This is a genomic window from Streptomyces sp. NPDC102437 (assembly GCF_044765565.1).
Classification (GTDB): domain Bacteria; phylum Actinomycetota; class Actinomycetes; order Streptomycetales; family Streptomycetaceae; genus Streptomyces.
Window position 1 is genome coordinate 1 of the sequence record NZ_JBIWKI010000013.1, and the last position, 57,671, is coordinate 57,671.

46 protein-coding genes, 2 tRNA genes and 1 pseudogene (1 of these 49 running past the window's edge) are annotated in these 57,671 nt (G+C 70.4%); 39 read left to right on the top strand and 10 right to left on the bottom strand.

The features are described 5' to 3' along the window. Window positions 1–353: 353 nt before the first annotated feature. From ACIRJP_RS18110 to ACIRJP_RS18140, 7 genes are all read left to right on the top strand, one after another. Window positions 354–1,853 carry a D-ribitol-5-phosphate cytidylyltransferase gene (locus ACIRJP_RS18110; protein WP_404174644.1) on the top strand — a complete coding sequence of 500 codons (1,500 nt, stop codon included), beginning with the start codon at window positions 354–356 and terminating at the stop codon, window positions 1,851–1,853. 133 nt (window positions 1,854–1,986) lie between these two features. After that, on the top strand, window positions 1,987–4,032 hold the full coding sequence (locus tag ACIRJP_RS18115; protein WP_404174647.1) for a hypothetical protein: 2,046 nt from the start codon (window positions 1,987–1,989) through the stop codon (window positions 4,030–4,032). A 157-nt stretch (window positions 4,033–4,189) separates the two neighbouring features. Further along, window positions 4,190–5,401, top strand: coding sequence for a glycosyltransferase family 2 protein (locus tag ACIRJP_RS18120; protein ID WP_404175266.1), 1,212 nt, complete (start codon window positions 4,190–4,192; stop codon window positions 5,399–5,401). Between the two features lie 139 nt (window positions 5,402–5,540). Next, window positions 5,541–6,611, top strand: a complete 1,071-nt coding sequence (locus ACIRJP_RS18125; RefSeq protein WP_404174650.1) for a glucose-1-phosphate thymidylyltransferase — start codon at window positions 5,541–5,543, stop codon at window positions 6,609–6,611. Beyond that, window positions 6,608–7,594 carry a dTDP-glucose 4,6-dehydratase gene (rfbB, locus tag ACIRJP_RS18130; RefSeq protein WP_266915881.1) on the top strand — a complete coding sequence of 329 codons (987 nt, stop codon included), beginning with the start codon at window positions 6,608–6,610 and terminating at the stop codon, window positions 7,592–7,594. The genes ACIRJP_RS18125 and rfbB overlap by 4 nt, the downstream gene beginning before the upstream one ends. Next, window positions 7,591–8,475, top strand: a complete 885-nt coding sequence (gene rfbD, locus ACIRJP_RS18135) for a dTDP-4-dehydrorhamnose reductase (RefSeq protein ID WP_404174653.1) — start codon at window positions 7,591–7,593, stop codon at window positions 8,473–8,475. Before rfbB ends, rfbD begins: the two co-directional genes overlap by 4 nt. 186 nt (window positions 8,476–8,661) lie before the next feature. Beyond that, window positions 8,662–9,456 (top strand): class I SAM-dependent methyltransferase, encoded by a 795-nt coding sequence (locus ACIRJP_RS18140; protein ID WP_404174656.1) that lies wholly within the window; start codon window positions 8,662–8,664, stop codon window positions 9,454–9,456. Window positions 9,457–9,529: 73 nt separating this feature from the next. Here the strand turns inward: ACIRJP_RS18140 and rfbC are convergent, their stop codons facing one another. After that, on the bottom strand, window positions 9,530–10,129 hold the full coding sequence (gene rfbC, locus ACIRJP_RS18145; protein ID WP_404174659.1) for a dTDP-4-dehydrorhamnose 3,5-epimerase: 600 nt from the start codon (window positions 10,127–10,129) through the stop codon (window positions 9,530–9,532). Window positions 10,130–10,217: 88 nt separating this feature from the next. After that, entirely contained in the window at window positions 10,218–12,257 is a 2,040-nt protein-coding gene (locus ACIRJP_RS18150) for a glycosyltransferase family 2 protein (protein WP_404174662.1), read from the bottom strand. Window positions 12,258–12,698: 441 nt separating this feature from the next. Between ACIRJP_RS18150 and proB the strand changes: the two genes are divergently transcribed. The 5 genes from proB to ACIRJP_RS18175 all read left to right on the top strand — a co-directional run bounded on the left by proB (window position 12,699) and on the right by ACIRJP_RS18175 (window position 17,946). Continuing rightward, the gene (gene proB, locus ACIRJP_RS18155) at window positions 12,699–13,784 is read left to right on the top strand and encodes a glutamate 5-kinase (RefSeq protein WP_404175269.1); all 1,086 of its coding nucleotides are present in this window, start codon (window positions 12,699–12,701) and stop codon (window positions 13,782–13,784) included. A 143-nt stretch (window positions 13,785–13,927) separates the two neighbouring features. Next, entirely contained in the window at window positions 13,928–14,428 is a 501-nt protein-coding gene (locus ACIRJP_RS18160; RefSeq protein ID WP_404174665.1) for a hypothetical protein, read from the top strand. A 100-nt stretch (window positions 14,429–14,528) separates the two neighbouring features. Next, window positions 14,529–15,812 (top strand): glutamate-5-semialdehyde dehydrogenase, encoded by a 1,284-nt coding sequence (locus ACIRJP_RS18165; RefSeq protein ID WP_404174668.1) that lies wholly within the window; start codon window positions 14,529–14,531, stop codon window positions 15,810–15,812. Between the two features lie 109 nt (window positions 15,813–15,921). After that, on the top strand, window positions 15,922–16,521 hold the full coding sequence (locus ACIRJP_RS18170; protein ID WP_404174671.1) for a hypothetical protein: 600 nt from the start codon (window positions 15,922–15,924) through the stop codon (window positions 16,519–16,521). A gap of 303 nt (window positions 16,522–16,824) precedes the next feature. Further along, complete coding sequence (locus ACIRJP_RS18175) at window positions 16,825–17,946, top strand: hypothetical protein (protein ID WP_404174674.1); 1,122 nt, start codon at window positions 16,825–16,827, stop codon at window positions 17,944–17,946. Here the strand turns inward: ACIRJP_RS18175 and ACIRJP_RS18180 are convergent. After that, on the bottom strand, window positions 17,879–19,024 hold the full coding sequence (locus tag ACIRJP_RS18180) for a M48 family metallopeptidase (RefSeq protein WP_404174677.1): 1,146 nt from the start codon (window positions 19,022–19,024) through the stop codon (window positions 17,879–17,881). The two genes, ACIRJP_RS18175 and ACIRJP_RS18180, sit on opposite strands and share 68 nt — an antisense overlap. 111 nt (window positions 19,025–19,135) lie before the next feature. Between ACIRJP_RS18180 and ACIRJP_RS18185 the strand changes: the two genes are divergently transcribed. The 7 genes from ACIRJP_RS18185 (at window position 19,136) to ACIRJP_RS18215 (ending at window position 23,343) form a co-directional block, all read left to right on the top strand. Continuing rightward, window positions 19,136–19,288, top strand: coding sequence for a hypothetical protein (locus tag ACIRJP_RS18185; RefSeq protein WP_404174680.1), 153 nt, complete (start codon window positions 19,136–19,138; stop codon window positions 19,286–19,288). A gap of 84 nt (window positions 19,289–19,372) precedes the next feature. Further along, window positions 19,373–19,537: a hypothetical protein gene (locus tag ACIRJP_RS18190; RefSeq protein ID WP_404174683.1), complete on the top strand. Its 165-nt coding sequence runs from the start codon at window positions 19,373–19,375 to the stop codon at window positions 19,535–19,537. Between the two features lie 38 nt (window positions 19,538–19,575). Next, on the top strand, window positions 19,576–20,193 hold the full coding sequence (nadD, locus tag ACIRJP_RS18195) for a nicotinate-nucleotide adenylyltransferase (protein WP_124717753.1): 618 nt from the start codon (window positions 19,576–19,578) through the stop codon (window positions 20,191–20,193). Between the two features lie 19 nt (window positions 20,194–20,212). Further along, complete coding sequence (locus tag ACIRJP_RS18200; protein WP_404174685.1) at window positions 20,213–21,970, top strand: LCP family protein; 1,758 nt, start codon at window positions 20,213–20,215, stop codon at window positions 21,968–21,970. A 113-nt stretch (window positions 21,971–22,083) separates the two neighbouring features. After that, window positions 22,084–22,515 (top strand): ribosome silencing factor, encoded by a 432-nt coding sequence (gene rsfS, locus ACIRJP_RS18205; protein ID WP_124717755.1) that lies wholly within the window; start codon window positions 22,084–22,086, stop codon window positions 22,513–22,515. Continuing rightward, a complete protein-coding gene (locus ACIRJP_RS18210) occupies window positions 22,512–23,165 on the top strand; it encodes a histidine phosphatase family protein (RefSeq protein ID WP_266733827.1) in 654 nt (217 codons plus the stop codon). Before rsfS ends, ACIRJP_RS18210 begins: the two co-directional genes overlap by 4 nt. Window positions 23,166–23,270: 105 nt before the next feature. After that, window positions 23,271–23,343, top strand: a tRNA-Ala gene (locus ACIRJP_RS18215). A gap of 67 nt (window positions 23,344–23,410) precedes the next feature. On the opposite strand, the gene ACIRJP_RS18220 is transcribed toward ACIRJP_RS18215, so the two are convergent. Further along, window positions 23,411–24,334, bottom strand: a complete 924-nt coding sequence (locus ACIRJP_RS18220) for a helix-turn-helix transcriptional regulator (protein WP_404174689.1) — start codon at window positions 24,332–24,334, stop codon at window positions 23,411–23,413. 103 nt (window positions 24,335–24,437) lie between these two features. Here ACIRJP_RS18220 and ACIRJP_RS18225 point away from each other — a divergent pair, with 103 nt between their 5' ends. The 9 genes from ACIRJP_RS18225 (at window position 24,438) to ACIRJP_RS18265 (ending at window position 36,657) form a co-directional block, all read left to right on the top strand. Then, window positions 24,438–25,889 carry an MFS transporter gene (locus ACIRJP_RS18225; RefSeq protein WP_404174692.1) on the top strand — a complete coding sequence of 484 codons (1,452 nt, stop codon included), beginning with the start codon at window positions 24,438–24,440 and terminating at the stop codon, window positions 25,887–25,889. 248 nt (window positions 25,890–26,137) lie between these two features. Further along, a complete protein-coding gene (locus tag ACIRJP_RS18230) occupies window positions 26,138–26,371 on the top strand; it encodes a hypothetical protein (protein WP_015608461.1) in 234 nt (77 codons plus the stop codon). Window positions 26,372–26,511: 140 nt separating this feature from the next. Beyond that, window positions 26,512–26,584, top strand: a tRNA-Ala gene (locus tag ACIRJP_RS18235). A 336-nt stretch (window positions 26,585–26,920) separates the two neighbouring features. Further along, window positions 26,921–29,794, top strand: coding sequence for a leucine--tRNA ligase (gene leuS, locus ACIRJP_RS18240; protein ID WP_404174696.1), 2,874 nt, complete (start codon window positions 26,921–26,923; stop codon window positions 29,792–29,794). Window positions 29,795–29,957: 163 nt separating this feature from the next. Continuing rightward, entirely contained in the window at window positions 29,958–30,740 is a 783-nt protein-coding gene (locus ACIRJP_RS18245; RefSeq protein ID WP_404174699.1) for a hypothetical protein, read from the top strand. Window positions 30,741–30,848: 108 nt separating this feature from the next. Beyond that, window positions 30,849–31,694 (top strand): DegV family protein, encoded by an 846-nt coding sequence (locus ACIRJP_RS18250; protein ID WP_404174702.1) that lies wholly within the window; start codon window positions 30,849–30,851, stop codon window positions 31,692–31,694. A 134-nt stretch (window positions 31,695–31,828) separates the two neighbouring features. Continuing rightward, on the top strand, window positions 31,829–32,938 hold the full coding sequence (locus tag ACIRJP_RS18255) for a helix-hairpin-helix domain-containing protein (protein ID WP_404174705.1): 1,110 nt from the start codon (window positions 31,829–31,831) through the stop codon (window positions 32,936–32,938). After that, entirely contained in the window at window positions 32,935–35,562 is a 2,628-nt protein-coding gene (locus ACIRJP_RS18260; RefSeq protein WP_404174708.1) for a ComEC/Rec2 family competence protein, read from the top strand. Before ACIRJP_RS18255 ends, ACIRJP_RS18260 begins: the two co-directional genes overlap by 4 nt. 210 nt (window positions 35,563–35,772) lie before the next feature. Next, entirely contained in the window at window positions 35,773–36,657 is an 885-nt protein-coding gene (locus tag ACIRJP_RS18265; protein WP_404174711.1) for a YceI family protein, read from the top strand. 109 nt (window positions 36,658–36,766) lie between these two features. Here the strand turns inward: ACIRJP_RS18265 and ACIRJP_RS18270 are convergent. From ACIRJP_RS18270 to ACIRJP_RS18280, 3 genes and pseudogenes are all read right to left on the bottom strand, one after another. Further along, a pseudogene (locus ACIRJP_RS18270) lies at window positions 36,767–37,228 on the bottom strand (DUF5959 family protein). A gap of 80 nt (window positions 37,229–37,308) precedes the next feature. Further along, window positions 37,309–37,563: a hypothetical protein gene (locus tag ACIRJP_RS18275; protein WP_404174713.1), complete on the bottom strand. Its 255-nt coding sequence runs from the start codon at window positions 37,561–37,563 to the stop codon at window positions 37,309–37,311. 63 nt (window positions 37,564–37,626) lie between these two features. Then, on the bottom strand, window positions 37,627–38,613 hold the full coding sequence (locus ACIRJP_RS18280) for an aldo/keto reductase (protein ID WP_404174716.1): 987 nt from the start codon (window positions 38,611–38,613) through the stop codon (window positions 37,627–37,629). 179 nt (window positions 38,614–38,792) lie between these two features. On the opposite strand from ACIRJP_RS18280, the gene holA reads away from it, so the two are divergent. Then, window positions 38,793–39,779, top strand: coding sequence for a DNA polymerase III subunit delta (holA, locus tag ACIRJP_RS18285; RefSeq protein ID WP_404174719.1), 987 nt, complete (start codon window positions 38,793–38,795; stop codon window positions 39,777–39,779). Between the two features lie 297 nt (window positions 39,780–40,076). Here holA and rpsT read toward each other — a convergent pair whose 3' ends face one another. Beyond that, entirely contained in the window at window positions 40,077–40,343 is a 267-nt protein-coding gene (gene rpsT, locus ACIRJP_RS18290; protein WP_072483588.1) for a 30S ribosomal protein S20, read from the bottom strand. A gap of 215 nt (window positions 40,344–40,558) precedes the next feature. Here rpsT and lepA point away from each other — a divergent pair, with 215 nt between their 5' ends. From lepA to hemW, 4 genes are all read left to right on the top strand, one after another. Beyond that, a complete protein-coding gene (gene lepA, locus ACIRJP_RS18295) occupies window positions 40,559–42,433 on the top strand; it encodes a translation elongation factor 4 (protein ID WP_404174722.1) in 1,875 nt (624 codons plus the stop codon). A gap of 276 nt (window positions 42,434–42,709) precedes the next feature. Further along, complete coding sequence (locus ACIRJP_RS18300) at window positions 42,710–44,599, top strand: AMP-dependent synthetase/ligase (protein WP_404174725.1); 1,890 nt, start codon at window positions 42,710–42,712, stop codon at window positions 44,597–44,599. 186 nt (window positions 44,600–44,785) lie between these two features. After that, window positions 44,786–46,708, top strand: coding sequence for a SpoIIE family protein phosphatase (locus ACIRJP_RS18305; protein WP_404175272.1), 1,923 nt, complete (start codon window positions 44,786–44,788; stop codon window positions 46,706–46,708). 72 nt (window positions 46,709–46,780) lie between these two features. After that, on the top strand, window positions 46,781–48,022 hold the full coding sequence (gene hemW, locus ACIRJP_RS18310; RefSeq protein ID WP_404174728.1) for a radical SAM family heme chaperone HemW: 1,242 nt from the start codon (window positions 46,781–46,783) through the stop codon (window positions 48,020–48,022). Between the two features lie 112 nt (window positions 48,023–48,134). Here the strand turns inward: hemW and ACIRJP_RS18315 are convergent, their stop codons facing one another. Both ACIRJP_RS18315 and ACIRJP_RS18320 read right to left on the bottom strand, forming a co-directional pair. Continuing rightward, window positions 48,135–48,971, bottom strand: a complete 837-nt coding sequence (locus tag ACIRJP_RS18315) for a DUF3097 domain-containing protein (RefSeq protein ID WP_404174731.1) — start codon at window positions 48,969–48,971, stop codon at window positions 48,135–48,137. A gap of 32 nt (window positions 48,972–49,003) precedes the next feature. Beyond that, window positions 49,004–49,726, bottom strand: a complete 723-nt coding sequence (locus tag ACIRJP_RS18320; protein WP_404174733.1) for an MBL fold metallo-hydrolase — start codon at window positions 49,724–49,726, stop codon at window positions 49,004–49,006. A 199-nt stretch (window positions 49,727–49,925) separates the two neighbouring features. Here ACIRJP_RS18320 and hrcA point away from each other — a divergent pair, with 199 nt between their 5' ends. The 6 genes from hrcA to ACIRJP_RS18350 form a co-directional block, all read left to right on the top strand. Then, entirely contained in the window at window positions 49,926–50,942 is a 1,017-nt protein-coding gene (gene hrcA / locus ACIRJP_RS18325; protein ID WP_404174736.1) for a heat-inducible transcriptional repressor HrcA, read from the top strand. Continuing rightward, entirely contained in the window at window positions 50,943–52,079 is a 1,137-nt protein-coding gene (dnaJ, locus tag ACIRJP_RS18330) for a molecular chaperone DnaJ (protein ID WP_404174739.1), read from the top strand. Window positions 52,080–52,292: 213 nt separating this feature from the next. Then, a complete protein-coding gene (locus ACIRJP_RS18335; RefSeq protein WP_404174742.1) occupies window positions 52,293–53,366 on the top strand; it encodes a nitronate monooxygenase in 1,074 nt (357 codons plus the stop codon). Beyond that, window positions 53,363–54,109: a 16S rRNA (uracil(1498)-N(3))-methyltransferase gene (locus ACIRJP_RS18340; protein WP_404174745.1), complete on the top strand. Its 747-nt coding sequence runs from the start codon at window positions 53,363–53,365 to the stop codon at window positions 54,107–54,109. Before ACIRJP_RS18335 ends, ACIRJP_RS18340 begins: the two co-directional genes overlap by 4 nt. A gap of 142 nt (window positions 54,110–54,251) precedes the next feature. Beyond that, window positions 54,252–54,785, top strand: coding sequence for a hypothetical protein (locus ACIRJP_RS18345; RefSeq protein WP_404174748.1), 534 nt, complete (start codon window positions 54,252–54,254; stop codon window positions 54,783–54,785). A gap of 80 nt (window positions 54,786–54,865) precedes the next feature. Continuing rightward, window positions 54,866–57,671: the 5' portion of a PDZ domain-containing protein gene (locus ACIRJP_RS18350; protein WP_404174753.1), read on the top strand. The gene runs 431 nt beyond the window's last position; 2,806 of the gene's 3,237 nt are visible here — the first part of the coding sequence; the start codon lies at window positions 54,866–54,868; the stop codon falls past the right edge of the window.

Genomic DNA, 57,671 nt, shown 5'->3' on the forward strand with positions numbered 1-57,671 from the left:
GCGGCGCGGCCGCCCGCCCCCCCCCCCCCCCGCGGGGGGGGCGGCGGGGGGCGGGGGGGGGGGGGCGCCGCCGCGCCGCGCCCCCCCCCCCCCCCCCCCCCCCCCCCCACGGCCGGGGTACGTTCTCCTTGTCACACGACCGAGGGAATCGATCCCGCGCAAGAGTGATTCATGCCACGCGCCCCTGTGGCATCGGTCACCCGGCCAGGAAGCGCCAGTTCCGGTATTCGCCCTGATCGCAAGGCAACAAAAGGTTTCGGTACGGCATGCGGTGGCCGACGTCCACCTTGCGAGACGGTAACGGAGAGTGCAACCATCGCGGTATCTCCCAGCCCTCGCAAGGTAGGTCGTCTGTGTCTGCTCAGCACATAGCCAAAGCCCGAACCACAGCAGTCGTGCTCGCCGGCGGTACCGGTCAGCGCGTGGGTCTGTCCATTCCCAAGCAGCTGCTGAAGATCGCAGGCAAGGCTGTCATCGAGCACACACTGTCGATCTTCCAGCAGGCCGACTCCATCGACGACGTCATCGTGCTGATGGCTCCGGGCTACGTGCCCGACGTGGAGAAGATCGTGGCCAAGGCGGGGCTCACCAAGGTCACCAGGGTGATCGAGGGCGGCTCCACGCGCAACGAGACCACCGAGCGTGCCATCGCGGCGCTCGGCGAGGGCCTGGCCGAGGGCGAGGACCGCAACGTCCTCTTCCACGACGCCGTGCGCCCGCTGCTCTCGCAGCGTGTCATCAAGGACTGCGTCGACGCACTGGACCGCTACCAGGCGGTCGACGTCGCCATCCCGTCCGCGGACACGATCATCGTGACCCGCACCCACGGCGGCGACGGCGAGTTCATCACCGATGTGCCCGACCGCTCCCGGCTGCGCCGTGGCCAGACGCCGCAGGCCTTCAAGCTCTCCACGATCCGCCGGGCCTACGAGGTCGCAGCCGGCGACCCGAACTTCCAGGCCACCGACGACTGCTCGGTCGTGCTCAAGTACCTTCCCGACGTACCGATCTACGTCGTGGCCGGCGACGAGTACAACATGAAGGTCACGCAGCCGGTCGACGTCTTCATCGCCGACAAGCTCTTCCAGCTGGCCTCCACGGCCGCTCCGCAGCCGGCCGACGACGCCGCCTACCGCGAGCTGCTCACCGGCAAGACCCTCGTCGTCTTCGGCGGCTCGTACGGCATCGGCGCGGACATCGCGACGCTCGCCGAGTCCTACGGTGCCACCGTCTACGCCCTGGGCCGCTCCACCACCGGTACGCACGTGGAGAACCCCGAGCACATCGACGAGGCGCTCTCCAAGGCGTACGCCGACACCGGCCGCGTCGACTACGTGATCAACACCGCGGGCGTGCTCCGCATCGGCAAGCTCGCCGAGACGGACAGCGCGGTCATCCAGGAAGCGCTGAACGTCAACTACCTGGCACCCGTGCAGATCGCCCGCGCCTCGTACAAGTACCTCGCCGAGACCAAGGGCCAGCTGCTGCTCTACACCTCCAGCAGCTACACCCGGGGCCGCGCGGAGTACAGCCTCTACTCGTCGACCAAGGCCGCCATGGTCAACCTCACCCAGGCGCTCTCGGACGAGTGGGCGGCCGACGGCGTGCGGGTGAACTGCGTGAACCCCGAGCGCACCGCCACCCCGATGCGCACCAAGGCGTTCGGCGACGAGCCCGCGGGCACGCTGCTCTCCTCGGAGGCGGTAGCCCGGACCTCGCTCGACGTGCTGCTCTCGGAGATGACCGGCCACGTCATCGACGTACGCCAGCAGGACCCGACCCGGGGTGCCTCCGAGGCGTCCGGTTTCGAGCAGGCGCTTGCCGCTGTGCTGGACCGACAGGCCGATGTGTAATACTGCTTGACAATCGACTATTCGGACCCCTGCCGTCGCCGAGCGCGAACTGCAGGGGTCCGAATTCGTGAAGCTCTGTCTTCACATTCCCCTCGTAAGGTAAACAAGTCGGCACCCTCGGGAGCGGTACTTCGTGATTTCGAAAGCCATGCGTTTGGCTCGGGTGGGCAGCGGTTCGGAGCTGGCCGCCGCGCTCCTGATGGCTGTGGGGTTCCCGTGCATAATGCTCGCGGCAATAATCCCCAATCTCTGGTTCTTCGCGGCGGCCACAGTGGTCACCTATCTCGCGGACCGGTATCTGCACCATTGCGGCAGCTACCTGATCAACCGGCTCGCCGCGGTCCGGGCAGGGCTTTCGATCCGCTTCCTGGTCCGGCAGCTGCTGCTCGTCCTGCTGCTCTCCCGCATGGGATACGGCGAGGAGACGCTCTTCTACGTGACGGTCGCCTGCCTCCTGGCGTTCTACGGACTCCAGGCACCGCAGAGCGCGATCGTCACGCTGATCCGGCTGCGCCGCAAGCTGCCGGTGGTCACCCGCAACATCGATCTGGAGCGGGTGCGGATTCCCGACGCTCCGTCGCTGCTGCTGACGAACCGTCCCGCGGAGAAGATGCTCCACCTGGACGTCTTCGCGGTCGCGGGCGTGCTGATCGCGGCCGAGACCCGTGTGTACGGCATCGCCTACGCGGGTCTCGCCCTGACGCTCGTACTGGCACTCGGCTACCTGCTCCTCCTCCTTCCGTACATCCGGCCGAAGCGGCTCGTGGCGTCGGGGGACAAGGTGCTGGAGGCGGTGGACACCTGGCTGCGCGAGTACAAGCCGACCGTGGTCCTCTACTTCTCGGGGTCCAAGGAGTCGGCCTACCAGGCCAACATGTGGCTGGAGACGATGGCGCAGCTCGGCGGCCGGCCGATGATCCTGCTCCGTGAGCGCAACATCCTGCCGCAGCTCGCCACGACCTCGGTGCCGGTGCTCTGCGTGCCCGGTGGCGTGCACCTGATGAACCTGAACCTCTCGTCGGTGCGGGTCGCGCTCTACGCGGCCAACGTCGGCAAGAACATCCACCTGCTCCGGGTGCCGACGATGAAGCACGTCTTCATCGGCCACGGCGACAGCGACAAGATCGCCAGCGTCAACCCGTACAGCAAGGTGTACGACGAGGTGTGGACCGCGGGCCGGGCCGGCCGTGACCGTTACGCGCTGGCCGACGTCGGAGTGCGCGACGAGGACATCGTGGAGGTGGGCCGCCCGCAGCTGGCCACCATCGAGTCCTGGTCCGGTACGCAGAAGAACCCGATCCCCACCGTGCTGTACGCCCCCACGTGGGAGGGCTGGGACGACAACCCGGGCAACACCTCCCTGCTGCTGGCCGGCGAGAACATCGTCAGGCGGCTGCTGGAGGCCGAGCAGCCGGTCCGGCTGCTGTACAAGCCGCACCCCTTCACCGGCACCCGCAGCGCCAAGGCCAAGGCCGTGCACCTGCGCATCACCGCGATGATCGAGCAGGCCGCCGCCGAACGTGCCGGCGACCCCCGCTGGGCGGAGCAGTCGGCCGCGCTCCAGGGCGAGCAGGCCGCGGCGCGGGCGGAGCTGGTCCGTATCGAGGCGCGGCTGGCCGAGCTGGCCGGCGGTGGCCGCATCGCCCGGGACGAGGCCGAGCTGTCCCGGGACTCGCTGGCCGACCCGGCGCGCGAGGCCGAGACGGCGAAGCTCAAGGACGAGTGGAACGCCGCGTCCTGGCGTGCGCAGGGCTGGTGGGAGCACCGGGTCATCACCGGCGCCCAGATGCGGCTGTACGACTGCTTCAACGAGTCGGACGCCATGGTCTCTGACATCTCCAGCGTGGTGTCCGACTTCATCGCGAGCGGCAAGCCGTACGCGGTCACGGACTCGGCCGAACTGGGCGAGGAAGAGTTCCGCCGGCAGAACACCGCGGTGCGTGCCGCGGTGATCCTGTCCAACTCGGCGGCCGAGCTGGACCAGCTGCTCACCGCGGTGACGTCTCCGGCCGAGGACGCGCGGGCGGACGCCAGGCGGGAGTTGAAGCAGTACCTCCTCGGGCCGGACGAGCCCACCTCGATCGTGCAGTTCGACACGGCCGTGAAGGAGCTCGCGGCCAAGTCCGACGCGCGGAACACCGGAGTGGCGAAGAGCCTTAGTGAACCGGTGAGCGGCTGAGAAGCCGACCATTCGCCTTACATGATCGAGCAAGGCCCGGCATACCCCCCAAAGGGTTGTGCCGGGCCTTTGTGATTAGTGTCACCTTTTGGTGGCGTGGTGCAAGACAACCAACTGGCCGGACCGACTGTCTTCTGTTTGTGTGAACGAGACGCAAATTCCTGACGTGACCGTGGTTGTCGGTGCATATGAGGCGATGCCCTACCTCATCCGTTGTCTCGAATCGGTGGAGGCGCAGACCATCGGCGCCGACCGCATCGAAATCGTCGCGGTCGACGATGGTTCCACCGATGGCACGGGTGAGTACCTGGAGGAATTCGCCGCGAGGTCGCAGGTCCCGACCAGAGTGGTGAGACAGAAGAACTCCGGCGGTCCCAGCGGCCCGCGCAATGTGGGCATCGGCCTGGCCCGCGGCCGCTACGTGTTCTTCCTGGACGCCGACGACTACTTCGGTGACGAGGCCCTGGAGCGGATGGTGGCCATGGCCGACCGGGCGGGCACCGACGTGGTGCTCGGCAAGGTGGTCGGCGTGAACCGGGGGGCACCGCAGTCGATGTGGCGGGCCACCAAGGAGCGGGTCAACGTCTACAACTCCAAGGTCATTTACACCCTGAGCGCCCAGAAGCTCTTCCGGCGTGAACTCCTGGAACGGCTCTCCCTGAGATTCGACGAGAATCTCAAAACCGGTGAGGATGCCCTCTTCACGATGGAGGCATATCTCCGCGGTGCCGGGGTCTCGGTGATCTCCAATTACGTCTGCTATTACCTGGTGGGCCGTGACGACGGGAAGCACGTCACGAAGAGCGGCACCTATGAATGGCGATTCGACTCGATGCGCGCCATGATGGCACTCATTCACCGGATCGAGCCTGCGGGTCCGAAAAGGGATTTCCTCATGGTCCGGCCCTTCACGGTGGGGATGCTCCAGCAGTTCGGCCCGATCGTGTTGAAGGATTCGGAGGAAGTCCGTCGGCACAAGATGGAACTCGCGGCTCCGCTCATGGACGCGTACTGGGACGACGGCGTGGCCCGGCTGATCAAGGTGCCCGAGCGGCTTCGTCTCGCCTGTGTGGCACGGGGCAGGATGGATCTGCTCATCGAGATGGTGCGGTACATCCGGGCGAAGACGGTCCCGGACGTGGTCAGTTCGCGCGACGGCCGGAAGCTCTACCTCGCGTACCCGCACTTCCGCGACCGCAGGGCCGGTCTGGCCGAGTCCAACTACGAGGTCACCGTGCCGGACTGGCACGACGGCAAGCGCATAGACCGGCCGAAGGTCGCCGCCCGGCGGGCTTCGCTGTCCCGGCGGGTGGTCCGCAGGATGCGCCGCGACGTGCGTCGGTGGAAGCAGCGGCTGAACGCGGCGTGACGTCAGCTCGTCAGCCGGTCGTACCGCGAATGAGCCAGGCGGACGGATTCACCCGAAATCGCATCGAGAAGCTCAGTAAGGTCGTTGGGACATCGTGCTCGCGACAGGACCGACAGAACACCATATGGGGACTGGTCACGTGAAGGCTCTCGTACTATCCGGAGGGGCCGGCACCCGCCTGCGTCCCATCACACACACTTCGGCCAAGCAGCTGGTGCCGGTGGCGAACAAGCCCGTGCTGTTCTACGGGCTGGAAGCCATCGCGGAAGCCGGAATCACCGAGGTCGGCATCATCGTGGGTGACACCGCCCCCGAGATCCGTGAGGCGGTCGGTGACGGTTCCGCGCTCGGCATCGAGGTCACCTACATCCCGCAGGACGAGCCGCTCGGCCTCGCCCACGCGGTGCTGATCGCCCGCGACTTCCTGGGCGACGACGACTTCGTCATGTATCTCGGCGACAACTTCATCGTCGGCGGGATCACCGGTCTGGTGGACGGATTCCGCGCGGACAGGCCCGACGCGCAGATCCTGCTGACGCAGGTTCCCAACCCCACCTCCTTCGGTGTCGCGGAGCTCGACGCCGACGGCCGGGTGGCGGCGCTGGAGGAGAAGCCGAAGGAGCCCAAGAGCGATCTGGCGCTCGTCGGCGTCTACCTCTTCACCCCCGCCATCCATGAGGCGGTCCGCTCGATCGAGCCGTCCTGGCGCGGCGAGCTGGAGATCACGCACGCCATCCAGTGGCTGATCGACCAGAAGCGCGACGTGCGCTCCACCACGATCCGCGGCTACTGGAAGGACACCGGCAACGTCACCGACATGCTGGAGGTCAACAGGACCGTCCTGGAGGCCGTCGAGCCGTTCCAGGAGGGCGCCGACGTCGACGAGGACAGCGAGATCATCGGCCGGGTCCGGATCGAGCCGGGCGCCAAGGTCAGCGGCAGCCGCATCGTCGGGCCCGCGATCATCGGCGCCCGTTCGGTGATCAGCGGGGCGTACGTGGGCCCGTTCACCTCGGTCTCGGAGGACGTCCGCATCGAGGACAGCGAGATCGAGTACTCCATCGTTCTGCGGGGCGCCTCCATCGCGGGTGTCCGCCGCGTCGAGGCGTCGCTCATCGGCCGTGACGTCGAAGTGACCCCCGCCCCCCGTTCCCCGTCCGCCCACCGACTCGTGCTCGGCGACCACAGCAAGGTGCAGATCTCTTCATGACCACCAACATCCTGGTGACCGGCGGCGCCGGCTTCATCGGTTCGCACTACGTCCGTACGGTGCTCGGCCCCGAGGGCCCCGGCGACATCGCCGTCACCGTGCTCGACAAGCTCACCTACGCGGGCAACCCGGCCAACCTCGACGAGGTGCGTGACCACCCCGGTTTCCGGTTCGTGCAGGGTGACATCTGCGACCCGGAGCTGGTCGCCAAGCTGATGGCCGAGCACGACCAGGTGGTGCACTTCGCCGCCGAGTCCCACGTGGACCGTTCCATCGACGGCGGCGCCGAGTTCGTCCGTACCAACGTGGTGGGCACCCACACCCTGATCCACGCCGCGCACCTGGCGGGCATCAAGACCTTCGTGCACATCTCCACCGACGAGGTCTACGGCTCGATCGACGAGGGCTCCTGGCCCGAGACCCACCCGCTCGCGCCCAACTCGCCGTACTCCGCGGCCAAGGCGTCCAGCGACCTGATCGCGCTCTCGTACCACCGCACCCACGGCCTCGACGTGCGGGTGACCCGCTGCTCCAACAACTACGGGCACCACCACTTCCCCGAGAAGGTCATCCCGCTCTTCGTCACCAACCTGCTGGACGGCAAGACGGTCCCGCTCTACGGCGACGGCGCCAACGTCCGGGACTGGCTGCACATCGACGACCACGTCCAGGGCATCGAACTGGTCCGCACCAGGGGCCGGGCCGGCGAGGTCTACAACATCGGCGGCGGCACCGAGCTCTCCAACAAGGAGCTCACCGGCCTGCTGCTGGACGCCTGCGGCGCCGACTGGGACACCAGCGTCACCTACGTAGAGGACCGCAAGGGCCACGACCGCCGCTACTCGGTCGACTGCACCAAGATCCGCGAGGAACTCGGCTACGAGCCCCGCAAGGACTTCCGCACCGGCCTCGCCGAGACCGTGCAGTGGTACCGCGACAACCGCGCCTGGTGGGAGCCGCTGAAGGACCGGGCCGCCCTGTGAGCGCCGTCTGGCTGGTCACCGGAGCCGCCGGGATGCTGGGCCAGGACGTCCTGGCCAGGCTGGCCGGTGAGGACGTCACCGCCGTCGCCGCGGACCGGGCGGCACTGGACATCGCCGACCCGGATTCGGTACGGGCGGCCTTCGGGAAGCACCGCCCCGCCGTCGTGGTGAACTGCGCCGCCTGGACCGCGGTCGACGACGCGGAGTCCCAGGAGGACGCCGCGCTGCGGGTCAACGGCACGGGCCCCGGTGTCCTCGCCGAGGCCTGCCGCGAGCACGGCGCCGTTCTCCTCCAGGTCTCCACGGACTACGTCTTCGCCGGTGACGGCGAGAAGCCGTACGCCGAGGACGACCCGACCGGACCGCGCAGCGCCTACGGCCGTACCAAGCTGGCCGGCGAACAGGCCGTGCTGAGCACCCTGCCGGAGACCGGTTACGTGGTCCGCACCGCCTGGCTGTACGGCGCGGGCGGCGGCAACTTCGTCCGTACGATGATCAAGCTGGAGGGCGTCAAGGACACCCTCGACGTGGTGGACGACCAGCGCGGTCAGCCCACCTGGACCGTCGATCTGGCCGACCGGCTGGTCCGGCTGGGGCAGGCCGCCCTCGCGGGCACCGCTCCGGCAGGCGTCTACCACGGCACCAGCGGCGGCGAGACGACCTGGTTCGGCTTCACCCGGGAGATCTTCCGGCTGCTCGGCACCGACCCGGAGCGGGTCCGCCCCACGACCAGCGAGGCCTTCGTGCGGCCGGCCCCCCGGCCGGCGTTCAGCGTGCTGGGCCACGACCGCTGGGCCGCGGCCGGGATCGAACCGGTCCGCGACTGGCGGGCGGCACTCGCGGAAGCATTTCCGGCACTTGTCGCGGCGGAGCGGCCGTGATCACAAAGACCCTGATCACAAAGGCCGTGATCATCAGTTGATCGTATGGCTGGTTGAATCTCGTCGAATTTCAAAGAAATCCATAACCAAGGTTTACATCGGGGAGAACGCTTACATCGCAGTGCGGTCATGAGGTAACTTCGCCGGGAACCGGACCAGTTGGTTTCCTCCGAAGGGCAGCTCCACGTGAACCGCCACGACTTCCTGCGCCATCTGCACCGCATCTACCGGCCTCGGAACTATCTGGAGATCGGGGTCAACGACGGCAGAAGCCTGGCCCTCTCGCGGGTCCCTTCCGTCGCCGTCGACCCCGCCTTCCGGGTCGTGACGGACATCAGCTGTGACGTCCACCTGGTCAGAGCCACGAGCGACGACTTCTTCGCCCGCAAGGACCCGCTGCTGCACCTGCGCAACGGCCGGAACCCGTTCCGCGCCCTCGCCCGCCGCGACGCGCTCAACGTCCTCGGGGGAGACCCGAAGCTGGAGCTCTCCTTCATCGACGGGATGCACCTCTTCGAGTACGCCCTGCGCGACTTCATGAACGTGGAGAAGCACTCCCGCTGGTCGAGCGTGATCGTGCTCGACGACATGCTGCCGCGCGACGTCGACGAGGCGGCCCGCGACCGGCACACCAAGTACTGGACCGGCGATGTGTACAAGGTGGTGCAGGTGCTGCGCCGCTATCGCCCCGATCTGCTGGTCGTCGAGGTGGACACCGAACCGACCGGCGTGGTCGCCGTGTTCGGTGCCGACCCGGAGAACAACGTCCTGAAGAACGAGTACGACAAGATCATCGAGGAGTTCGTCGTACCCGACCCGCAGGACGTGCCCGAAGAGGTGCTCGTCCGCAAGAACGCGGTCCGTCCCGAGGCGCTGCTCCGTGCCGACTTCTGGCCGGCCCTGGCCCGCGCCCGCAACCTGCGCCGCCCCCGCTCGGCGTTCGCGCCGCTGCGCTCGCGCATCGAGTCGGTGACGGGCTGACCGCACCCGGACGACGCGAAGCCCCCGTGATCCGTACGGACCACGGGGGCTTCGGCGTACCGGCCCGGACGGCTCAGCCGCGGGCCCGCATCTGCGCGTAGTACTCCTGGCACGCCTCGTACGAGGGCAGCAGGCCCTGCTCCGCGGCCTCGGCCAGCGAGGGCGCCGCGGCGTCCTTGTCGGAGAGCAGCGGGGTGATCCCCTGCGGCCACTCGATGCCCAGCTCGGGGTCGAGCGGGTTGATGCCGTGTTCGCGGCCGGGCGCGTAGCCCTCGGAGCACAGATAGGCGACCGAGGCGTCGTCCGTCAGCGCCATGAAGGCGTGGCCGAGGCCCTCGGCGAGGTACACGGAGTGGTGGTCCACGTCGTCGAGCCGGACGGCCTCCCACTGCTGGTACGTGGGGGAGCCGACCCGGATGTCCACGATGACGTCGAGCACCGCGCCGCGCACGCACTTGACGTACTTCGCCTGGCTCGGCGGTACGTCGGCGAAGTGCACCCCGCGCAGCGTCCCCCGGCTGGAGACGGAGAAGTTGGCCTGCGCCAGCCGCAGCGTATGGCCGACGGCCTCGCTGAGCTCCGACGCCTTGAACCACTCGTGGAAGCTGCCGCGGCTGTCCGGGAAGACCTTGGGCTCATGCACCCAGGCCCCTGCGATGGAGAGCTGCCGCATGCGATCACGTCCTTGTTCCGATGTGTCTGGTTCGGGTTCCCGGGGGGGCCGTTTCCTGGCGGAAGACGGCCGATTCGTGCGGCGAGGGTCAGCCGGTGATCCGGGCGGCGAGGCGGCGCGCACGCTTCCGGCCCTTTGCCGGGAGCCTGCGCACGACCGGACCGCCGACGGCACGCAGCGCGCGGCGCAGGGTCGCCTTCCGGCGCTTCTTGGCCACGTCGGCCATGAGCTCCGCCGGGATCCGCGGCAGATCCGGGTCCACCTCGATCCGGCCGCCGGCGCCGATGGTGACGTCGCAGAGGCCGAGCGCGGGGCCCTTCTTGCCGTCCAGCCGGACGGCGAGCTTCCAGGCACCTGGTGCCACACCGGGGGCGCGACCGGGGACGGTGATGTGGGCCCGGCCGCCCGTCGGGTGGAGCGAGGTGTTCAGCGCGTGCCCGGACGAGGCGGTTCCGTCGGCCGGGCTCAGGACCAGCTGGACGTCGGAGGAGCCGGTCGCGGCGGTGGTGAAGAGTTCCAGCCGGAGTTCGGTCCGGCGGCCCGGGGTCCGCAGAACGGGCCGGTCGGCCAGGTAGTCGGCGAGCTTCTTGCTCCGTCGGGCGACATCGAGCGTGAGATTGCCGAACGGGTCGGTGAAGTACGGGATGACGGCGCGGGCGGGCGAGCCGAGCGAGGCAGGCAGGCAGGCGGTGTCCACGCCGGGGGCCCGGTCGGCGCCGAGCCGTGCCTTGCGGACCACGCCCAGGCCGCGCAGCGGGACCCAGACGTCCCAGAAACCGCGGGAGACCCGGCCGCGTCCCTGGACCGCCTCCGAGGAGACATGGCCGCTGCCGTGCAGGACCACCTCGCAGGCTCCGTCGCCGAGTTCCTCGATCCGCCTGTCGAACTTCGCCGGGCAGGGCCACTCGACGGCCGTCTCGCGGTTGCGCAGGGAAAGTTCGGCGGAGAAGCCGTCGAGGTCGTCGGTGACGTCGAGGAGTTCGTCCTCGGCCAGCAGCCCGTCCCCGTTGTCCGGGTGCAGGAAGTAACGGCCGTCCCGGCGCAGCAGTTTCACCGGGGATTCTTCGTCGCCCTGGACCAGCCGGGCGGTGACGGTGACGGCGACCCGGCCGTCCGGCTGCCAGGCGAACTCCTCCAGGCGGGCCGCCGCCTTGACGGATCCGGCGAACCGGGCGATCCGCAGCAGCCCCTCCCGGTCGTCCCTGCGCAGGAGGGTGGAGCGGATCCGCAGCAGCGGGCCGAGACCGTCGTGCACCCCGTCGCCCATGAAGTCGACGGCAAGCGGCCTGATCGCGTCGCACATCTGGTCGTAGAAGTCGGGCTGGTACTTCACTACCGCGGGTTCGCTGAGTCGGCTGAGCATCTCGACGCGGTAGAACCGGCGCAGCAGCAGGTCCCGGAACTCGCCCGGCTCGGTGTTGGCCACCACGACGTCGAGGACTTCGCGCAGATTTCCGTAGTAGTCGGCCGGGACGATCTTGGTGGATCCCGCGTTCTTGCCGTCGTCGCGGCGGGAGTAGAAGTAGCAGGTGTAGTCGCCGAGGATGGAGACGACTTCCGCCGGGAAGTAGGCCTCCATCATGTAGAGCTGGTCCTCCAGGCGGCGCTTGCCCTCGGGGTAGGCGATGCCGTTCTTGCGGAGGAACTCCGTACGGAACATCTTGTGCGGCGTGAGGCTGTCGTACAGCGGGGCGTCATGCAGTGTGCACTTCTCGCGGTTCTTCTTGAACACGCCGTGCGGGACACCGCGGAAGTTGCTGGCCACCTTGCCGATGACGATGTCGGAGCCGTTGCGCCGCCCCATCTCGTACAGCCGTCGCAGGGCGTCGGAGGCGAGGTGGTCGTCCTGGTCGACGAACTGGACGTACTCGCCCTTCGCCTCTTCCACACCGATGTTGCGGGGTTTTCCCGGCCAGCCGGAGTTCGGGATGGTGATCACACGGAAATGCGGGTGCTCCCCGGCCAGCTTCTCAAGTCGCTCACGAGTGTCGTCCGTCGAGCCGTCGTTGACGAAGAGAACTTCGAATTCCCCTGCGGGGAGGGTCTGTCGCAGCAGCGAGTCGATGCAGGGGTCGATGTACTTGCCCGGGTTGTATACAGGAATGACGACACTTACTTTGACTGGCATTGCTGCTGTCCCATGTCTGTTGGAAGTCCCTCTGGCCGGCGGCGGATCGGGGCGCCTGCGCTGCTGAATATGGGCATAGGAAGCCACCCGCCGTGCACCCTATCGGCTGTTAGATGGTCGAGATGCCTCGATGGTTGCGCAAAGCGCCTCGGCGTGATCCTGCCGACAGTGCGTGATACCGCCTGAAGATCCGAACGGAATTCGGTATGGACAAGCGGGCGCCCTGCGGGGGAGCGGTATGAGGGGATGTGGAGCAGCACTGTTCCGGGGTGCCACGGCTCGCCCGGACCTCTGGCGCGGATCCGCGCCAGAGGTCCAGAGGGCGGAACGCGCGGGCGCCGGATCCGCCGCTCGCGTAGATTGCGGGGGCTGGGCGAGGCCGAATCATTGGGGATGGAAGTGTCAGGGGCAAGGCAGGGCGTCACAGAGGCCCGCAGGATCGTGGTCAAGGTCGGTTCCTCATCCCTCACCACCGCGGCCGGCGGCCTCGACGCGGACCGTGTCGACGCGCTCGTCGACGTGCTGGCGAAGGTGCGCAGCGGCGGGGAGCGCGAGATCGTGCTCGTCTCCAGCGGCGCCATCGCGGCCGGGCTCGCCCCGCTCGGACTGGTGCGCCGCCCCAAGGATCTGGCCCGGCAGCAGGCCGCCGCCAGCGTCGGCCAGGGACTGCTCGTCGCCCGCTACACCGCCTCCTTCGCACGGTACGGCGTACGCGTCGGCCAGGTGCTGCTCACCAGCAACGACACCAGCCGCCGCGCCCACTACCGCAACGCCTACCGCACCCTGGACCAGCTCCTGGACATGGGCGCGCTCCCGGTCGTCAACGAGAACGACACCGTCGCCACCGACGAGATCCGGTTCGGCGACAACGACCGGCTGGCCGCGCTCGTCGCCCATCTCGTCCGCGCGGATCTGCTGGTCCTGCTCTCGGACGTGGACGGCCTGTACGACGGCGACCCCAGCACCCCGGGTACCTCACGCGTCGCCGAGGTGACCGGTCCCGAGGACCTGGCGGGCGTCACCATCGGCAGCGCCGGGAAGGCGGGCGTCGGCACCGGCGGCATGGTCACCAAGGTCGAGGCCGCCCGGATCGCCACGGCCGCCGGCGTCCCCGTCGTCCTCACCTCGGCCAGCCGGGCCGCCGACGCCCTGGCCGGCCGCGACACCGGCACGTACTTCCACCGCACCGGTCGCCGCTCCGCGGACCGGCTGCTCTGGCTCGCCCATGCCTCCACCCCGCAGGGCTCACTGACCCTCGACGACGGGGCCGTGCAGGCGGTCGTCGAACGCCACAGCTCGCTGCTGCCCGCCGGAATCGCCTCGGTCGAGGGCGAGTTCACCGCCGGTGACCCGGTGGAGCTGCGCGATCTCGCAGGCCGGCCGGTGGCCCGCGGACTCGTCAATTTCGACGCCAGGGAGATCCCGCAGCTGCTCGGCCGCTCCACCCGCGAACTGGCACGGGAGCTCGGTCCGGCCTACGAGCGCGAGGTCGTACACAGGGACGATCTGGTCGTACTGCACTCCTGACACAGTCCTGAAACGACTGAAAGTCCAGCCTCGGGGCAGGGACCTTCACGAAAACCGCCCCATCCCCGGCCGCGGGCTGGTCAACTCTGTAACGGGGAAACAGCGGGGTACAGCACAGCAAACGCATTCACAGGAGGCCGCCGGTGAGACGAGCGCGCCCGGGGGCGCCGCCCCGAGGAACGGGTGGCCGGGCCCTGACCAGCGTCGGAGCAGGTGCCGGCTTCGACGCGAGCCGGACCAAGGAGCGAGGGGACGACCGGACCACCGGGTCCGAGCAGACGGTGGTGAAGGAGGAACGCACCCCGTCGAAGCTGTGGCACATCACGCTCAGCGTCTCGGGAGCGGCCACTTCGCTGTCGGAGATCAGACGTGGGCTCGAACAGCTCGCGCACGACCACCCCTTCCTGCTGACCAGCCGGTATGCCGCCGACCACGCGGAGATCCGCTACTGGGAAGAGGCCCGCGATCTGCACGACGCGGCGGCCGTCGCGCTGCGGCTGTGGGGCGAACACCGCTCCACGGCCAGACTCCCTCCCTGGGAGATCGTCGGCCTGGAGGTCATCGACCGCGAGACGTACCACCAGCGCGTCGCGGAGGGGTACGGGCCGCCCCCGGCCGCCCCGGTCGGAGTGCACCCGTACTGACCACCCCGCGCCCGCTGCCAAAACGGTTGTCCCGGCCGTGGCTGTCTCGCATCACGGGATAAGTGACGGATGCCCGCAGTGTGCGCACTACCCTGCGGGCATGACCACGCTCTCGCCGTACGACAACATGTCCCCGGTCGCTCAGACCGCCTACCGGGCACGCTCCGCCGCAGCGGACATCGCGCCGCTGCCGCGCGCGGCCAAGGACGCCGCACTCCTGGCGATCGCGGACGCGCTGGAGGTGCGGACGGGTGAGATCGTCACGGCCAACGCCGAGGACGTCGCCCGCGCCCGGGAGGCCGGGACCAGCGAGTCGATCATCGACCGGCTCACCCTCACCCCGGAGCGGATCCGAGCCATCGCCGCCGATGTGCGGGACGTGGCGGCACTGCCCGACCCGGTGGGCGAGGTCGTCCGCGGCTCGACCCTGCCCAACGGCATCGACCTGCGACAGGTCCGGGTGCCGCTCGGCGTGGTCGGGATCATCTACGAGGCCCGGCCCAACGTGACGGTCGACGCCGCGGCCCTCTGCCTGAAGTCCGGCAACGCCGTCCTGCTGCGCGGCTCGTCCTCCGCGTACTCCTCCAACGTCGCGCTGGTACGGGTGCTGCGCGACGCGGTCGGCGGCTCCGGCCTCCCGGCCGACGCGGTGCAGCTGGTCCCGGGCGAGAGCCGTGACGCGGTACGGGAGCTGATGCGGGCCCGCGGCCTGGTCGACGTACTCATCCCGCGCGGCGGCGCCTCGCTGATCCGCACGGTGGTCGAGGAATCCACCGTGCCGGTCATCGAGACCGGCACCGGCAACTGCCATGTCTACGTGGACGCGCAGACCGATCTCGACATGGCCGTGGACATCCTGATCAACTCCAAGGCGCAGCGCCCGAGCGTCTGCAACGCCGCCGAGACGCTGCTGGTCCACAAGGACGTCGCCGCGCAGTTCCTGCCGCGCGCACTGGACGCACTGGCCGAAGCGGGCGTGACCGTCCACGGCGACGAGCGGGTGCTCGAACACGCCGAGGGATCCAAGGCCACCGTGGTCGAGGCGACGCCGGAGGACTGGGAGACCGAGTACCTCTCCTACGACATCGCCGCGGCCGTCGTGGACTCGCTGGACGCGGCCGTCGCGCACATCCGGCTCTGGTCCTCCGGCCACACCGAGGCGATCGTGACCACCTCGCAGGCCGCGGCCCGCCGCTTCACCCAGCTGGTGGACTCCACGACGGTGGCCGTGAACGCGTCCACCCGCTTCACCGACGGCGGTCAGTTCGGCTTCGGCGCGGAGATCGGCATCTCCACGCAGAAGCTGCACGCCAGGGGTCCGATGGGTCTGCCGGAGCTCACCTCCACGAAGTACATCGTCACGGGCGACGGCCACGTGCGGTGACCCTGTGGTGGCATTCATCGGCCTTCGGCGACCTTCAGTGGCCGTCACGGGGCCGGTGAATGTTGCGGGCTCCCTGCCCAGAACGTCCCGGCGGGGCTAATCTGGAGCCGTGCCGGACGACGTGGGGGGCAGGCCGTTCCCGGACGGCTGGGAGCCCGACGACGACCGCGGGGGCGCGGACGAGGACTCCGCCTCCGTGGTGTTCGACGAGGACTTCGTACGGGCCGCCGCGATCCATGAGCCGACCGCCGTGGAGCGGCTGCTGGCGGCCGCCCAGGCGCGCGCCGAGGCCGAGGCATCCCGGGCGCGGGCGGGCGGAGGCCCCCTGGACGACGAGCTCTACGACGAGGAGTACGGCCCCGGCGCGTACAGCCGCGAGGGCGCCTACGACGACCCGCTGGACCCCGATGACGCCTCCGGCAGCGGCGGGCCCTACGGGCGCCACGGCGGCGCTCTGCGGCCCTACCGGGGTGCGGCGCGCTGGCACCGGCCGGTGGCCTGGCTGCTCGCCGTGCTGATGGGCATCGGAATGGTGGCGCTGGCCTTCAGCGCCGTCTACCGGAACAACTCGGGCAGCCGTCAGGACCCCGCCCCGCCGCCCGCCACGACCGGCGTGGACAGCACGCCGGGCTCCGTCCCGGACGCCACCCCATCGGCCCCCACGGGCTTTCTGCGCCCCACGGTGTCCGCGATCCCGCGCACGGACTGAGGCACGCGCCGACCGGGGCGCGGGCCGGCGACGGGCAGGCACCGCGTCGGCGGTGGTCGGCAAGCGCGTCGGCGTTTCTCCGTTTCTCCCGTGGTTGGCTCGCGGCTCGGCGTTTATCGCGGTCGTAATCGACCTACCCTGAAGGTGTGACCCCTCTCTTTGAGGGGGCTCCTCACTCGTCCGTACATGCGCAGTCGTGCGACGTCATACGAACTCATGACGGGCAGGCCCTGTCGAAGCCGTTCGGCCGAGGCGGAGCGAAGCGTTTCGGCCCCGGTCGATGACGTGGAGTCGGGAGAAGTCATGGCAGGTCGCGGAGAACCTCCGGAAGGGCCGCCCGAGAGTCCGACGGGCGGCGGTGAGGACGAGTACCGGTCACTCGTCTTCGACGAGTCGTTCGTGCGCGCTGCCCGGCTGCGGGAATTCTCCGCCCAGGAGCGCATGGAGGACCACGCCCCCGCCGTACGCAGTCTGCCGGCCAGGCGCCTGCGCAACGGGCCCCGAGCCGCCATCGCCCTGGTCCTCCTGATCGCCCTGGCCTTTGGAATGGCCGTGTACATGGGCCTCCGCAACCCCTACGAGGCGCCCGTCGGCAGACGGGCCGAGCCGCTGAGGTCGACCGTCGTGCCCCTGGCGCCGCAGGGCCTCGTACCGGGCGGAACCGCTGCCGCCCTCCTGGCCCGGAGCCCCGCCGCCCACTTCGGAAAAGGTGCCGACGGCATCAATCTGCCGGCGATCAGGCGGACCGACAATTTCACTGACAGCCAGGTGGCGACGGCCCTGACCACGGTCAAGGACTACCTGGTGGCCTCCTCGCTCGATCCCGACGTGCTCGCCGGCGCCTCTGCGCGCCCGGTGGAAATGCTGCTCGACCCGGATCAGACGGCCCAGTTCGAGCGCAGCATGAACCACCCGCGGGACGACGGTCAGCATGCCGCGACCGGCTGGCTGGTGCGGTTCGACCCGGCGAAGGTGGCCCTGGCCGGTCCGGACATCCGGGTCCGGGGCACTCTGAGCTACGCCGAGGAGGGGTCCGACACCCTGGAGGTGGTGTCGGACCACACCTTCACCTACACGCTCCGTCCGGCCGTCGCGGGGCCCCAACCGGCGGGCGGTGCCTCGCTCTTCACCGTACGTCGCGAGCTGCACTTCCGCTTCGACCGGGAGGACCTGCGGCTGCACCGGCTGGAGCTGCGCACCAGCTACGTACAGGCCGGACCGCAGTCGTGCCCGGCGGACACCACCGGTGCGCTGCGCCCCCTGCTCGCCGGGCAGCGCGCCGTCCTCCGCGGCCCCGCGAGCACCGACCCGTACGCGACGGGCCGGCCCACGGCGGCGCTCTGCGGGACCCTGGCGGTCAGCTCCCCGCAGACCCCGGCTCACTCCCCGGCTCATCAGGGTTCTGGGGCTCGTCCCGCCTCGTAGAGTCCGCGGAGCCGTCCTTGGCGCCGCCCTTGCCCGCTGAGCTGCCGCCCTGGCCGGTGAATTTGTCGCGGAGCTTGCCGCCCAGGTCCCCGGCGCCGCCCGCTATGTCGCCGACCAGCTTCATCAGCGGATCCTTGCTGGTGCGCACCGTGTCCGCGTAGTGGGCCGCGGACTCCCGGAAGGAGTCGGTCACCGAGGTGTCCTTGTCCTCGTCGCGCCGCGGGTAGTGACCGTCCATGATTCGCTGGTAGTCGCGGGTCTCGGACCACTTCTTCAGCTCGGCGGCGCGCACCGTGGTGAACGGGTGCGAGCGGGGGAGCAGGTTGAGGATCTTGAGCACGGAGTCCCGCAGATCGCCGCCCTTCTCGTACTCGTCGGCCTGGGCGAGGAAGGCGTCCACGTTCATCTCGTGCAGGTGGTTGCCGCCCGCGATCTTCATCAGGCCGCGCATCGACGCCTGCAGATCCTGGCCGACGAGCAGCCCGGCCCGGTCGGCCGAGAGCTCGGACTTGCGGAACCACTCGCGCAGCGCCGTCACGATCGCCATGATCGCGACGTTGCCGAGCGGGATCCAGGCGACCTTCAGCGCGATATTGGTGAGGAACAGAAGGATCGTGCGGTAGACCGCGTGGCCCGAGAGGGCGTGTCCCACCTCGTGGCCGATGACGGCCCGCATCTCCTCCTCGTCGAGCAGCTCCACCAGCCCCGTCGTCACCACGATGATCGGCTCGTCGAGACCGATGCACATGGCATTGGGCTGCGGGTCCTGATTGACGTACATCGGCGGGACCTTCTCCAGGTCCAGGATGTAACAGGCATCGCGAAGCATGTCGTTGAGGTGGGCGAACTGCGCGTCGCTCACCCGGACGGAGTCGGAGAGGAAGAGCAGTCGCAGACTGCGCTCGGGCAGCAGCCCGCTCAGTGTCTTGAACACGGTGTCGAAACCGCTCAGCTTGCGCAGGGCCACCAGGGCCGAGCGGTCCGCCGGATGTTCGTAGGCCCGGGACGAGATCCCTGCGAAACGCCTGCGCTGCCTGCTCGGCACGTTCTCGTGGCTCTCGCTGCTGTGTTCGGTCATGAATAGGCCCCCTGTTCGTACGAGATGTCGCTCGCCCCCCTGGCAAATCCCAGCGTAGGTGCTGGGGCTACGGTGTGCGGGGGGCTGTGGACAACTGAGGAGACGCCCGACATGCCGCACACCGTTGCTCTGCTCGCCGCCGCATCCGGAGACCAGGGGCCCGGCAGCACCCTTCGTATCGTGCTGCTCGTCTCACTCGTCGGAGCCGGGCTGCTCGGCTGGTTCCTGCTCCGCGGATACCGCAACGACGACAACAACGACTGAGTCGGCGTGAGCGTGCCCGGGGCGCCCGCATACGATGTGCGCGACGTCTTCCTTCCGACTCCCGATCGATAGGTCCTGCCGAAGATGAGCCTCACGAGCACCGCACACCAGCTGGTCACTCTCGCGTCCGAGGGCGGCGAGCACGGTGGCAACCACGAAAGCCTCAGCCCGCTTCTCACCGGGGGCGGTGCGTTCGTCGCGCTGCTGCTCCTGCTGTGGATCACCACTCGCTTCAACCGCGACCGCTGAGGCGGAGGCGTACAGCTGTGCCAGTAGGCTCTGCACGCATGGGAGAGCAGGAAGTGCCTACCGGCCGCGGAAAGCGCCGACTCGGCGTAATGGGCGGGACGTTTGACCCGATCCATCACGGACACCTGGTGGCGGCCAGCGAAGTGGCCGCCCAGTTCCACCTCGACGAGGTGATCTTCGTTCCGACGGGGCAGCCGTGGCAGAAGAGCCACAAGCATGTCTCCCCGGCCGAGGACCGTTATCTGATGACGGTCATCGCGACAGCGTCCAACCCGCAGTTCTCGGTCAGCCGCAGCGACATCGACCGCAGCGGGCCCACGTACACCATCGATACCCTGCGGGACCTGCGCGCGATCCACGGCGACGCGGACCTCTTCTTCATCACCGGTGCCGACGCGCTCTCCCAGATCCTCACCTGGCGGGACGCGGACGAACTGTTCTCGCTCTCCCACTTCATCGGCGTGACGCGGCCGGGGCATGTGCTCACGGACGCCGGACTGCCGGAGGGCGGGGTCTCCCTCGTGGAGGTTCCCGCGCTCGCTATCTCGTCCACGGACTGCCGTGAGAGGGTCGCGCAGGGGGATCCGGTCTGGTACTTGGTGCCGGACGGCGTGGTCCGCTACATCGACAAGCGCCAGCTGTACCGCGGCGAATGAGCGACGCAGAGGGGCACCGGTGAACGACCGACAGAACGCTTACGACCCGTACTACCAGCAGCCGCAGATCATCGGCTACGACGAGTACGGGCAGCCGGTGTACCAGCAGCCGCAGCACGTCCAGCAGCAGCCGTACGACCCGTATGCGTCCCAGCCGCAGCAGAACCAGCAGCCGCAGCAGCCTCAGCAGGGCGGCCAGGGGTACGGGTACGACCCGTACGCCCAGCCGCAGCAGCATGTGCAGCCGCAGGGGTACGACCCGTATGCGTCCCAGCCGCAGCAGCAGCCCCAACAGCCCCACGAGCCTCAGCAGCAGGCGTACGGCGGCTATGACGGCTACGGCTACGACACGGGCCGGCAGCCCGCCGCGGTCGACACGACCCAGCAGTGGAACATCCCGCAGCAGCCAGTCCCACCCTCACCTGCCGCACCTGCCGCTCCAGTCCCGCCGGAACCCGGCCCCGAGCCCGGCGCGGAGCCGGACGCGGCCGTCCCCGGGCAGCGCCATGGCGACCGCGACTACCGCACCGAGCAGTTCTCCTTCATCGAGGAGCCCGACGAGGACTCCGAAGACGTCATCGACTGGCTGAAGTTCACCGAGAGCCGCAGCGAGCGGCGCAAGGAGGCACGGCGTCGCGGCCGCAACCGCATGGTCGCGCTCATAGTCGTGGTGGCCCTGGTCGTGGTCGGCGGTGTCGGCTACCTCTGGTCCGCCGGAATGATCCCGGGCGTGTCCGGTTCGGACAAGGACAGCACGGCATCGACGGGCCCGCAGAAGCGGGACGTCATCGTGGTCCATCTGCACAACACCAAGAAGGGCGGCACCTCCACGGCGCTGCTCGTCGACAATGTGACGACCAAACACGGCACCACGGTCCTGCTCCCCAACTCGCTCGCGGTCGCTGACGAGGACGGCGTGGCGACCACCCTCGGCAAGTCCGTCAAGGACGACGGCACCACCGGCACCCGCGAATCCATCGGCAACCTGCTCGGCACCGACATCAGCGGCACCTGGCGGCTCGACACTCCGTACCTGGAGACCCTTGTCGACCTGGTCGGCAACATCGAGGTCGACACCGACATCGATGTGCCGGACGAGAAGAAGGGTGCCTCCCCCCTGGTGAAGAAGGGCGAGGCACAGACCCTGAGCGGCCGGATGGCCGTCGCGTACGCCACCTACCGCGGGCCGGGCGAGGCCGAGACGAAGCAGCTCACGCGGTTCGGGGAAGTCATGCGCGGCGTGCTGCGGAAGGTGTCGGACGACCCGAAGGCCGCCACGGTCACCGTGCAGACGCTGGCGCAGATCCTCGACCCCTCGCTTCCCGAGAAGGACCTGGGTGCCTCGCTGGCGAAGCTCGCCCAGCATGCCAAGGTCGGCGACTACAAGACGGCCGTGCTGCCGGTGCAGGCCGACGGATCACTGACCGACGCGGCCACCGAGAGCGTCGTCAAGGACATCCTGGGCGGTTCGGTCAAGGCGCCGGGCGCCGGCGCGGAAGCACCGGTGCGGGTCGGCCTCAAGAACGCCACCGGGAACGAGGACGGCACGGGAGCCGCGCAGGTCAAGCTGGTCAATGGCGGCTACACCTTCGTCGGCGGCGGAACGGCCGAGACCGTGGCACTGTCCGAGGTCGTCTACAGGACCGCGGCGGACAAGGAGAAGGCGACGCAGGTCGCCAAGACCCTGGGCCTGCCGACGGGCGCGGTGAAGCAGGGCAAGCCCGCCGCGAACGCGGACGTGTCCGTCCTGCTCGGCCAGGACTACAAGATCAAATGACCGCGTCCGGCCGCCCGGATGATGTCGATTCGATCTTCGGACAATCGCTGCGTGGGCTGTCGGCGGTCCGTGAGACCCTAGAGGTCTCTCTGACCGCCGACGAAAGCCTGCTTGTGACCGCCACGGACCGCTCCATCGAGCTCATCAACGCCGCCGCTCAGGCGGCCGCCGACCGGCTCGCGCACGACATCATCGCGTACGACGTCAGCGACGTGCTGTCGATCACGGACGCCTTCCTCCTGGCCTCGGCCCCCAACGACCGCCAGGTCAAGTCGATCGTCGACGAGATCGAGGAGCGGCTCCAGAAGGAGCTCGGCGCCAAGCCGGTGCGCCGCGAGGGCGACCGCGACGCGCGCTGGATCCTCCTCGACTACGTCGACATCGTCATCCACGTCCAGCACAGCGAGGAGCGGGTCTTCTACGCGCTGGAGCGCCTCTGGAAGGACTGCCCCGAGATCGCGCTTCCCGAGGACGCCGTCAAGACCCGCGGGAAGGCCGAGGAGCACGCCCGGCTCACCGGCAGCACGGAAGGTGAGCAGAGCTGAAAAGCGGCGGAAGCGGCAGGGGCCGCAGGATCGTCCTCTGGCGTCACGGCCAGACGGCCTGGAACCTGGAGCGCAGGTTCCAGGGTTCCACGGACATCGCACTCACCGACGCCGGAGTCGGGCAGGCCCAGCGGGCCGCCCGGCTGCTGGCCTCGCTGAAGCCGGATGCGATCGTCGCCTCCGATCTCCAGCGGGCGGCGGCCACCGCCGCCGAGCTCGCCGCGATCACCGGCCTCGAAGTCGCACACGACGCGGGACTGCGCGAGACCTACGCGGGTGCCTGGCAGGGCCTCACCCACGAGGAGATCGTCGGGCAGTACGGCGAGCAGTACGCCGCCTGGAAGCGGGGCGAGCCCGTGCGTCGCGGCGGCGGCGAACTGGAGACCGAGGTCGCCGACCGGGCCGCCCCGGTGGTGCTCGGACACGCCGACAAGCTGCCCGAGAACGGGACGCTCGTCGTGGTCAGCCACGGCGGCACCATCCGCACCACCATCGGCCGGCTGCTGGGCCTGGAGGCGCACCACTGGGAAGGGCTCGGCGGGCTCTCCAACTGCTGCTGGTCGGTGCTGGGCGAGGGTGCGCGAGGCTGGCGCCTGCTGGAGCACAACGCCGGCACGCTGCCCGAGCCGGTGCTCGGCGACGACACCTGAGGCCGTCCCGACCCCGGCACCGGCCGGATTTCACTTTCCGGCAGGTCGCAGGCTAAAGTTCTTCTTGTTCGCAGCGCGGAAACGCAGAGAAACACAGCGAACAGCGGGGCTATAGCTCAGTTGGTAGAGCGCCTGCATGGCATGCAGGAGGTCAGGAGTTCAATTCTCCTTAGCTCCACAATCAGGATCCCGTCCCCAACAGGGGGCGGGATCTTTGCATGCCACCCTGCAGGACCTGCTGCCCTTCAGCTCTCCCGGCGCCGCCGCAACGCGGCGACCCGCTCCCTGCTCTCCTCGTCCGCCGGTGTGTACGCCACGATCCGGCACTCCGGCAGGCCATTGATGGACAGCGACACCGAGGTCATCCTTATGTCCCCGGCCACCGACCAGTGCCGGAAGCTCTTCACCCGCGGCCCTGGCGGGGCGACGTCCCCGCTGCGCCACAACTCGGCGAAGTACGGACTGGCGGCCGAGAGCCGTTCGACGAACGACTCCCAGGCGGGCTCGCCCGTATGGCGCCCGTACGCGCCCCGCAGCGTGGCCACCATGATCGGTAGCTCCTGCGTCCGGTGGACGACGGGACAGGCATCCTCGGACACCGTGAACAACGTCCACAGCACGTTGCGCATCCCCGTTCCCGTGATCGCGGGGACGGCGAACAGGTCGCGATAGGCGGGGTTGGTGGCCAGGATGTCGTATCTCGCGTTGTAGACCACGGCGGGATGTGGATCGAGCGCGTCGATGATTCCCTGGACCTCCGGCCCCACCTCGATGGCGTCGGACTGCCTGCCGGGCGCGTAGGCCACTTCCGCCAGGTGGTACAGGTGTTCGCGCTCCGATGCGTCCAGCCGGAGCGTGCGCGCCACGGCGTCCAGCACCTGCGGTGACGCGTTGATGGGACGGCCCTGCTCCAGCCAGGTGTACCAGGTGACGCCGACGCCGGAGAGCTGCGCGACCTCCTCGCGGCGCAGGCCCGGGGTGCGGCGGCGCAGCCCGGGTGCCATGCCCACATCGGCGGGTGTCACCCGCGCCCGGCGATTGCGCAGAAACGCCGCGAGCTCCGGACGCCGCCGGTGCCGGCCTGCCGGAGGCGTCGTCCGAGGCGTCGTTCGAGACGTTGTCCGATCTCCCGACCGGTCCGCCGCCTGATGTGTCGTCACCGCTGCCACACCCCCCATGTTCGGTGACCCGCAGGGGAGTTGCCAGGTGCTGTCGGTACCAGCATCAGCGGGCTCTCGTTACCCGTATTCGGCCGGGGCCAGGCTCGATGTCATGACGACGGCATCCGAGGCAACTCCACATTCCGTGACCAGTAAAGACCCCGGCACTGACAACCGCTCCGGGCGAGTGCTCGCTCTGGTGCTCGCGGCCCAGTTCATGGCACTGCTCGACATCTTCATCGTCAACGTCGCCGCCCCGACGATCCGCAGCGAACTCGCCGCCTCGGGGGCCGGGTTGCAGCTCGTCGTGGCCGGCTACACCATCACGTACGCGGTGCTGCTCATCACCGGCGCCAGGCTCGGCGACCTGATCGGGCACGGCCGGGCCCATCTGGCCGGGCTCGGCGTCTTCACCGCGGCCTCGCTCGCCTGCGGACTCGCCGCGGGAACCGGGCAGCTGATCGCCTTCCGGCTGGTGCAGGGCGCGGCCGCCGCGGTGATGATTCCGCAGGTGCTCAGCCTCATCCAGCGCCACTTCACCGGCGAGGCCCGGATCCGGGCACTCGGCGCCTACAGCGCGGTGCTCGCCACCGGGGCTGCCGCCGGGCAGGTGGTCGGCGGGGTGCTGGTCAGCGCCGATCTGTTCGGCGCGGGTTGGCGGCCGGTTTTCCTGGTCAACGTGCCGATCGGGCTCGTGCTGCTGGTGCTCGGCATCCGTGTGCTGCCGCGCGAACCGCGCACCGCGCCCGGCAGGGTCCAGGCACGGGCCCGCGGCCTCGATCTGCCGGGGCTGGTACTGCTCGCCGCCGCCGTCACGCTGCTCACCGTCCCCCTGGTGCTCGGGCAGGAGCTGGACTGGCCGGCCTGGTCCCAGGTCTGCCTGACTGCCTCCGTGGGGCTCTTCACCGGATTCGTCGGGTACGAGTCACGGCTGGCCGCGCGCGGTGGTGCGCCCCTGATCGCGCCCAGGGTGCTGCGTGTTCCCGGTATCGCCCGAGCGGCGCTGCGCATTCTCCTGGTGATGGCGATCAACGCGGGCTTCCTTTTCGCCATGACGCTGCACGTCCAGGGGGGTCTGGGCTACTCGCCGCTGCGTGCCGGGCTGATGTTCGCGCCGACCGCGCTGGTGTTCGGTGTGACCGGACTGACCTGGCGGCGCTGGCCCGCCGGTCTCCAAGGGGCCCTGGTGCCCGCCGGGTTCGTGCTCGTGGCCGCCGCCTCCGTGGCCGTCGGGCTGCTGATGCGTGGTGGCGGCGACGGCGGGCCCACGCTGTACGCGGCCTTCGCGGCGATGGGCACCGGCCTGGCACTGGGCTTCAGCCCCACCCTCACGAGGGCGCTGGCGGACATACGTCCCAAGGACGCGGCCGATGTGAGCGGCGTACTGGTGACGGTCACTCAGTTGGGGCAGCTGACCGGGGTCGCCGCATTCGGCACGCTCTATCTCAACCGCCTTGATACGCAAGGGGCGCAGGGGTCGGGGCATGCGTTGTGGGTATGCGCCCTCGCGCTCTCGACGGCCGCTGCGGCAGGTGCGGCGACGGGTCTCGTACGGCGTCGGTGAGCGGCCGGAACTCCGGTGGGCTGCCCCTCTTGCGGGGTCATGGCAGAATCGGAGCGCCGGAGGGGGCGACGGACCGATCGGGAGGGAGCGCGATGCCTGCGAGCCGTCACGAGGTCCCGGACCTGCTCCTTGTTCCCCGTCTTCCCGCAGGCCCCGGCTTCCCCGCAGTTCCCGGCCTCTCCGCAGCCCCGGAGAACGGCGGGACCTTCTCCGTATGCACCGCCCGCGGCCAAAGCCGGAGCTGACCCATGGGTGCACACAGGCGGAAATGCGACTGGTGCGGCAGCGGTACGCCCATCGTCAGGGACATGGACCCGATCAATCCGGAGTACCAGTACTGGTGCGAGGAGTGCGCTCGGGCGCTGATCATAAAGGGCGACCCGATCGAGACCTATCGGGAGCTTGAGGGGGAGCCGATCTACGGTCGGCTGCTGGAGGAGCACTGCACGCTCAAGCGCTTCTACTCCTTCGCCACGGCCTGACCCCCTTCGGCGCCGCCGCCGGCCCGGCCCAGGTGGCGCAGAACCGGCAAATCGGAGCGGTCGGGAATCGATTTGGTGGACTGGCGGGGTCACCGGTAATGTTCTCGATGTCGCCAGGGAAACCGGGCGGAAAACAGCACGGGGCTATAGCTCAGTTGGTAGAGCGCCTGCATGGCATGCAGGAGGTCAGGAGTTCAATTCTCCTTAGCTCCACAGGAAAGTACGAGAAGCGGGTCACCCACACAGGGGGCCCGCTTCTCGCATGTGCACCGATGCCGGAACCCGGAGTTCCGTTGCGCGTACTCTCCCGCCGCCCTGTCCGCGGTTCGGTCGCGCCAGGCCCCGCTCCGGGCCCGTGCGGTACCCTGACGCCATGCGTGCCGTACGCCTTCTGCTTAGCGAGCCGCGCTGATCAGTCCCGACCGGTGAGAATGCCTGGTCGGAATCGGCGCGGCGTCCCCTCCTGTGCGAGGGGATTTTTCGTTTCCGTAGACGCGTGTCCGTAGACATGGGCGCCGGCAGATGACGATCGATGGAGCTTTGAGGATCATGAGCGAGACGACTTCCGCAGCCGAGACGGCTGCGCCGCACCGCTACACGGCGGCGATGGCCGCCGACATCGAGGCACGCTGGCAGGACTTCTGGGACGCCGAGGGCACGTACGAGGCACCGAACCCGACCGGTGACCTGGCGGGCGATCCGGAGCTGGCTGCCAGGCCGAAGAAGTTCATCATGGACATGTTCCCGTACCCCTCGGGTGCGGGCCTGCACGTCGGTCACCCGCTGGGCTACATCGCCACCGATGTCTTCGCCCGCCACCAGCGGATGACCGGGCACAACGTGCTGCACACCCTGGGCTTCGACGCCTTCGGCCTGCCCGCGGAGCAGTACGCGGTGCAGACCGGCACGCACCCGCGGGTCTCCACCGAGGCCAACATCGAGAACATGACAGCCCAGCTGCGCCGGCTGGGCCTGGGCCACGACAAGCGCCGCTCGTTCGCCACGATCGAGGCGGAGTACTACAAGTGGACCCAGTGGATCTTCCTGCAGATCTTCAACTCCTGGTACGACACCGAGGCGGACCGGGCCCGCCCGATCGACGAGCTGGTCGCACAGTTCGAGAACGGCGCACGCCCCACCCCGGACGGCCGTGACTGGAGCGCGCTGAGCGCCACCGAGCGCGCGGACATCCTGAGCGGGTACCGCCTGGCGTACGCCTCCGACGCGCCCGTCAACTGGTCGCCCGGCCTGGGCACCGTCCTGGCCAACGAAGAGGTGACGGCCGATGGCCGCTCCGAGCGCGGCAACTTCCCCGTCTTCAAGGCCAAGCTGCGCCAGTGGAACATGCGCATCACCGCCTACGCCGACCGGCTGCTGAACGACCTGGACGGGCTGGACTGGCCCGAGGCGATCAAGCTGCAGCAGCGCAACTGGATCGGGCGCTCCGAAGGCGCCCGCGTCGACTTCCCGGTCGACGGCACCGGCAGCATCACCGTCTTCACCACCCGCCAGGACACCCTGTTCGGCGCCACCTACATGGTGCTGGCGCCCGAGCACGAGCTGGTCGAACAGATCACTCCGGCGGCCTGGCCCGAGGGCACTCACGCGGTGTGGACCGGCGGATACGCGTCCCCGGCCGAGGCGGTCGCCGCCTACCGCAAGCTGGCCGCCGCCAAGTCCGACGTGGAACGGCAGGCCGAGGCCAAGGACAAGACCGGTGTCTTCACCGGCGCGTACGCCACCAACCCGGTCAGCGGCGAGAAGGTCCCCGTCTTCATCGCCGACTACGTCCTGATGGGCTATGGCACCGGCGCGATCATGGCCGTACCGGCGCACGACGCACGCGACTTCGCCTTCGCGCGCGCCTTCGAGCTGCCGATGCGCTGTGTCGTCGAGCCGTCGGACGACCGCGGCACGGACCCCTCGACGTGGGAGGACGCCTTCGGCTCGTACGACGCGAAGCTGGTCAACTCCGCCAACGACGAGATCTCGCTGGACGGCCTGGGTGTCGTCGACGCCAAGGCGGAGATCACCGAGTGGCTGACGGCCCACGGCGTCGGCGAGGGCACCGTCAACTTCCGGCTGCGTGACTGGCTGTTCAGCCGCCAGCGCTACTGGGGCGAGCCCTTCCCGATCGTCTACGACGAGGACGGCATCGCCCACCCGCTGCCCGAGTCGATGCTGCCCCTGGAGCTGCCGGAGGTCGACGACTACTCGCCGCGCACCTTCGACCCCGACGACGCCGACACCCAGCCCGAGACCCCGCTGTCCCGGAACGCCGACTGGGTCAACGTCACCCTGGACCTGGGCGACGGCAACGGTCCGAGGAAGTACCGCCGCGAGACCAACACCATGCCCAACTGGGCGGGCTCCTGCTGGTACGAGCTGCGCTATCTGGACCCGAACAACGACTCCAAGCTGGTCGACCCGGCGATCGAGCAGTACTGGATGGGCCCGCGCGAGGGGCAGCCGACCGGCGGTGTCGACCTGTACGTCGGCGGCGCCGAGCACGCCGTCCTGCACCTGCTGTACGCCCGCTTCTGGTCCAAGGTGCTGCACGACCTGGGGCACATCTCGTCCGTCGAGCCGTTCCACAAGCTGTACAACCAGGGCATGATCCAGGCGTTCGTCTACCGGGACAGCCGCGGCATCGCGGTCCCGGCGGCCGAGGTCGAGGAGCGCGACGGCCAGTTCTACTACCAGGGCGAGAAGGTCAGCCGCGTCCTGGGCAAGATGGGCAAGTCCCTGAAGAACGCCGTCACGCCGGACGAGATCTGCACCGAGTACGGGGCGGACACGCTGCGCCTGTACGAGATGGCGATGGGCCCGCTGGACGTGTCGCGGCCGTGGGACACGCGCGCCGTCGTCGGCCAGTACCGGCTGCTGCAGCGCCTGTGGCGCAATGTCGTCGACGAGGAGACCGGTGAGGTCACCGTCGTGGACACGGAGCCGGGCGAGGAGACGCTGCGTGCGCTGCACAAGGCGATCGACGGGGTCGGCCAGGACATGGCCGGGATGCGCTTCAACACGGCGATCGCCAAGGTCACCGAGCTGAACAACCACCTGACCAAAGCGGGCGGGCCGCTGTCCCGGTCCGTCGCCGAGTCGCTGGTGCTGCTGGTGGCGCCGCTGGCCCCGCACATCGCCGAGGAGCTGTGGCGCCGGCTGGGCCACACCGATTCGGTCGTGCACCAGGACTTCCCGGTCGCCGACCCGGCGTACGTCGTGGACGAGACCGTGACCTGCGTCGTGCAGGTCAAGGGCAAGGTCAAGGCGCGCCTGGAGATCCCCCCGTCGATCACGGACGAGGACCTGGAGGAGCTGGCCCTGGCCGACCCGGCCGTGGTGGCGGCGCTGGACGGCGCGGGCATCCGCAAGGTGATCGTGCGGGCGCCGAAGCTGGTCAACATCGTCCCGGCGTGATGACGAGGCGTCCCGTGTGAGGCGCTGGCCGCGCCCCGCGCGACGGTGTGGGGGCATTCCCCTACGGGCAGGTTGGGGGTTCCGAAGGAACCCTCGGCCTGCCCTTTCCGTTTACGGTGGAGGGGCCGGCACCGGCAGCCGAAACGACATCCGAGGGGCGCTCATGGAATTTGTGATCCTGATTCTGGGGTTGCTCTTCTTCGCGTTCGTGGCCCTGGGCGTGTATGCGGGCGTCAAAGCCGTGGGCGCGGCGAAGCGCGGCGTGGACCGAACGATCAGCCAGGCGCGCCGCACCGTCGAGGAGACCACGCTGCGGGCGAAGAGCTACGGGCAGACGGGCGTGGGCGGCGAGCTGGCGCAGCTCCGGCTGGCGCTGCGCACATCCATGCGGGCCACCCAGGAGGCATTGCGGGCCGGAGTCGCCGAGGATGCCTCGCTCTCGGAGTCGCTGGGCCTGTTCCAGCGGCTGAGCGTGCACGGCCGTGAGCTGGACGACGAGCTGAAGAAACTGGAACGCGAGCCCGACCGGGTGACCGTCGCCTCGATGCTGCCGGACCTGAAGCAGCGTACGGAGCGGATCACGCACTCCGCGGATTCGCTGCGATGGGCCGCGCGTGACCGGGCTCGGCGGTTCTCGGACGACTCGCTGGACTCGCTGAACGCACAGATCGACGTGGAGGCGGGGGCGCTTCGGCACTGGACCGCGGAGACGGACGAACCGGTCCAGGGACAGGGCGGCCGGCCGCAGGGTGACGCGAGCGGTCAGAGCCGGGGCCCGGGTCAGGACCAGCGGCCGGGGCACGAACCGCGGCCTGAGCAGGACCGGCGGCCGGAGCAGGGGAGCGGGCCGGCCGATGATGCGGCGCGGGCGATCACGGCTCCCGACCCGCGACGGCAGACCGCGTACCCATGGCAGAAGACGGCCCGGCCCGAGACGACGAACTGACACGTTCGATGACCGCCGGTGACCGGGGGCGGTCCGAAGCGGTCAGGAGAGATCATTCGGCCGGGGTCGGACTGCCGGGACACGGACTCGGAAGGTAACCTCCCGCTCATGTCCCGCCATGTCGCGATCGTCACCGATTCCACGGCCTACCTGCCGCCCGAGACGATGGAGCGGCACGGCATCACCGCGGTGCCGCTGACCGTCGTCCTCGGTGATCAGGCTCTGGAGGACGGCACCGAGATCTCCGCCCGTTCCCTCGCCGTGGCGCTCCAGAAGCGCCGTCCCGTGACCACGTCCCGGCCGAGTCCCGAGGTGTTCGCCGCCGCGTACCGGGATGCGGCCGAGGCGGGGGCCACCGGCATCGTCTCGCTGCACCTCTCGGCCGAGATCTCGGGCACGTACGACGCCGCCCTGCTCGCGGCGAAGGAGGCGCCGATTCCGGTACGGGTGGTGGACACCGGGATGGTCGCCATGGCCCTCGGATTCTGCGCCCTGGCCTCGGCGGAGACGGCGGAGGCGGGCGGAAGCCTGGACGAGGCGGTCGCGGCCGCGGAGAAGCGGGCAGCGGGCACCTCCGCGTACTTCTACGTCGACACGCTGGACTACCTGCGCCGTGGTGGCCGTATCGGTGCCGCACAGGCCCTGCTGGGGTCGGCGCTCGCTGTGAAGCCGCTGCTCCAGCTCGACGGCGGCCGTATCGAACTGCTGGAGAAGGTACGGACGGCCTCGAAGGCGATCGCGCGCCTGGAGGAGATCGTCGCGGAACGGGCGGGCAGCGGCCGAGTGGACATCGCCGTGCACCACCTCGCGGCCCCCGAACGGGCGGAGCGGCTCGCCGAGCGGCTGCGTGAGCGGGTGCCGGGGCTGGTCGATCTGCATGTGAGTGAGGTGGGCGCGGTGATCGGTGCGCACACCGGACCCGGTCTGCTCGGGGCAGTGGTCTCGCCGCGCTGACCCGGGGCGGGCGGCCCTGGCGGTCACTCGTACCTCACCCCCAGGGGTGGCCGAGTTATCCACAACTAGTCAGTTTTCCACCGGAATTGAGGCTGTTCAGCGGGTTCGGGGAGATGTGCCTACCGTCGTGAGGCATGACTCCCCGATCACTTCGTGCAACCAGCGGCAGCGGCCCCGGACGGGCCCCGGCCTCGGACGTCCGTGTTCGCAGTGGCCCCGGCACCGGGCCAGGCGGCGGCGCCGGCACCGGACCAGGCTCGGGGCCGGGGCTCGGGCCCGGCCGGCGACGGGCGTCGCGAGGGGGTGCGAACGCCGTAGCGGCGGCTTCGCGCCGTCGGGCGGACGCGCTCATGAGGGGAGGGGGCGCCGGGCGGGCCGCGCGGCCCGTGCCGGGGACCGGCCCGGCCTCGGTGTCGGCTCCGGCCTCGGCCACGGAGCCGGTATCGGGCCCGGCCATGGCCCCAGCCACGACTCCGGCCCCGGTCTCGATCTCGGTTCCGGTCTCCGGGGCGGCAGGGCGGTGGCGGGAGAGATTGGTTCCTGCGCTGCGGGAACGGATTCCGGTGTGGCTTCAGCTCAGATGCGGCTTGGAACCGAAGACCCTTGCCGCGTTGGCTGTTGTCCTGGTTGCGGCCGCAGTCTTTGCCGCAGTGCATTTCTGGTCCGCGCGCCCCCAATCCGTGCGCGCCCCCGATCTGGTCGACGAGGCCGCGCACGCCCGGACATCGCCTCCGGCGTCGGAGGACGTCGGAGTGCCGGAGCCCTCACCGGGTCCGCCACCCGCGACAGGTCCGGGCGGGCACATCGTCGTCGACGTGAGCGGAAAGGTACGAAGGCCCGGGATCCGGCAACTGCCGTCCGGCTCAAGGGTTGTCGATGCGCTACGTGCGGCCGGCGGAGTCCGGGCCGGAGCGGACCTCACCGGGCTCAACCGCGCGCGGGTGCTCATGGACGGCGAGCAGATCGTGGTGGGCGCCCCGTCCGGTCGGTCAACTGATGGTGGGGCGGGAGGAGTCGCGCTGGGCAGCAGCGGCGGCGGGAGTTCTGCGGCCGGCCCGGTCAGCCTCAACACCGCGACCGTCGAACAACTGGACACGTTGCCCGGCGTCGGCCCGGTCCTCGCCCAGCACATCGTCGACTACCGCGCACAGCACGGCGGTTTCCGGTCCATCGACGAACTTCGTGAGGTCAACGGGATCGGTGACCGCCGGTTCGCCGACCTCCGACCACTGGTGGGGCCATGAGTCACCTGGACGTCCATGCGGCTTCGGGCCGCCGGCTCGGCCTCTCCGAACCGCGACAGGAGGGCCCGGCCGATCTCCGTCTGGTCCCGCCTGCGTTGGCGGCCTGGGCCGGAGCGGCGCTGGCGCTGAGTGCGCCGGGGCGGTGGACCACGACAGGCGTGATGCTCTGCGTGGGCACGGCCATGGTGCTCCTGGCCATGGCGGGAGCCTCGGCAACCCGGGCGCTGCGCAGGACGGCCGAGGACGAAGCGGGAGGCGAGGGCGAGGGTGAAGGGCAGTCCCAGGACGCGGAGGCGGAGGAGGAAGGGGCGAGGGGCGAGGCCGCGTTACGCGATCGGCGCAGGCCACGGGCCACGGCGACCGCCACTGCCACCGCCGCGGCCTTGCTCTGTGCGGCGGCCGGGGCCACATCGGCTGGTTTGCACAGCGCGGACGTACGGCAGGGGCCGGTCCAGACGCTGGCCCAGCGGTTCGCGAAGGTCGAGGCGGAGGTGACGGTGACGTCCGATGCCCGGCGGACCACGCCGCGGGTGCGGGGCGACCACAGCACGCCCGCCGCCCTCCTCGTGGACGCCGAGATCACCAGGCTGACCGGGCCTGACGGCGCTGTCGCCAGGCTGAGTACGCCGGTTCTGCTGATCGTCACGCCCGGCGGATCGACGGGGCAGTGGCAGCAGTTGCTCCCCTCTACCCACCTGCGCGTCGGCGGCCGGCTTTCGCCGCCGCTGCACGACGGGGAGCGCAGTGCCGCCGTGCTGCGGCCCGAGGGCAAAGGGCCGCCTCGCATCATCGGCCCCCCTTCCGCCCTCCAGCGCACGGCAGGCGCGCTGCGCGGCGGACTGCGGCAGGCCACCGAACGGCTGGATCCCGACGCGAAGGCCCTTCTCCCGGGCCTGGTGGTCGGCGACACGTCACGTATCACCCCCGAACTGCACGAGGCGTTCAAGGCCGCCGATCTCACCCATCTGATGGCGGTCTCCGGCTCCAACCTCGCGATCCTCCTCGTCCTCCTCATCGGACCACCGGGCACAGCGCTCCGCGCCGAACGCCGTGGGCTGGCACCCCGGTTGGGGATCCCGCTGCGGTTCACCGCACTGCTCGGCGGCGGGCTCACGCTTGCCTTCGTCATCGTCTGCCGCCCCGAGCCGAGCGTTCTGCGGGCGGCGGCCTGCGGGCTGATCACCCTGCTCGCCATCGGAACGGGGCGGCGCAGATCGCTGATTCCCGCGCTGGCAGCCGCTGTTCTCCTGCTGGTGCTCCACGACCCGTGGCTGGCGCGCAGTTACGGTTTCGTCCTCTCCGTGCTGGCCACCGGCGCCCTGCTGACGATTGCCCCGAGATGGAGCGATGCGTTGCAACGGCGCGGAGTTCCGGCCCGCCTCGCCGAGGCGCTGGCCGCGGCAGCCGCCGCGCAGGCGGTGTGCGCACCGGTGGTCGTGCTGCTCGCCTCCCGGGTCAGCCTGGTGGCGATTCCGTGCAATCTGCTGGCCGAGCCGGCGGTGGCACCGGCCACGGTCCTGGGCTTCGCCGCGCTCGCCCTGGCGCCGGTGGCCATGCCGGTGGCGGAGTTGCTCGCCCGGATCGCGGGATGGCCGGCCGGTTGGATCGCCACGGTGGCCCGCACCGGGGCGGCCTTGCCCGGGGCGGAGATCGACTGGCCCGACGGCGGGAAGGGGGCGGTGCTGCTCACCGCGCTGACCGCTCTGGTTGTGCTCTTCGCCCGGCGAATCGTGCGGCACCCCTGGGTCTGTTCGGCCGCCGCGCTGCTGTTGATCCTCGCGGTGCTGCGCCCGGTGCCGTTCACCAGGGTGCTGACCGGATGGCCGCCGCCTGGCTGGACGTTCGCGATGTGCGACGTGGGCCAGGGGGACGCCCTGGTGCTGGCGGCGGGGGACGGGGCGGGGGTGGTCGTCGACGCGGGCCCCGACCCTTCGCTCGTCGACCGGTGCCTTCGCGACCTCGGCATCACCGAGGTGCCGTTCCTGGTTCTCACGCATTTTCACGCCGACCATGTGCGGGGCCTGCCAGGGGTGTTGCGGGGGAGGGCGGTGGGTGCGATCGAGACGACGAGCCTGGAGGAACCGCCGGACCAGGTCGCGTTCGTACGGAGAACGGCGGCCGAATCGCATGTGCCCCTGGTGCGGGCCGCGCCGGGGGAACGCCGACGGATCGGGGCGCTCGACTGGCGGGTCCTCTGGCCGGCGAGCGCGACGGGAGCCGACGGAACAGCGATGGGCCGGGGCGCCGGCCCCGTACCGCTGGAGCCGAACGATGCCAGTGTCACCCTGTACGTCCGGACCGGCGGGTTGACCCTGCTCCTCCTGGGAGATCTCGAACCACCGGCCCAGCAAGGCGTGTTGCGCCGATATCCCGCACTGCCGCGGGTGGATGTGCTCAAGGTCGCGCATCACGGCTCAGCGCACCAGGACCCCGCGCTGCTGCGCAGTGCGCGTCCGCGGATCGCCCTGGTGAGCGTGGGCAGGGACAACCCGTACGGCCACCCGGCCGCGCGAACCGTCGAGGCACTCCGAGCGGGCGGCGCCGTGGTGCTGCGTACGGACACCGATGGCGCGATCGCCCTGACGGGTGCCGGGCCGGGGCTGCGGGCGGTGGGCCGGTCATGACCGGAACGAGCCGGGAGCGTCCGGCCGCGGGGCAAAATCGGACCTTCGGTAACACCTCCGCCCAAGCCATTCCAAGCCCCTCCGAGCTGCTCTGTTTGCCTCGAACGGCACAATGGTGATCGAATGCATGCTCGTCGGTGGGCCGCTGCTCCGACAGAGACGTCCAGCCGCCGGGCCCCAAGGTGAATCGTCCCCGGGGGAAGGTGGAACATGTTCGGTCGTTGGCTGAACAGCAAGCGAGCGACGGGCGTGGCGCAGGGCAGTGCCCTGGCGGGGCTGGAGGTGCCGCGCACTGCCGGATTGCTCAGTTGCCGGGTGCTCGACCCGGTCAGCGCGGTCGTGCCGCAGGCCGAGTTCGTGGTCACGGACGGCGCGGGTCGCAAGGTCTTCGGCGGTGAGACCGACCCGTTCGGCAATGTCCTCGCCACTGTCCCGGCCGGTGAGTACCGGCTGGCCGTCACGGCCGAGGGCTTCACCCCGTTCCATGCGTCGGCCATTGTGTCCGAAGGCGCTCACGCGAGTCTGGGCGATGTGACCCTGCAACTGTCCGCGCCTCCGCAGCTTCCCGCACCGGGGGAGTGGGAGGTCGAGCCGATGCATTCACAGATCGGCTTCACGGCCCGGCACATCGGTCTGGCTCGCATCCACGGCCGGTTCAACAACTTTGCGGGTGCCGTACGGATAGCCGACCGCATGGAGGACTCGGCCATGCACGTGATCATCGACGCCGCGTCGATCGACACGAATGTCCAGATGCGGGACGACCATCTGCGCTCCAGCGACTTCCTCGACGTCGGGCGCTACCCCACGATGGAGTTCTACAGCGACCGCTTCGTCCACCGCGGCGGCACCCGCTGGGGCGTCACCGGTGCCCTCACGCTGCACGGCGTCAGCCGCACGGTCACCCTGGACACCCAGTATCTCGGCCTGGGCAACGGCTTGGAGGGCGAGACCCGCGCCGCCTGCCGGGCCACCACGGAACTGCACCGCGAGGACTTCACCCTCACCTGGCAGACCATGCTGGCCCGAGGCATCGCGGCCGTCGGCTCCAGCATCTCCATAGACATGGACATCCAGATCGTCCCCAAGGCCTGAGCCGCGGGCGCCCGGCCAAGAACTCCTGGCGGAATGATCTCTGCACACTGGGATCGCCTGGGGGCACCTCCGCAGGAGCTCGGTTTCGGCCGGTTTCGGCCGGCTCGCTTCACTGCCAGTAGTTCAGTGCCCGCGGTGATGTGACCACCTCGTCCAGCCAGGTCCTTTGCACCTGCTCGTACTGCCTGCGCAGGTCATCGACCCAGCCGTGGCCCACGTCCAACCAGACTCGGACCGAGGAGATCGACTCGGCTTCGTCCTTTACCGTGACGATGGGCACGGGCACCGAGAACTGACGGTCGATCTCAATTCGGATCTCGGTATTGCGCAGCCAGCGGATGCCGCTGCCGGCTGCAAGCTAGTCCAGGGCCGAGTGCCAGTCGTCCAGATCCTCGGGTGACAGACGCACATCGAGGCGCCCGTTGGCGAAGCTGCTCGTGACGGTGATCTCGGCGTCGAGGTAGTCGTTGTACGGAGTCGCCCCAGGCATGTGTCGACCCAGTACTCGTAGCCGGACGCTACTGTCCGCGCCGACCAAGTGGATCAAGTCCACCCCGTCGTCCTCGACCACGAGCCCTCCCGAAACCCAAGACGATCACCGTCATCATGCAGGACTCACGGACCGACGCTCACGTCTCGAAGATCATTCAGTCAGGATTTCTGAGGTGCTTCCAGCCATCCCTCGTACTCCGCGGCGAAGGCATCCAGCGCCGAGGAGTCCAGCCGTCCCGACGGGTCCTCCACGACCACCAGCCACTGGGCGTCCTCCGCGTCGTCCTCACCGGCCAGCGCATCGCGTACGAGCTGGGGCTCCTCGGTGACCCCGAACCGGTCGGAGAGCTCCCCGGCCACCTCCTCCGCGGCATCGCGGTCGGGCAGCACCAGCACATGTCTCACATCGCTCACTTGCCCATTCTCCCCTACCAGGTGTGCCGCACGGCTCGGAGGAGGCCTCTGGCCGGACAGCCCTCAGCGGCCGTTCATGTGCATGACGCTCTCGGGGTACCGGCTGCCGGCGACCGCCGACGGCGGCAGCGCCGTGTCCAGGCGCCGCAGCTCGTCCGGGGCGAGCGTGAGTTCCGCCGCCGCGAGGTTCTCCTCCAGCGTCGGCCTGCGCTTCGTGCCGGGGATCGGCACGATGTCGTCGCCCCGGTGCAGCAGCCAGGCGAGCGACACCTGCGCCGGGGTCGCCCCGCACCCGCGGGCGACGTCCCGGACCACGTCGGCGGCCGCGGAATTGATTCTGAAATTATCGCCCTGGAATCGCGGATCGTGCCTTCGGTAGTCGTTCTCCGGATATTCCTCCGCGCGGATCGCCGTGCCGGTCAGGAATCCTCGGCCCAGGGGTGAATAGGGAACGAGGCCGATGCCCAGATCTCGGATCACCGGCAGGATCTCCTGCTCCAGATGGCGCTCCCAGAGCGAGTACTCCGTCTGGAGAACCGATACGGGACAGACCTCGTGAGCCCGGCGGACGGTGCTCGCTCCCGCCTCCGAGAGGCCGAAGTGGAGAACCTTTCCGGCCGCGATGAGTTCGCCGACCGCCCCGGCCACGTCCTCGATCGGCACTTCCAGGTCCACACGGTGCTGGTACAGCAGGTCGATCCGGTCTGTACCCAGCCGGCTCAGGCTCCCGTCGACCGCCTCGTGTATGTGCTCGGGCCGGCTGTTGAGCGCGCCCCGCGCGTTCCCGTCGTACTCCCAGCCGAACTTCGTCGCGACGACCGCGTCGTCCCGGCGGCCGCGCAGCGCCCTGCCTAAGAGTTCTTCGTTGACGAACGGGCCGTAGGACTCCGCGGTGTCGAAGAAATCGCAGCCGAGGTCGAGGGCTCGATGAATGGTCCTCGTGGACTCCGTGTCGTCCGGAATTCCATATGTCTGGCTCATACCCATGCACCCCAGGCCGAGGGCGGAAACCTCCAGTCCGGTGTTGCCGAGCCGGCGCCGTGGAATCATTGACGAACTCAATTCGGGTTCTCCTCTGGATTTCAATTGATTCGTTGTCACGGCAGGAATCCTAGCGATGTGCCGAATTTTCCTGCCAGGGTGAGCAGGGCGAGCGGAGAGAGTGGGGCCCGGGCGAGCGGGGGAGGGAGACCGGGAGCTGTCAGTGGTGCATGGGATGCTGGACGACGATGGCCACCAGAAGGAATTCCACCGACGACCCGCTCGCCCCCCTCACGCTCGCCGTGGGCCAGGAGGACCTGCTCCTCGACCGCGCCGTGCAACAGGTGGTGGCGGCGGCCCGGGCCTCCGACCCCGACACGGATGTCCGAGACCTCACCTCCGACCAGCTCCAGCCCGGCACCCTGGCCGAGCTGACTAGCCCGTCGCTCTTCGCCGAGCGCAAGGTGGTGGTCGTGCGCAATTCGCAGGACCTTTCCGCCGACACGGTCAAGGACGTCAAGGCGTATCTCGGCGACCCGGTCGAGGAGATCACCCTTGTGCTCCTGCACGCGGGCGGCGCCAAGGGCAAGGGCCTGCTGGACGCGGCGCGCAAGGCGGGTGCGCGGGAGGTCGCCTGCCCGAAGACGACCAAGCCGGCCGAGCGGCTCTCGTTCGTACGGTCGGAGTTCCGGGCGCTGGGACGCTCGGCGACGCCCGAGGCATGCCAGGCGCTGGTCGACTCCATCGGCAGCGATCTGCGGGAGCTGGCGAGTGCGGTCTCGCAGCTCGTCGCGGATGTCGAGGGCACCATCGACGAGGCGGTAGTCGCCCGTTACTACACGGGCCGTGCCGAGGCGTCGAGCTTCACGGTCGCCGACCGTGCGGTGGAGGGCCGGGCGGCGGAGGCGCTGGAGGCGCTGCGCTGGTCGCTGTCGACCGGGGTGGCGCCGGTGCTGATCACGAGTGCGCTGGCGCAGGGCGTGCGGGCGATCGGCAAGCTGTCCTCGGCCCGCGGCGGGCGGCCCGCCGACCTCGCCCGTGAGCTGGGGATGCCGCCGTGGAAGATCGACCGGGTGCGGCAGCAGATGCGTGGCTGGACACCCGACGGGGTGGCCCTCGCCCTGCGGGCGGTCGCGGAGGCCGACGCGGGGGTCAAGGGCGGCGGCGACGACCCGGAGTACGCCCTGGAGAAGGCCGTGGTCGCGATCGCGCGGGCGGCACGGTCGGGGCGGTGAGCCCTGGGCCGGGTGGCCACACCGGCCCCGCCCGGCCGCGAGCGCGTATGACGAAGGTCCCGCCCGGCCGCGAGTGCGTACGCCGAAGGCCCGGCCCCGAAGGTTCCCGCCCCGCACTGAACGCGTACGCCGAAGGCCCCGGTCCCGCTCTGGGGAGAGCTGAGGCCGGGGCCTTCGGTTAACGCTTGGTGCGCCGCACCCGCGTGGCGAACGCAGGTTCGGTGTGCGGCGCGGGGTGCCGGTCAGGAACGGGAGAGAGGGCCCGCTGGGTCCGTCCCGGCGATCACATCAGAATGCTCAGCCCTGGAGGGAGGCAACCTTGGAGGCCAGCGCCGACTTCTTGTTGGCGGCGGCGTTCTTGTGGATGACACCCTTCGAGACGGCCTTGTCGAGCGCGCGGGAGGCGTCGCGAGCGGCCGAGGTGGCCTTCTCGACGTCACCGGCGGCGGCAGCCTCACGGGCCTTGCGGATAGCGGTCTTGAGCGAGGACTTGACGGCCTTGTTGCGCAGGCGCGCCTTCTCGTTCGTCTTGTTCCGCTTGATCTGGGACTTGATGTTCGCCACGAAAGAGCCTTTTCAGGTTCGTTGGATCTTCGATGTGCGCCCCACGGCCTGAGAGAGTCGCGAGGCACAGCTGTCAACGGTACCAGCCCCACTCCGACCGGCCCAAACCGGTCTCCGCCCCGCAACCATGGGACGATGGAGGCTACGTATCGATCCGACCGACCCGACATCGACCCGAGACACGGCGTTCGGCGTCTCAAGAATCAGGACCCTGCGTGCCCGCGACTCCTACCAACGTGCCCGAGCCGAGCCGTACCGACCCGGCGCTGATCCGCAACTTCTGCATCATCGCGCACATCGACCACGGCAAGTCGACCCTTGCCGACCGGATGCTCCAGCTGACCGGTGTGGTCGACCAGCGGCAGATGCGTGCTCAGTACCTCGACCGGATGGACATCGAGCGCGAGCGCGGCATCACCATCAAGTCCCAGGCGGTGCGGCTGCCCTGGGCGCCCTCCACGGGCGAGGGCCAGGGCCGCACCCATGTCCTCAATATGATCGACACCCCGGGCCACGTGGACTTCACCTACGAGGTCTCCCGTTCGCTCGCCGCCTGCGAGGGCACGGTCCTGCTGGTCGACGCCGCGCAGGGCATCGAGGCCCAGACCCTGGCCAACCTCTACCTGGCGATGGAGAACGACCTCACCATCGTCCCGGTGCTCAACAAGATCGACCTGCCGGCCGCGCAGCCCGAGAAGTTCTCCGAGGAGCTGGCCAACCTCATCGGCTGCCAGCCGGAGGACGTGCTCAAGGTCTCCGCGAAGACCGGCATCGGCGTGGACGCGCTGCTCGACCGGGTGGTCAGGGACGTCCCGGCCCCGATCGGCCAGGCGGACGCCCCGGCCCGCGCGATGATCTTCGACTCGGTCTACGACTCGTACCGCGGCGTCGTCACGTACGTCCGTGTGGTCGACGGCCAGCTCAACAAGCGCGAGCGCATCAAGATGATGTCCACCGGCGCCACCCACGAGCTGCTGGAGATCGGGGTCTCCTCCCCGGAGATGACCCCGGCCGACGGCCTCGGCGTGGGCGAGGTCGGCTACATCATCACCGGTGTGAAGGATGTCCGGCAGTCCAAGGTCGGTGACACCATCACGTCCCTGAACAAGGGCGCGACCGAGGCGCTGGGCGGCTACAAGGACCCCAAGCCGATGGTGTTCTCGGGTCTGTACCCGCTGGACGGATCGGACTACCCGGACCTGCGCGAGGCGCTGGACAAGCTCCAGCTCAACGACGCCGCCCTGGTGTACGAGCCGGAGACCTCCGCGGCCCTCGGCTTCGGCTTCCGCGTCGGCTTCCTCGGTCTGCTCCACCTCGACGTGATCCGGGAGCGGCTGGAGCGCGAGTTCGGCCTCGAACTCATCGCCACCGCTCCCAACGTGGTCTACCGCGTCGACATGGAGGACGGCACCGAGCACACCGTCACCAACCCGAGCGAATTCCCCGAGGGCAAGATCGACAAGGTGCACGAGCCCGTCGTGCGCGCCACGGTCCTGGCCCCCAGCGAGTTCATCGGCGCGATCATGGAGCTCTGCCAGAACCGGCGCGGCACCCTGCTCGGCATGGACTACCTCTCCGAGGACCGGGTCGAGATCCGCTACACCCTGCCGCTCGCCGAGATCGTCTTCGACTTCTTCGACCAGCTGAAGTCCAAGACCCGGGGTTACGCCTCGCTCGACTACGAGCCCACCGGCGAGCAGACCGCCCAGCTCGTCAAGGTCGACATCCTGCTGCACGGCGACAAGGTCGATGCGTTCTCGGCGGTCACGCACAAGGACAAGGCGTACGCGTACGGCGTCCGGCTCGTCGCCAAGCTGCGCGAGCTGATCCCGCGGCAGAACTTCGAGGTGCCGATCCAGGCCGCCATCGGCTCCCGGGTCATCGCCCGTGAGACCGTCCGTGCCATCCGCAAGGACGTCCTCGCCAAGTGCTACGGCGGTGACATCTCCCGTAAGCGGAAGCTGCTGGAGAAGCAGAAGGAGGGCAAGAAGCGGATGAAGATGGTCGGCAACGTGGAGGTGCCGCAGGAGGCCTTCATCGCCGTCCTGTCCACGGACGAGTCCGGCGGCGAGAGCAAGGGCAAGAAGTAGCCCGTCCGGGCCACATCCGGGCCGCACCCGGGCCGCCCCCGCTCTACCCTCCGGTAGCCCGAACGGGCCCCCGCGTCGCAGCATCCAGCGACGCGGGGGCCCGTTCGTTATGAAGCGGCGGCTCGTTGCCCCTTACGCGGTGGACGCGGGCGCTCTACCCTGATCACGGCTTCGTAGTTACTCACCAGTTAAACAAGCCCCGCGAGGAACAGCCGCGAGGAACAAGCAGCAACCAGCAGCCGGTCGTGAAGCACTGCCGCAGGCCCGGAGGACGTCGTGAGCGACACACTGACCTTGATCGAGAACCGACCGCCCTCCGTGGCGAACCTCTTCATCGACCGCGTGGCGGCCACCCCGGACGGGGAGGCCTACCGCTACCCCGTCCCCGCGGCCACCGGTGCGGGACCCGATGAGTGGAAGTCGCTGAGCTGGGCGCAGGCCGCCGAGCGGGTCTACGCCATCGCGGCCGGGCTCATCGGTCTGGGCGTGCGGCCGGAGGAGCGGATCGCGCTCGCCGCCGGCACGCGGGTGGAATGGATCCTCGTCGACCTCGGTGTCATGTGCGCGGGTGCCGCCACCACCACGATCTACCCGTCGACCAACGCCGAGGAGTCGGCCTTCATCCTCTCCGACTCCGACAGCCGGGTGCTCATCGCCGAGGACGCCGCCCAGCTGGCCAAGGCCCGCGAGCGCCGCGCCGAGCTGCCGGACCTCGCCCATGTCGTCGTCATCGATCCCGAGGGCGCCGACCCCGTCGAGGGCGACCCCGAGGGCTGGGTGCTCACCCTCGCCGAGCTGGAGGCACGCGGCGCCGAGTACCTGGCGCAGCACCCCGAGGCGATCAAGGAGCGGGTCGCCGCCATCACGGCCGACCAGCTGGCCACCCTGATCTACACCTCGGGCACCACCGGCCGCCCCAAGGGCGTGCGGCTGCCGCACGACAACTGGTCGTACATGGCCAAGGCCACCGTGGCCACCGGCCTCATCACCGCCGACGACGTCCAGTACCTCTGGCTGCCGCTCGCGCACGTCTTCGGCAAGGTCCTCACCTCCGGCCAGATCGAGGTGGGCCACGTCACCGCAGTCGACGGCCGGGTCGACAAGATCATCGAGAACCTGCCGGTGGTCCAGCCGACGTACATGGCCGCGGTGCCCCGCATCTTCGAGAAGGTGTACAACGGCGTCGCCGCCAAGGCGCGGGCCGGCGGCGCAGCCAAGTACAAGATCTTCCAGTGGGCGGCCGGGGTCGCCCGCGAGTACGCGACTGTCTCGCAGGACAACTTCCGGCGCACCGGCACGGCCTCCGTCCCGTTCGGGCTCGGCGCCAAGCACAAGGTCGCCGACGCCCTCGTCTTCGCCAAGATCCGTGAGGCCTTCGGCGGCCGCCTGCGCGCCTGTGTCTCCGGCTCCGCCGCCCTCGCCACCGACATCGGCCTCTTCTTCTCCGGCGCAGGGATCCACATCCTGGAGGGCTACGGCCTCACCGAGTCCAGCGCCGCCTCCTTCGTCAACCCGGGCGAGGCCTACCGCACCGGTACCGTCGGCAAGCCGCTCCCCGGCACCGAGGTACGGATCGCGGACGACGGCGAGATCCTGCTGCGCGGCCCCGGCCTGATGGAGGGCTACCACGGGCAGCCGGAGAAGACCGCCGAGGTACTGGAGCCGGACGGCTGGTTCCACACCGGCGACATCGGCGAGCTGTCCGTGGACGGCTACCTCCGGATCACCGACCGCAAGAAGGACCTGATCAAGACGTCCGGCGGAAAGTACATCGCCCCGGCAGAGGTCGAGGGACAGTTCAAGGCGGTCTGCCCGTTCGTCTCCAACATCCTGGTGCACGGCGCGGACCGGAACTTCTGCACCGCCCTGATCGCACTCGACGAACCGACCATCCTCGGCTGGGCCGCCGAGAACGGCCTGGGCGGCAAGCCGTACGCCGAAGTGGTCGCCTCCCCGAAGGCCGTCGCGCTCATCGAGGGCTACGTCAAGCGGCTCAACGAGGGCCTGCAGCGCTGGCAGACCATCAAGAAGTTCCGGCTGCTGCCCCGCGACCTGGACATCGAGCACGGTGAGCTGACGCCCAGCCTCAAGCTGAAGCGGCCGGTCGTCGAGCGCGAGTACAAGGGCCTCATCGACGACATGTACGCGGGGACCCGCGAGGCATAGGGCCTGCCCCCACGGTGTTCCTCCCCGCTCTTTTTCTCCGCTCACTTCGGCAACTCGTTGCTTATGGGCATGGTCCATCTGTCACTCTGTCGGTGTCGTCAGCGCCGCCCAACGAGAACAGACAGACAGCAACGAGAACAGACAGAGCGAGAACAGGTCAGGAGCTGCGCCGTGGGGCCCATTCCCTTGCAGCGGGACATCGTTCAGCGTCCCGGTGATCCCGCAGGCCGTGCGGATGCACGGCCGGTCGCCCATACGTCCCTGCCCGGGAACCTCCTCGCACCCTCCGCCGCCCGCAGGTTCGTCCGGGCCGCGCTCCGCGAGTGGACCGGGCTCGGACTGCCCGCGGCCGTGGGTTTCAGCGAGCGCGTGGCCGAGGACGCCGAAGTCGTCGTCAGCGAGCTGGTCACCAACGCGGTCGTGCACGCCGGGACCAACGTGGAGGTGCTCGCCCGGCTGGAGGAGGCCGCCGAGGACGAGGTCGCGGCCCTGGTGCTGGAGGTCTCGGACCACCACCCGGCCCGCGCCGTGCGCAGCGACCGCCCGGAGTCCGGGAGCGCCGCCGACGCCGCGGAGGGCACCAGCCTCGTCGGCCCCGACGAGCCCGCCGAGTACGGTCGCGGGCTCCAGCTCGTCGGCACCCTCGCCGAACGCTGGGGCATCACCTACCGCACCGGCCTCAAGACCGTCTGGGCCAGGCTCCCCGTGGACGACTGGAACCCCTTCCCGGAACCGGCGGCCGAGCCCGGGTTCCAGCAGGGGCTGCGCGCCGCCGAGCTGCTCGCCCCCACCGCCCGCCGCGCGCTGCGCGACGACGCGGACTGGGCCGGCCGCGGCGCGCTCTCCTTCCTCGCCGAGGCCTCGGACCTGCTCGCCGGCCAGCTCGACGAGGACATCGTGGCGGCGCTCTCCGGACAGTTACTGGTGCCCAGGCTGGCCGACTGGTGCGCGATCTGGCTGGAACCCGAGAACGGCGGTCCCTCCGCCGTACCCCGGCTGGCCAGCATCTGGCACCGGGACGAGGCCGAGACCGGGCAGCTGCGCACCCTGCTGGAACAGGGCCCGATCCGGCTCCCCGAGCGGGTCGGCACCGGGCCTGTCTCCATGCCGTGGCCCGGCGGCGAGGAGGGCGCGAAGGCCGACGAGCCCGCCGCGTCCGCCCTCGCCTACCGGATCACCTCCGGCGGCCGGACACTCGGCGCCGTACTCCTCGGCCGGGAGGGCCTCGCCCGCGTCCCCGACGAGGTGACCGCGCTCATCGAGGACTTCGTACGCCGGGTCGGCCTCGCCGTGGGCGCCGCCCGCGAGTACACCCGGCAGGCCACCATCAGTCGCATCCTGCAGCGCGCCCTGCTGCCCGGCAAGGTCGCCGAGATACCGGGGGTCACCAGCTCACTGGTGTACGAACCCAGCGACGACGGCGTCGTCGGCGGTGACTTCTACGACATCTTCCCGTGCCCCGGCGACCGCTGGTGCTTCGTGCTGGGCGATGTGCAGGGCAGCGGCCCCGAGGCCGCCGTCGTCACCGGCCTCGCCCGCCCCTGGCTGCGGCTGCTGGCCCGCGAGGGCTTCGGCGTCGGCGAGGTCCTGGACCGGCTCAACCGGCTGCTCCTGGACGACGCGATGGAGGCCGCCGAGGCCGCCGCGCTCATGGTGGCCGCCGCCGGCGGCCAGCAGACCCCGGACACCGGGCAGTCCCGTTTCCTGTCCCTGCTGTACGGAGAGCTCGTACCGCTGCCCGGCGGCGGCGTGCGCTGCACCCTGGCCAGCGCCGGCCACCCGCTGCCGCTGCTGCTGCGGCCCGACGGCGAGGTGCGCCCCGCCGCCGAGCCCCAGATGCTGCTCGGGATCTTCGACGACGTCGCGTACGAGAGCCAGAGCTTCGAGCTGGCGCCCGGCGACAGCCTGCTGTGCGTCACGGACGGGGTGACGGAGCGGCGCTGCGGGCCGCTGATGTTCGACGACGAGGACGGGCTGTCCCGGGCGCTGGCCGGCTGCACCGGGCTGTCGGCGGACGGGATAGCGGACCGGATCAAGCGGGCGGTGCACGAATTCGCCGAGCGGCCGCCCGACGACGACCTGGCGCTGCTGGTGCTCCAGGCGGGGTGAGGACGCGTGGCCGGGGCCGGGCGGCCTGCGTGATCACGGGCGTGGCCGGGGGTTCCCCGGCGACGAGCGACAATGGGCGGTATGCCTTCCGTACTGCCCGATGGTGAACCCGTACCCGACGACGGGGCGCTGCCCCGCCATGCCCTGGAAGGCGCCGCCGACCGGCCGCTCGGCTTCTACCTGCACGTGCCGTACTGCGCGACCCGCTGCGGCTACTGCGACTTCAACACCTACACCGCCACCGAGCTGCGGGGCTCCGGCGGCGCGCTGGCCTCCAGGGACAACTACGCCGAGCATCTGATCGGCGAGGTCCGCCAGGCCCGCGAGGTCCTCGGCGACGACCCGCGCCCGGTCCGCACGGTCTTCGTCGGCGGCGGCACGCCGACCCTGCTGGCCGCCGCGGACCTGGTCCGGATGCTGGGGGCGATCCGGGAGGAGTTCGGGCTCGCGGACGATGCCGAGATCACTACCGAGGCCAATCCGGAGTCCGTCTCCCCGGCGTATCTCGCCGAACTGCGCGAGGGCGGCTTCAACCGGATCTCCTTCGGGATGCAGAGCGCCCGGCAGCACGTGCTGAAGATCCTGGACCGTACGCATACGCCGGGGCGGCCCGAGGCGTGTGTCGCCGAGGCCCGGGAGGCAGGCTTCGAGCACGTCAACCTCGACCTGATCTACGGCACGCCGGGGGAGTCCGACGACGACTGGCGGGCCTCGCTGGACGCGGCGATCGGGGCGGGGCCGGACCATGTGTCGGCGTACGCGCTGATCGTCGAGGAGGGCACCCAGCTGGCCCGCCGGATCCGGCGCGGCGAGATCCCGATGACCGACGACGACGCCCACGCCGACCGGTACCTGATCGCGGACGAGGCGATGACCGCGGCGGGTTTCTCCTGGTACGAGGTGTCGAACTGGGCCCGCACGCCCGAGGGCCGCTGCCTGCACAACGAGCTGTACTGGCGCGGGGCCGACTGGTGGGGCGCCGGGCCCGGGGCGCACAGCCACGTCGGCGGGGTGCGCTGGTGGAACGTGAAGCACCCGGGCGCGTACGCGCAGGCGCTGGCCGAGGGGCGGTCGCCGGGGGCCGGGCGCGAGATCCTCTCCGAGGAGGACCGGCGGGTCGAGCGGATTCTGCTGGAGATCCGGCTCCAGGACGGGTGCCCGCTCGACATCCTGGCCCCGGCCGGACTGGCCGCTTCCCGCCGCGCGCTGGCGGACGGGCTCCTGGAGTCCGGGCCGTACGAGCGCGGGCGGGCGGTGCTGACCCTGCGGGGGCGGCTGCTGGCGGACGCGGTGGTGCGGGACCTGGTGGACTGAGGGCGGCGCGGGGCACGGGCGCGGGGCGCGGGCGCGGGGTGCGCCCGCGGCGGGCTTGTTCCCCTGCCCCGCCCCTTCCCGTAACCAGGGGCTCCGCCCCCGATCCCGCTCCTCAATCGCCGGAGGGGCTTGAAGCCGGGGCCGTCACGAAGTCGATCAGGTGCTCCACCGAGCCCAGCAGGGACGGCTCCAGGTCGCGGTACGAGTGGACCCTGGACAGGATGTGCTGCCAGGCCGCGCCGGTGCTCTCCGGCCAGCCGAGCGCGCGGCACACGCCCGTCTTCCAGTCCTGACCGCGAGGGACCACCGGCCAGGCCGTGATGCCCACGGAGGACGGCTTCACCGCCTCCCACACGTCGATGTAGGGGTGACCGACCACCAGCACGTTCCCGTCCGTGACCTGGTCGGCGATCCGGGACTCCTTGGAGCCGGGGACCAGGTGGTCGACCAGGACGCCCAGCCTGGCGTCCGGGCCGGGGGAGAACTCGCGCACGACGGAGGGAAGGTCGTCGATGCCCTCCAGGTACTCGACGACCACGCCCTCGATCCGCAGGTCGTCGCCCCAGACCCGCTCGACCAGCTCCGCGTCGTGCCGGCCCTCCACATAGATCCGGCCCGCCCGCGCGACCCGGGCGCGCGCCCCGGGCACCGCGACCGAACCGGAGGCCGTCCGCGCGGGGCGCACCGGAGCGGCGGCCGAGGGGCGCACGAGGGTGACGACCCGGCCCTCCAGCAGGAAGCCGCGCGGCTCCATCGGGAACACCCGGTGCTTGCCGAAGCGGTCCTCCAGGGTCACCGTCGGACCCTGGGCCGTCTTCTCGCAGCGGATCACCGCGCCGCAGAATCCGGTGGCGACCTCCTCCACGACCAGATCGGCTTCGGCGGGGACCTCGGGAACGGGGGCGGACCTCTTCCACGGCGGGGTCAGATCCGGCTGGTAGCTGCGCATCGGACGACGATAGGACGACTTGGCCCCGGGGGTCACGACACGCCGAAGCGCATGGCCAGTTGTTCGCGCTGGTCGCGTACGAACGCCGCGTCCACCACCGCCCCGTGCCCCGGCACGTACACCGCGTCCTCGCCGCCCAGCGCCAGCAGCCGGTCCAGGGAGGCCGGCCAGCGGGCGGGGAAGGCGTCCCGGCCCGCCTGCGGTTCGCCGGACTCCTCGACCAGGTCGCCGCAGAGCACGATCGCGGGGGAGCCGGGAACGACCGCCACCAGGTCGTGGCCGCTGTGCGCGGGGCCCACGTCGGCCAGCAGCACCTCGCGTCCGCCGCCCAGATCGAGCGTCCACTCGCCGTACACCTCGTGCTGCGGCGCGACCAGCGCGTCGACGGCCTCCGCCGCGTCGTGCTCCTCGACCCCATGGCGCACGGCCGAGGTGTGCAGCTCGTCCTTCGCGTGCTTCAGCAGCTCGGCCATGCCGACCGCCCCGTACACCTGGGCGCCGGAGAACGCGGCGGTGCCCAGCACATGGTCGAAATGGGGATGGCTGAGTGCGATATGCGTCACCCTCCGGCCGAGCAGGGCCTGCGCCTGGGCCCGCACCTCGGCGCCCTCGCGGAGAGTCGATCCGGTGTCGTAGAGGAGCACTCCGTCCGTTCCGGCCACCAGCGCGACCGTCGCGTCCCACCCGGGAAGGCGCCTCCGGCCCACTCCGTGACCGAGTCGCTCCCACCCGAACTCTTCCCAAGAGGCATCCATACCGTGACGCTATCGGCAAACCACCTGCGAGGTCGCGAGGTAGCGTGGCCGGTCGCCCTTGCTAGGTCCCCACTCGGCCGCCGTACACTGGCCGGGGGGTTGCTGGCACTCGCGTTGACAGAGTGCCAGGCGGATTCCTGGGCAGAGAAACAGGAACGACCCGAGAACCAACGAGGAAACACAGCTGGAGGTGTGCGCGATGCTCAGCGAACGCAGACTCGAAGTGCTTCGCGCCATCGTCCAGGACTATGTCGGCACGGAGGAGCCCGTCGGCTCCAAGGCGCTCACCGAGCGGCACAAGCTGGGGGTCTCCCCGGCGACCGTCCGCAACGACATGGCGGTGCTGGAGGACGAGGGCTTCATCGCCCAGCCCCACACCAGCGCGGGACGCATCCCGACGGACAAGGGCTACCGGCTCTTCGTCGACAAGCTCGCGGGGGTCAAACCCCTCTCGACGCCGGAACGTCGCGCCATTCACAATTTCCTCGACGGCGCGGTCGACCTCGACGACGTCGTGGGCCGCACCGTACGGCTGCTCGCGCAGCTGACCCGGCAGGTCGCCATCGTGCAGTACCCCTCGCTGACCCGTTCGACGGTGCGGCACGTGGAACTGCTCTCCCTGGCACCCGCCCGGCTGATGCTCGTGCTCATCACGGACACCGGCCGGGTCGAACAGCGCATGATCGACTGCCCCGCCCCGTTCGGCGAGACTTCTCTCGCCGATCTGCGGGCCCGGCTCAACAGCCGGGTCGTCGGACGCCGCTTCGCGGACGTCCCGCAGCTGGTGCAGGACCTGCCGGAATCCTTCGAGAGCGAGGACCGGGGAACCGTGTCCACCGTGCTCTCCATCCTGCTCGAAACCCTCGTCGAGGAGACGGAGGAGCGGCTGATGATCGGCGGCACCTCCAACCTCACCCGCTTCGGGCACGACTTCCCGGTGATGATCCGGCCGGTGCTGGAGGCACTGGAGGAGCAGGTCGTGCTGCTGAAGCTGCTCGGCGAGGCCAAGGACTCGGGCATGACCGTACGTATCGGGCACGAGAACGCCCACGAGGGGCTCAACTCCACGTCCGTCGTCGCGGTCGGCTACGGTTCGGGCGACGAGGCAGTCGCCAAACTCGGCGTGGTCGGACCGACCCGCATGGACTACCCCGGAACGATGGGAGCGGTACGCGCAGTGGCACGTTACGTCGGACAGATCCTGGCGGAGTCGTAAGTGGCCACGGACTACTACGCCGTACTCGGCGTACGCCGCGACGCATCCCAGGACGAGATCAAGAAGGCATTCCGGCGGCTCGCCCGCGAGCTGCACCCGGATGTGAACCCCGATCCGAAGACCCAGGAGCGGTTCAAGGAGATCAACGCCGCCTACGAGGTGCTGTCGGACCCGCAGAAGAAGCAGGTCTACGACCTCGGCGGCGACCCGCTGTCCGCCTCCGGCGGCGCCGGCGCGGGCGGATTCGGACAGGGCGGCTTCGGCAACTTCTCCGACATCATGGACGCGTTCTTCGGCACGTCGTCGCAGCGCGGACCCCGTTCGCGCACCCGGCGCGGCCAGGACGCGATGATCCGTCTGGAGATCGATCTCGCCGAGGCGGCGTTCGGCACCACCAAGGACATCCAGGTCGACACGGCCGTCGTCTGTACGACGTGCAGCGGTGAGGGCGCCGCCCCCGGCACCTCCGCCCAGACCTGTGACATGTGCCGCGGCCGCGGCGAGGTCTCCCAGGTCACCCGGTCCTTCCTCGGCCAGGTCATGACCTCGCGGCCCTGCCCGCAGTGCCAGGGCTTCGGCACGGTCGTGCCGACCCCGTGCCCGGAGTGCGCCGGCGACGGCCGCATCCGCTCGCGGCGCACGCTCACCGTGAAGATCCCCGCCGGTGTCGACAACGGCACCCGCATCCAGCTCGCGGGCGAGGGCGAGGTCGGCCCCGGTGGCGGCCCGGCCGGCGATCTGTACGTGGAGATCCACGAGCTCTCGCACTCGGTGTTCCAGCGCCGCGGCGACGACCTGCACTGCACGGTCACCATCCCCATGACGGCGGGCGCGCTCGGCACCAAGGTGCCGCTGGAGACGCTCGACGGCCTGGAGGAGGTCGACATCCGGCCGGGTACCCAGTCCGGCCAGTCTGTGCCGCTGCACGGCCGCGGCATCACGCATCTGCGGGGCGGCGGGCGCGGCGACCTGATCGTGCACGTCGAGGTGATGACCCCGACGAAGCTGGACCCGGAGCAGGAGCGGCTGCTGCGCGACCTGGCGAAGATGCGCGGCGAGGAGCGGCCCACCGGCCAGTTCCAGCCCGGCCAGCAGGGGCTGTTCTCGCGGCTGAAGGACGCCTTCAACGGCCGCTGACCGGTCCCGCCCACCGTTCCCGGACGCCGGACGGACCCGCTCGGCGGGCCTGTCCGGCGTTCGCGTGCGGGCCTGTCCTGTTCGCGTACGGACCTGTCGGCTGTTCGCGTATGAACCCGTCCGGCGTTCGCGTACGGACCTTGTCCGGCGTTCGGTGCAAAGCGGACCCGTCCCGCGCGCCCCGAGCCGCGCGGGACGTGACACGATGCGGGCATGTCATCCGCGTTGACCGATCTCTGCCGGTATCCGATCGTGCAGGCCCCGATGGCGGGGGGCGCATCCTGTCCGCAGCTCGTCTCCGCCGTCTGTGAGGCGGGCGGGCTCGGTTTCCTCGCCGCCGGGTACAAGACGGCGGACGGCATGTACAACGAGATCAAGCAGCTGCGCGGGCTGACCGGTCAGCCCTTCGGCGTCAATCTCTTCATGCCGCAGCCGGCGCTCGCCGACCCGTGCGCCGTCGAGGTGTACCGGCACCAGCTCGCGGGCGAGGCCGCCTGGTACGAGACCCCGCTCGGTGATCCGGACTCCGGCGGCGACGACAACTACGAAGCCAAAATCGCCATCCTCCTGGAGGACCCGGTCCCGGCCGTCTCGTTCACCTTCGGCTGCCCGACCCGTGACACCCTCGACGCGTTCGCCGGCGTCGGCACGTACACCGTCGTGACGGTCACCACGCCCGAGGAGGCCCAGGCCGCCCAGTGGGCGGGCGCCGACGCGGTCTGCGTCCAGGGCGTCGAGGCGGGCGGGCATCAGTCGACCCACCGCGACGACCCGCAGACCGACGGCGCCGGAATCGGGCTGCTCTCACTGGTGTCCCAGGTCCGCGAGACCGTGCAGATACCGATCGTCGCCACCGGCGGGCTGATGCGCGGCTCCCAGATCGCCGCGGTGCTCGCCGCGGGCGCGGAGGCGGCACAGCTCGGCACCGCGTTCCTCATCTGCCCCGAGTCCGGGGCGAGCCTGCTGCACAAGCAGGCCCTGACCAACCCGCTGTTCGTACGGACCGCGCTGACCCGGGCGTTCTCCGGCCGCCCGGCCCGCGGCCTGGTCAACCGGTTCATGCGCGAGCACGGCCCGTACGCCCCCGCCGCCTACCCGCAGGTCCACTACGTGACCGCCGGGCTGCGCAAGGCGGCGGCGAAGGCCGGGGACGCGCAGGGCATGGCCCTGTGGGCGGGGCAGGGACACCGGATGGCGCGCGAGCTGCCGGCCGGCCGGCTGGTCAGGCTGCTCGCCGAAGAACTGGACGCCGCACGGACGGCAGTGAGCACAGGGAGTACGCAGTGACCGCACCGGTCTTCGTCGTCGAACAGGTCCCCGGCGGGCCCGAGTTCGTCCTGGAGGGGCCCGAGGGCCGGCACGCCGTGTCGGTCAAGCGGCTGCACGCCGGTGAGGACGTCGTACTCACCGACGGGCGTGGCCACTGGACAGAAGGCGTCGTCCTGGCCGCCGAGGGCAAGGACCGGCTCGTCCTCACCGGTCTGACCGGGATCCGGGAGGAGCCCCGGCCCGCTCCCCGCATCACCGTCGTCCAGGCCCTGCCCAAGGGCGACCGGGGCGAGGTCGCCGTGGAGACGATGACGGAGACCGGGGCCGACGCGATCGTGCCCTGGCAGGCGTCGCGCTGCATCACGCAGTGGAAGGGCGACCGCGGCCTCAAGTCCCTCGCGAAATGGCGCAACACCGCCCGGGAGGCGGGCAAGCAGTCCCGCCGGGTGCGCTTCCCCGAGGTGGTCGACGCGATGACGACCAAACAGGTCGCCGCGCTGCTGGCCGCGGCGGACTTCGCCGCCGTCCTGCACGAGGACCGGGAGCACGACAGCGAACCGCTGGCCACCGTCCCGCTCCCCGAACGGGGCGAGATCGTGCTCGTCGTGGGTCCCGAGGGCGGGGTGTCGCCGCAGGAGCTGGCGGCGTTCGCCGCGGCGGGTGCCAGGACCTGCCGGCTCGGCGCGAGCGTGCTGCGCACCTCCACGGCGGGCACGGCGGCGACCGCACTGCTGCTGGGGCGCACGGGCCGTTGGTCGTGAGGCCGGCGCGTGCTCCGTCGTGAGGCCGGAGTACGCCCCGTTGTGAGCCTGCCGCGCGCCCCGTCGCGTGCGCCGGAGCCGCTCGCGGTTTTGGCCGCAAGCCGTCTACCGCTTCGTGAGCGAACGGTGGGAAGCTGCCCGTATGGGGACATCAAGGGCATGGGGTCAGGGAAGAGGGCGGCGCTTTCTGGCCGCGTCCGCACTCGTGGTCGCGGCGGTCGCGGGAGCTGTCGCCTGTGACCCCCAGGGCGGGCTGAACTCCGCTTCCATCGCCGTGACCACCGACCGGGTCGGCACCGGCGCTCTGGAAAGCAACGGGGTCGACGTGCAGTGGCTGAACTGCACCGCCGGTGTCGACGGGTACACGGCCGGGGGCGCGCAGCCCTCCGCGTCCGCGCGCCGGATCGCGGATGTCGACTGCACCGGCAAGACCCGGCAGGGCGAGCCCATCACCCTCACCGGCAAGGTGACCCAGGAGCTCGGCGGGCGCTGCGTGCGCGGGGACCTGACCGCGAAGACGGGCGGGAAGGCCGTTTTCCGGGCGGATGTGCTCGGCAACTGCGACGCCGCCCCGCCGACTGCCGTGGTGAATCCGCCGCCGGCCGGCGGCGGTCAGGGCCCCCGGCCGGTGGTCACCGTCACGGTGACGGTGACCGAGACACCCATGGGCAAGTGAACCGGCCCGCCCCGCGGCGGCAGGTCGAACTCCGGCCAACCCGCTTACGCGGAGCGGAACCGCGACCTAGGGTGACCGGTGTGACGCAGTCTGCCTACCTCCGATACCCCCATGTCCAGGGCGATTCGATCGCCTTCACCGCCGAGGACGATGTCTGGCTGGCGCCGCTGGACGGCGGCCGAGCCTGGCGCGTCTGTGCCGACAACCGGCCGGTCGCAGGCCCCCGGATATCGCCCGACGGAACCCGGGTCGCCTGGACGTCCACCAGGGACGGGGCCCCCGAGGTGCACATCGCACCGGCCGACGGCGGGCCCTCCCAGCGGCTCACCCACTGGGGCGACGCCCGGACCGCCGTGCACGGCTGGACGCCCGAGGGCGAAGTGCTGGTCATCAGCGCCCAGGGGCAGGCGTCGTTCCGGCGCACCTGGGCCAGGGCCTTGCCGGTCGACGGCGGACCCGCCCGGACCCTGCCGTACGGACCGGTCGGCTCGCTCGCGTACGGGCCCGGCGGCCGGGTCCTGCTGCTCTCGGTCACCATGGGGCGCGAGGCCGCCGCCTGGAAGCGCTACCGGGGCGGCACGGCGGGCAAGCTGTGGATCGAGCAGGAGTCCCCGCAGGACGGCCCGTCGGAGTTCGTACGGCTCCATGCCGACCTCGACGGGAACATCGAATGCCCGATGTGGGTGGGCGAGCGCGTCGCCTTCCTCTCCGACCACGAAGGGGTCGGCGCGCTCTACTCCTCGCTCCCCGACGGCTCCGACCTGCGCCGCCACACCGGCATCGAGGGCTTCTACGCCCGCCACGCGTCCACCGACGGCACCCGCGTCGTCTACGCCTCGGCCGGGGAACTCTGGCTGCTGGACGAGCTGGAGGGCGACGGGCCCCGCCGCATCGACATCCGGCTCGGCGGTCAGCGCGCCGACCTCCAGCCGCACACCGTGCACGCCGGCAGCCATCTCGACTCCGCGTCCCCGGACCGCACCGGCCGCGGCAGCGCCGTCGGGACGCGCGGCGCCGTCCACTGGGTCACCCACAGTGAGGGCCCGGCCCGCGCGCTCGCCGTCGAACCGGGCGTACGCGCCAGACTGCCCCGCGCCTTCCAGGCCGACGGCGACCAGCACGTCGTCTGGGTCACCGACGCCGAGGGCGACGACGCCCTGGAGTGCGCGCCCGCCACCGGAACCGCTCCCGGCGCCGTACCGCGCCGCCTCGCCGCAGGCCGTATCGGCCGGGTCCTCGAACTGGCCCCGGCGCCCGACGGCAGCCGGTTCGCCGTCGCCGCGCACGACGGGCGGATCCTGATCGTCGAGCGGGAGAGCGGCGAGGTCCACGAGGTGGACCGCAGCGAGCACGGCGACGCCTGCGGCCTCGTCTTCTCGCCCGACTCCTCCTGGCTCGCCTGGTCCCACCCCGGGCCCGAGCCGCTCAGCCAGCTCAAGCTCGCCCACCTCGCCGATCTCTCGGTCACCGAGGCCACCCCGCTGCGCTTCCGGGACTTCGCCCCCGCGTTCACCGGCGACGGCAAGCACCTGGCCTTCCTCTCCGAGCGCTCCTTCGACCCCATCTACGACGCCCATGTCTTCGACCTGGCGTTCATCGGCGCCTGCCGCCCGCACCTGCTGACGCTCGCCGCCACCACGCCCTCCCCGTTCGGGCCGCAGCGCCACGGCCGCCCGACCGAGAAGAGCGGCGGTGAGGGCGACCAGGACAACCCGACCGCGCTCCCCGTCACCCGGATCGACCTCGAAGGACTCGCGGACCGGATCGTGGCGCTGCCCGTCGAGGCCGCCAACTACTCAACGCTGCACGCCGCGAAGGACGGGCTGCTGTGGCTGAGCCACCCGGTGACCGGGGTGCTCGGCACCAGCGGACCCACCCCCGACTCCCGGCGGCCCGAGACGGTCCTGGAGCGGTACGACCTGGAGAAGCTGCGCTGCGAGGAACTGGCCTCCGGGGTCAGGGACTTCGCGGTCAGCGGTGACGGCAAGCGGGTGGTCATGCAGACCCGGGGCAAGCTGCGCGTCGTGCCGTCCGACAGCCGGGTCGCCGCCGATGACGACGACGGCGGCAGCGACGGCGGCGTCACCGTCGACCTCTCCCGGATCCGGCGGACCCTCGAACCGGCCGCCGAATGGCGCCAGATGTACAACGAGGCCGGGCGCATCATGCGGGACAACTACTGGCGCCCCGACATGGGCGGCCTCGACTGGGACGGGGTCCTGGACCGCTACCGCCCGGTGCTGGAGCGGGTCGCCACCCACGACGACCTGATGGACCTGCTCTGGGAGGTGCAGGGGGAGCTCGGCACCTCGCACGCCTATGTGCGGCCGTCCGCCGGATGGGGCGACGAATCGACCCGGCAGGGGCTGCTCGGCGCGGACATCTCCCGTACGGGTGAAGGCAGTTGGCGAATCGACCGGATCCTGCCGTCCGAGACCTCCGACCCGGAGGCCCGCTCCCCGCTCGCCGCGCCCGGCGTGGCGGTCCGCGCCGGGGACGCGATCGTCGCCGTCGACGGCCGCCCGGTCGACCCGGTGACCGGGCCAGGACCGCTGCTCATCGGCTCGGCGGACAAGCCGGTCGAGCTGACCGTCTCGCCGGTGGACGGCGGCAACGCCCGCCATGTCGTCGTCGTACCGATCGCCGACGAGGAGGCGCTGCGCTACCACGACTGGGTCGCCGACCGGCGGGCCTACGTGCACGAGCGCTCCGGCGGCCGCCTCGGCTATCTCCATGTCCCCGACATGGTCGGCGCGGGCTGGGCGCAGCTCCACCGGGACCTGCGGGTCGAGGTGGCGCGCGAAGGGCTGGTCGTGGACGTACGGGAGAACCGCGGCGGCCACACCTCGCAGCTGATCGTGGAGAAGCTCGCCCGCCGCGTCGTCG

Coding starts and splice junctions, on each gene's coding strand:
- ACIRJP_RS18345 (WP_404174748.1), top strand. CDS start 54,252: ATGGGGACATCAAGGGCATGGGGTCAGGGAAGAGGGCGGCGCTTTCTG.
- ACIRJP_RS18315 (WP_404174731.1), bottom strand. CDS start 48,971: ATGCGCAGCTACCAGCCGGATCTGACCCCGCCGTGGAAGAGGTCCGCC.
- ACIRJP_RS18180 (WP_404174677.1), bottom strand. CDS start 19,024: ATGACCGAACACAGCAGCGAGAGCCACGAGAACGTGCCGAGCAGGCAG.
- ACIRJP_RS18175 (WP_404174674.1), top strand. CDS start 16,825: ATGGCAGGTCGCGGAGAACCTCCGGAAGGGCCGCCCGAGAGTCCGACG.
- holA (WP_404174719.1), top strand. CDS start 38,793: ATGGCCACCAGAAGGAATTCCACCGACGACCCGCTCGCCCCCCTCACG.
- ACIRJP_RS18190 (WP_404174683.1), top strand. CDS start 19,373: ATGAGCCTCACGAGCACCGCACACCAGCTGGTCACTCTCGCGTCCGAG.
- rfbC (WP_404174659.1), bottom strand. CDS start 10,129: ATGCGGCAGCTCTCCATCGCAGGGGCCTGGGTGCATGAGCCCAAGGTC.
- ACIRJP_RS18245 (WP_404174699.1), top strand. CDS start 29,958: ATGGAATTTGTGATCCTGATTCTGGGGTTGCTCTTCTTCGCGTTCGTG.
- ACIRJP_RS18230 (WP_015608461.1), top strand. CDS start 26,138: ATGGGTGCACACAGGCGGAAATGCGACTGGTGCGGCAGCGGTACGCCC.
- ACIRJP_RS18225 (WP_404174692.1), top strand. CDS start 24,438: ATGACGACGGCATCCGAGGCAACTCCACATTCCGTGACCAGTAAAGAC.
- ACIRJP_RS18335 (WP_404174742.1), top strand. CDS start 52,293: ATGTCATCCGCGTTGACCGATCTCTGCCGGTATCCGATCGTGCAGGCC.
- ACIRJP_RS18150 (WP_404174662.1), bottom strand. CDS start 12,257: ATGCCAGTCAAAGTAAGTGTCGTCATTCCTGTATACAACCCGGGCAAG.
- leuS (WP_404174696.1), top strand. CDS start 26,921: ATGAGCGAGACGACTTCCGCAGCCGAGACGGCTGCGCCGCACCGCTAC.
- ACIRJP_RS18260 (WP_404174708.1), top strand. CDS start 32,935: ATGAGTCACCTGGACGTCCATGCGGCTTCGGGCCGCCGGCTCGGCCTC.
- ACIRJP_RS18255 (WP_404174705.1), top strand. CDS start 31,829: ATGACTCCCCGATCACTTCGTGCAACCAGCGGCAGCGGCCCCGGACGG.
- ACIRJP_RS18265 (WP_404174711.1), top strand. CDS start 35,773: ATGTTCGGTCGTTGGCTGAACAGCAAGCGAGCGACGGGCGTGGCGCAG.
- ACIRJP_RS18185 (WP_404174680.1), top strand. CDS start 19,136: ATGCCGCACACCGTTGCTCTGCTCGCCGCCGCATCCGGAGACCAGGGG.
- ACIRJP_RS18250 (WP_404174702.1), top strand. CDS start 30,849: ATGTCCCGCCATGTCGCGATCGTCACCGATTCCACGGCCTACCTGCCG.
- hemW (WP_404174728.1), top strand. CDS start 46,781: ATGGGCGGTATGCCTTCCGTACTGCCCGATGGTGAACCCGTACCCGAC.
- ACIRJP_RS18320 (WP_404174733.1), bottom strand. CDS start 49,726: ATGGATGCCTCTTGGGAAGAGTTCGGGTGGGAGCGACTCGGTCACGGA.
- ACIRJP_RS18280 (WP_404174716.1), bottom strand. CDS start 38,613: ATGATTCCACGGCGCCGGCTCGGCAACACCGGACTGGAGGTTTCCGCC.
- ACIRJP_RS18165 (WP_404174668.1), top strand. CDS start 14,529: ATGACCACGCTCTCGCCGTACGACAACATGTCCCCGGTCGCTCAGACC.
- rfbB (WP_266915881.1), top strand. CDS start 6,608: ATGACCACCAACATCCTGGTGACCGGCGGCGCCGGCTTCATCGGTTCG.
- nadD (WP_124717753.1), top strand. CDS start 19,576: ATGGGAGAGCAGGAAGTGCCTACCGGCCGCGGAAAGCGCCGACTCGGC.
- hrcA (WP_404174736.1), top strand. CDS start 49,926: ATGCTCAGCGAACGCAGACTCGAAGTGCTTCGCGCCATCGTCCAGGAC.